Consider the following 56,577-nt stretch of genomic DNA (forward strand, 5'->3'; position numbering starts at 1 on the left):
GATCAGATCGCGCAAACCCTGGTGCGGGCCTTCGGCAAGGAGAAAGTGCAGTGGGCAATGATGTTCGCCGCGTTCCTGGTGGGCATTCCGCTGTTCTTCGAGATCGGCTTTGTATTGCTGATCCCGCTGGTGTTTATCGTCGCGCGCCGAACTGGCGTGTCGCTGATCAAGATCGGCATCCCGCTGTTGGCCGGCCTGTCGGCGGTGCACGGTCTGGTGCCTCCGCACCCGGGCCCGTTGCTGGCAATTGGCGTGTTTGGGGCTGACATCGGCAAGACCATTCTCTACGGCCTGATTGTCGCGCTGCCTACGGCGATCATCGCCGGTCCGCTCTACGGTTCGTTTATCGCCAAGTACATCCCGGGCAATCCGTCCCAGGAACTGGTGGACCAACTGGCCAGTGAGCAACCGGAATCCAAGACCCTGCCGAGCTTCAGCATCACCCTGATTACCGTGCTGCTGCCGGTGTTCCTGATGCTGCTGAAGACCTTCGCCGACGTCGCCCTGCCGGACGGGCACGTAATCCGCAACTGGATGGACATGATCGGTCACCCGATCACCGCCTTGCTGCTGGCCTTGCTGCTGTCGCTGTACACCTTTGGCCGTCGCCAGGGCATCGGTTCCCAGAAAATCCTCAAGCTGCTCGACGCCAGCCTGGCGCCAACCGCAGCGATCATCCTGATCATCGGCGCCGGTGGTGGCTTCAAGCAGATGCTGGTGACCAGCGGCGTGGGTGATGTGATCGGCCATATGGCGGTGACTGCGCAGATCAACCCGATCCTGCTGGCCTGGCTGGTGGCGGCGGTGATTCGTGTCGCTACCGGTTCTGCGACGGTGGCGACCATTACCGGCGCGGGCATTGTGGTGCCGGTGGTGGGGATGATTCCGGGGGTGAACCGCGAGTTGCTGGTATTGGCGACGGGGGCGGGCTCGTTGGTGCTGTCTCACGTCAACGATGCGGGGTTCTGGCTGGTGAAGCAGTACTTCAATATGACCGTGGCCGAGACGTTCAAGACCTGGACGGCGATGGAGACCATCCTGTCGGTGGTGGCGTTGGGCTTTATCATGTTGCTGTCGTTGGTGGTCTAACAGGAACACCGCAAAACAAAATGTGGGAGCGGGCTTGCTCGCGAAGGCGGTGAATCAGTCGACATATGAGTTGACTGAACCACCGCCTTCGCGAGCAAGCCCGCTCCCACATTGATTAGGTTCCTGCAGTTGGATCGGGTCAGGCGTCAGCTTTCTTGACCAGCCCATCCGCCCGGAACATCGCCCGGATGCCCCGCACCGCCTGGCGAATCCGGTCCTGGTTTTCGATCAGCGCAAAGCGCACATGATCGTCCCCATACTCACCAAAACCAATCCCCGGCGACACACACACCTTCGCCTCAAGCAGCAGCTTCTTGGCAAACTCCAGCGACCCCATCGCGGCATACGCTTCGGGAATTTTTGCCCAGACGTACATCGATGCCTTCGGATTCTCGACCATCCAGCCCAGCTCATGCAGGCCCTTCACCAGCACGTTACGGCGCTGGCGATATTGCTCGGCAATGTCTTTCACGCACTGCTGATCGCCTTCCAGCGCAGCAATCGCCGCCACTTGCAGCGGGGTGAAGGTGCCGTAGTCGTGGTAGCTCTTGATCCGCGCCAGGGCATTGACCAATTCCGGGTTGCCCACCATGAAACCAATGCGCCAGCCGGCCATGTTGTAGCTCTTGGACAGGGTGAAAAACTCCACCGCAATGTCCTTGGCGCCCGGCACTTGCATGATCGAAGGGGCTTTCCAGCCGTCGTAGACGATGTCGGCGTAGGCCAGGTCATGCACCACCAGCACGTCGTACTGCTTGGCCAGGGCGATTACCCGTTCGAAGAAGTCCAGCTCCACGCACTGCGCGGTCGGGTTGGACGGGAAGCCGAGGATCATCATCTTCGGCTTGGGAATCGAGCCGCGAATCGCACGTTCCAGTTCCGCGAAAAAATCCACGCCCGGAATCAGCGGCACCGAACGCACCTGGGCGCCGGCAATCACGGCACCGTAGATGTGAATCGGGTAGCTGGGGTTGGGCACCAGCACCGTGTCGCCCTGGTCCAGGGTGGCCAGCATCAAGTGCGCCAGGCCTTCCTTGGAACCGATGGTCACGATGGCTTCGGTTTCCGGGTCGATGTCCACTTCATAGCGATCTTTGTACCAGCGCGAAATCGCCCGGCGCAGCCGTGGAATGCCTTTGGAAGTGGAGTAACCGTGGGTGTCTTCGCGCTGGGCGACGGTGACCATTTTTTCCACGATGTGCGGTGGAGTGGCGCCGTCAGGGTTACCCATGCTCAAGTCGATGATGTCTTCGCCGCGCCGACGCGCAGCCATCTTCAGCTCGGCAGTGATATTGAACACGTAAGGGGGGAGTCGATCTATGCGCGCAAAGCGGCGCGGCGAACCTTGGTCGGCCATTGTTGCCTCGAAATACGTAAGCGCCCGGAACCGTCCGAGCGACGTCGGCCACTGCGGTGGCCTGCGGGGCAGACAATACGGTCGATGATGGCCAATTGTCCAGATGCTGTGGGAAAAATTTCTGCTTGGAGTGCGACGGGGATATGCCCCTATACTCGACGCGGGTTTGTTCCCTCATAAGAAGGAGACTGTTCAGATGGATCAACAGACAAAACTGCCGTTACAGCCGCGCATGGAAGAGGGCAAGGCCCTGGTGATCGCGGGTGTGCACGGGCGTTATTCGAAAGCCACGCTGGGGGACATTCCCAAGTTGTGGGAGCTGTTCGACAGCTGCTTCAAAGAGATTAAAAAGCGCGTTGGCGGCGTGACCTATGGCGTTTGCTACAACGCCAAACACGATGAATTCGACTACCTGGCCGGCGTTGAAGTACCGGCCAAGGGCGATGTACCGAGCAATTTCCAGTCGATTGAAATCCCGGCCCATCGTTATGCCGTATTCCCGCACTATGGTCCGGTGCAGGCGCTGGCGCAGACCTACGAACGCATCATGTTCGAATGGCTGCCGGGCTCCGGGTACAAGGTGGTCGGGGCCGATTTCGAGCGCTACAGCGCCGACTTCAATGTGGAGAAAGGCACGGGGTCAGTAGAAATCTGGATACCGATCAACGCCGAATCCGCATAACCGCACCACTGGCAGGAGCGAGCACGTTCGCTCCTGCAAAAGCCTCTCAATACAACGTGGCCTTGACCCGCTCCGGCATCTCGCGGTCATAGGCTTCGGCGTCGAACGCCCCTTCATTCAAGCGCTTGTGAAACGCCCCGGCGCTGGGCAGTGCCGAGCGGTCCAGATGCTTTTCCGGGTTCCAGCAATCGGAACGCACAAAGGCTTTGGAGCAATGAAAATACGCTGACTCCACCTGCACCAGAATCACCGACCGGGCCGCTTTGCCATTCACCGCAAAGCTCTCCAGCAACTCGGGCTCGATGGAAATCTGCGCCCGGCCGTTGACCCGCAACGTCTCGCCAATGCCCGGGATGATGAACAGCAACGCTATACGCGGGTCCATCACCAGATTGCGCAGGGTGTCGAGCCGGTTATTCCCTGGCCGATCCGGAATCGCCAACGTGCGCTCGTCGATGATTCGCACAAACCCCGGCACATCGCCACGGGGCGAACCATCGATGCCGTCCGGGCCGGACGAACTCACCACCACCAGGGGCGACGCGCGGACCATGGCCTGGTAATCCTCGTTGAGAAACGGGATTTCCTTGCGCACGGCCCGTTCGTGGGGGAGGCCGTAGACGGTTTCGAGTTGTTCCAGCGTGGTGAGCATTGGGACTCCTTATCGATCGGTCAGGTGATGTGTCAGCCACCGAAGCTGCGCTGATAGCCTTGCGCCGATTGCCGTATAGCTTGTGCAACATTAGGGGCTTGTCGGCAGTAATCGTCTTCACGCTTGAGAACAACCTCAAGGGTTTGGAGCAGTGCCCGGATTCGCTCCTCGGGTCTCTCCACCTCACAGATTCCAGCAAACTCCAGGATACCCAGACGTGAGGCAAAGAAAGATTTATTGCCGGCCAGGTCGAGAGCCAGAGCGTCCTCGGGAATGTAGGCGGTGGTATTGGCAATGTCGTAAGCCGGTGCAAGCCTGGCATCGCTCTTGATCGGGTCGCTATACAGCAGGCCGAAATTCTTCAGATGGGCATCGCCATTGCCCACTATGCAACTCAAGGCCACGCTGTCGAACAGTTGGTCGAGAGAACTGCGTTCATGCTCAATCGAACAGTAAACGCGTACGGCTTTGGCGATCATGTTGTAGCTCTTGCCGTATTTCTGTTCTGCAGACAGGCCCATCAGCGTGGTCATGTCTTCGAAGCCCAAGGGGTTGGCCTGCTCATCCCGATCAAAGCGCCGCATGATGAAAAGCTTATGATTCTGCGACAGGTAAAACGGCGGCACGGGTATGCCTGCATCTCTGGCAATGGACATGCACAGGTATTCGTTGATGGCCAATCCCGGAAATTCGTCGCGCCCACTTTTGATGATCAGATCATTGGTTTTTGAAGTGAATTTCTGCTCTGGGGTTTGTGGCTTTTCCGGCACCAGCACCTTGGGCTGAACACCGGAAATTCCTGCTCGCAGGATGTAGCGATCTACCAGGTCAGCAAAAAGATCTTCCGCCCCGTCCCAGGCGAGAATTTCGTCCAGGTTTTCTCCCGTCGACGGAGCCCCGTTGCGCTGAATCAGCTCATTGACTTGGTCCGAGGAAACGAAGACGCGACCGATAGGCGCACTGCTACCAGACAATGCCAGCAGCAACATCGGGTCTACCTTCACTGTCTTGGCAAGGCGATTGCGAAGCTGCTCCAGCACAAACCCTTCTGGCAGGTTCATCTGGAATATCGGATGTAGCTCTCGTCGGCGGTATTCATCTGCGCGAACGGGCATTACCAGGCTGAGTGCGCTGGGTGGTAGTGCGTTATCGCCGTAGCGGAAAAGATAGTCGCCTGCACTGGTGAATACGCTGCCGCTGGCGCCTTGAGGGGTATGAACTTGAAGCTTCGGGCTATTCATTGAACAAGTCCTCCACTTCTTCCAGCGTTGGCATGGTGGCAGGTACCAATTTTACTTCACTGCCCAAGGCGGCAATCACTCGAGCGTAGGCATTCATGGAGACCGTTGGGCTGCCTTGCTCGATTTCAATCAGTTTTTGCCGAGTTACGCCCGCCAAACGCGCCAATTCCGCTTGTTTATAGCCTCGGTTGAGCCGCATGGTGCGCACTTGGCTGCCGATTCTCTGGGTGATGACAGAAGAGTCCATGTCTCGTAACCATTACATTTACATTGATAAGTTATGTATACGTTACATTTCGGCACTGTCAAGGTGCCTCGGCACAAAACACCCACGCCAACCGGCGCTCATACCCAACCCGCCCCTTATACGCCTCCCCACTGTCCACCCAGCCCTGCTGCAAATACAGCCCCATCGCCGCCACATTGTCCGTGTCCACCGACAGTTCCAGCGCTTTAATCTGCGGCCAAACCAGGCGCGCGGCGGCGGGCAGGGCTTGCAGGCAGGCTTTGCCAAACCCTTGGCCCTGTTGATGGCGGTCAACTTGCAACGCATGCAGCGTCGCGCTGTGCTCATCCGCCCAGTGGGGCAGGCACGGCGGGCGTTTGAGCAGCAGGAACGCGACGGGAATCTCGTCGGCGAGTAACGCAAAGCCTGCAACGCCGGGATTCGGATTGACCAGCAGGGTGTTCAGCGCACAGTAGATATCGCCGGAAAAACCCAGTTGTTCGGGGTGCACTTCAAGGGTGTTGAGTTGCTGTTGTTGCAGAGCAGTCAACGTCTGATAGGCGACGAGGCGGGTTTCCATCGGCGTAGCATCCGAATCCTACAAAGAAGCGCGGATTCTAGCGGGTTTGCGGTCATCGCAATTATTTTTTGCGGGACTGTCGATTGGCTGATATCCCAGTCGACTAAGGGTGTCTTCAGTGATTTTTCCCGCAAGGAGTATCGCCATGAGCACCGCAATCAGCAGCTTGATCGAACAATGGAAACAGGCCGTCACCGCCAAGGATGTCGAGAAGATTGTCAGCTTTTACGCCGACGATATCGTCGCGTTCGACGCCGTTAGCGCACTACAGTTCAAGGGCAAGGCCGCCTATCAGGCGCACTGGAAAGCGTGCATGGAGTTCTGCCCGGGCCCCGGGGTTTTTGACTTCCATGAGATGCATATCGTCGCCGCCGATAACAGCGCCTTTGCCCACTGGCTCGCGCACTGTGGTGGCACCGGGCCCGACGGCGTACTCAAGACCTGCTGGATGCGCGTCAGCGCCGGCTACCAGCGCATTGGCGGCGAGTGGAAAGTGGTGCATGAGCATTGGTCGACACCGTTCGACATGGAAACCGGCGCCGGTCTGTTCGACCTGAAACCTTGATCGCCGCGAACTATAGTCAGTTGTCCGAAAACGGAGAATCCCATGAAATACCTCTGCCTGATCTATAGCAACGAACAGGTGCTGCACGATTCGCCCGACAGTCCCAAGGACCCGGAGTGCTTTGCCTATGCCGAGTCTGTGCAGGCCAGCGGGCGGATGCTCGCCGCCGAGCCGCTGGAGTCGGTGACCACCGCCACCACCGTGCGCATGCGCAACGGCAAGCTATCGATCACCGATGGGCCGTTTGCCGAAACCAAGGAGCAGCTCGCCGGGTTTTACCTGATCGAGGCCAAGGACCTGAATGAAGCGATCCAGGTGGCCGGTGGCATTCCGGCCGCCCGGGTCGGCAGTGTGGAAGTACGCCCTGTGCGTGAATTGAATCTCTGATCACAACAATAAAATCCAGGAGGTTGACCCATGAGCAATCAACCCAAGCCCGCCGAATTTGAACTGTCCATCAGTCGCTTGATCGACGCACCTCGCAGTCGCGTATTCCGTGCCTGGACCGAGCCTGCCTTGTTGCAGCAATGGTGGGGCCCACACGGCATGACCACCCCCGAGTGCGAAATGGACCTGTGGGTCGGTGGGCAATTTCGCACCCTGATGCGCGCGCCCGACGGCAGCGAGTACCCGACCCAGGGCGTTTTTCTCGAAATCACCGCGCCCAGTCGGCTGGTGTTTACCGATGCGTTCACCCCCGGCTGGATTCCTTCGGGCCAGCCATTCATGACCGCCGAAGTCACCTTTGAAGACGTCGACGGCAAGACCCTCTACACCGCCCGTGCCATGCACTGGAGCGCCGAAACCAAGCAGGCCCACGAAGCCATGGGCTTTCACGAGGGCTGGGGCCAAAGCCTCGATCGGCTGGTGACGCTGGTGACCGAAGGCTTGCGCGATTGACGGTGCAGGCCCGGGTCGAAGCGGTTTATCGCAGCGAATCGCGGCGCATCCTGGCGACCCTGATTCGCTTGCTCGGCGATTTCGACCTTGCTGAAGAAGCCTTGCACGAGGCGTTTTTCGTCGCGGTGCAACGTTGGGAGCAAGACGGTGTGCCCGACAATCCCCGGGCCTGGCTGGTCTCCACCGGGCGCTTCAAGGCCATCGACCGTTTGCGCCGCCAGGCCCGGTTTGCCGCGCACCAGAACCAGTTGCTGGCTCAGGCTGATGAATTGGAAGAAGCCGACTGGAGCGCTGAAGACGTGGAAGACGACCGCCTGCGCCTGATTTTCACCTGTTGCCACCCGGCACTGGCGGCGGATGCCCAGGCGGCGCTGACCTTGCGTGAGATCTGCGACCTCACCACCGAGGAAATCGCCCGGGCGTTCCTCGCCACACCGGCCACCATCGCCCAGCGTATCGTGCGGGCCAAGGGCAAGATCCGCGAAGCAAAAATCCCCTATCAAGTGCCGTCCCTGGCAGAGTTGCCCGAGCGCCTGGACAGTGTGCTACGGGTGATTTACCTGGTGTTCAACGAAGGCTATTCGGCGTCTACGGGGGCCGACTTGACCCGTGACGACCTGACCCGTGAAGCGATTCGCCTGGGGCGATTGCTGATGGAGTTGTTGCCGGAGCCAGAAGTGATGGGCCTGCTGGCGCTGATGTTGCTCCACGAATCCCGGCGCCCGGCACGCACCTCGGCCGGCGGTGAATTGGTGTTGCTGGATGAGCAGGACCGTTCACTGTGGGACGCTTCGCTGATCGCTGAAGGATGTGCCCTGGTGGAGAAATCCCTGACCACACGCCGCTTCGGGCCCTACAGCCTGCAGGCAGCGATTGCGGCGGTGCATGCCGAGGCGGCGAGCGCTGACGAGACCGACTGGCCGCAGATCGTTGGGCTGTATGACGTGTTGCTCGGGGCGGTGCCATCGCCCGTGATCGAGCTCAATCGCGCGGTGGCCGTTGCGATGCGCGATGGCGCGTTGGCGGGGTTGCAGTTAGTGGATGGGATTCTGGCGCGGGGGGAGTTGGTCGACTATCACCTGGCGCACTCGGCACGGGGCGAATTTTGTCGGCGGCTGGGACGGGTGGAGGAGGCACGGCTGGCGTTTGAGCGGGCGCTGGCATTGACCCGGCAAGAACCGGAAAAGCGCTTTATGGAGCGGCGCTTGGCTGAACTCAGATAGCGGCAGGCGCTGGAGATCTAAATGTGGGCGCGGGGTTACTCGCTCCCACATTTGCTTTGTGTATGCTGGGTTATCGCATTCCAGATTGATGACGTACTTTGCTATGAAGCCCACCTTAATCGCCAAACTCCTGCAAACCCTTGCCCCTTGGCGCAACGCCCCGGCCTGGCATATTGCCTTTTCTGGCGGCCTCGACTCCACCGTCCTGCTGCACCTTTTGGTCACTCTGGCCAAAACCGACAAACTCCCGCCACTCAGCGTTATCCATGTTCACCATGGTCTGCAAGCTGCGGCTGACGCGTGGCCGGCGCATTGCCAGTCCATCTGCGACGCCTTTGGCGTTCCCCTGCAAGTGATCCGCGTGCAGGTGCAGCCTGGCGCAAGCCTGGAGCGCGCGGCCCGTGAGGCACGGTATCAGGCGTTTGCCGAGGTCACCGGGGCAGAGGAGTTGCTAATCACAGGCCAGCACCGCGACGACCAGGCCGAAACCTTGCTGTTTCGCTTGTTGCGTGGCGCTGGCGTGCGCGGACTGGCGGCGATGCCTGCACAGCGCCCACTCGCAGAAGGCTACCTGGTGCGGCCCTTGCTGGATGTTTCCCGCGCCGACTTGGAAGCCTACGCCCGCGAGCACCAATTGGACTGCATCGACGACCCGTCCAACGCCGACCCGCGTTTCTCCCGCAATTACCTGCGCCACCATGTTTTCCCGCACCTGACTGAACGTTGGCCCCAAGCCGTCAGCACCATGGCCCGCAGCGCCGAACATTTGAGCGAAGCCCAGGGCTTGCTCGACGAACTGGCGCAAATGGACCTGCTGGCCGCCAGTCAGCCTCCGGCATTTCCCTGGCTGGCATTGCCGTCGCTGACCCTTGAGCCACTAGCCACGCTCTCCGAGGCCCGCCAGCGCAACGCACTTAGGCACTGGCTGACACCGCTGACGCGCTTGCCCGACAGCGAGCACTGGGCCGGCTGGGCGACCTTGCGCGACGCCAAACACGATGCACAGCCGCTGTGGCGTCTGGCCGACGGTGAATTGCACCGTTGCGGTGCGCATATCTGGTGGTTACCCGCCAGTTGGTCGGAATTTTCTGACGCATCGGTGAGCTGGCCACAGCCGCAAAACCCACTACAGTTACCCGGTAACGGCCAACTGCATTTCAGTGGCAGCGCGCCCGAAGGCCCTTTGTGCATCCGCTATCGCCAAGGTGGCGAAATCATGGAATTGCCAGGCCGGGGCCGGCGCGACCTGAAGCGGTTGCTTAATGAACGAGCGGTGCCAGGCTTCATCCGTGGCAGATTGCCGCTGCTGTATCAGGGCCAACAATTGCTGGCTGTGGCCAACCTGCCGGGGCTTGAGGCAGTTGGCGGTACCGGCTGGCAATTACATTGGATGCCACCAACCTGCGATCAAGGTTTGAGCTGATAGAGCCTTTCCGGTAGACTACGCTCCCTTCTTGATACAACTTCTGTGGATTCGCCTGAATCGCAGCAGTTGCCGATTACCAAGCAGTCTTTGCTGGGCGATTCCAAAAAATGTGTAGCGATCAACGTACCGGTGTTTCATTGCTGGTCTGTCACAACGCGGCGGTTTTTTTGAAAGGTGCACTGTGATTAATGCAGGTGATCGGGGGCTTCGGCCTTCCTTCGCTTTCCCCGGCGGCTCGGACCGCTTTAACGCAGACTTCTAGGGTTTTTCATGACGCGCTACATATTCGTCACGGGCGGTGTTGTTTCTTCATTGGGGAAAGGCATTGCCTCCGCTTCATTGGCGGCCATCCTGGAGGCGCGGGGACTTAAGGTCACCATGCTCAAGCTGGACCCGTACATCAACGTTGACCCGGGCACCATGAGCCCGTTCCAGCACGGTGAAGTGTTCGTCACTCACGACGGCGCCGAGACCGACCTGGACCTGGGCCACTACGAGCGGTTCATCCGCACGACCATGACCCAGAACAACAACTTCACCACCGGCCGTGTCTACGAGCACGTGCTGCGCAAGGAGCGCCGTGGTGACTACCTGGGTGCAACCATCCAGGTGATCCCGCACATCACCGACGAAATCAAGCGCCGCATCATCAAGGGTGCAGGCGATGCCGACGTGGCAATGGTCGAGATCGGTGGCACCGTAGGTGACATCGAGTCCCAACCGTTCCTCGAAGCCATCCGCCAGTTGCGTTTCGAAGTCGGCGCCAAGCGCGCGATGCTGATGCACCTGACACTGGTGCCGTACATCGCCACCGCCGGCGAAACCAAAACCAAGCCTACCCAGCACTCGGTCAAGGAACTGCGTTCCATCGGCCTGCAGCCGGACGTGCTGGTGTGCCGCTCCGACCACGCGATCGACATCGCGTCCCGTCGCAAGATCGCCCAGTTCACCAACGTTGAAGAACGTGCGGTGATTGCCCTGGAAGACGCCGACACCATCTACAAGATTCCGGGCATCCTGCATTCCCAGGGCCTGGATGATTTTGTCGTCGAGCGTTTCGGCCTGCAGTGTGGTGGCGCCGATCTGTCCGAGTGGGAAGCCGTGGTCGACGCCAAGCTCAACCCTGAGCATGAAGTCACCATCGCCATGGTCGGCAAGTACATGGAACTGCTGGACGCCTACAAGTCGCTGATCGAAGCGATGAGCCATGCGGGCATCAGCAACCGTACCAAGGTCAACCTGCGCTACATCGACTCCGAAGACATCGAGAACCAGGGCACTGCGCTGCTGGAAGGCGTCGACGCCATCCTGGTTCCGGGCGGCTTCGGTCTGCGTGGCGTGGAAGGCAAGATCACCGCTGTCCAGTACGCTCGTGAGAACAAGGTGCCGTACCTGGGTATCTGCCTGGGCATGCAAGTGGCGGTCATCGAGTTCGCCCGTAACGTGATGGGCTGGAAAGACGCCAACTCCACCGAGTTCGATCGCACCAGCGGCCACCCGGTCGTGGGCCTGATCACCGAGTGGGAAGATGCCACCGGCGCCGTCGAAACCCGTACTGAAACCTCCGACCTGGGCGGCACCATGCGTCTCGGCGCGCAGGATTGCCTGCTGGAGCCGGGGTCCTTGGTTCACGATTGCTACGGCAAGGACGTGATCGTCGAGCGTCACCGTCACCGCTACGAAGTGAACAACAACCTGCTGCCGAAAATTATGGAAGCCGGCCTGAAAATCTCCGGTCGTTCCGGTGATGGCGCACTGGTTGAAGTGGTTGAAGCACCGGATCATCCATGGTTCGTGGCTTGCCAGTTCCACCCGGAGTTCACATCGACCCCGCGCGACGGCCACCCGTTGTTCAGCGGCTTCGTTAAAGCAGCACTGACGCAACATCAGAAGAAGGCGTAAACCTGATGGCCCAGAAGATCATTCGCGTAGGCGATATCGAGATTGCCAACGACAAGCCCATGGTGCTGTTCGGCGGCATGAACGTGCTGGAAAGCCGCGACATGGCGATGCAGGTCTGTGAAGAGTACGTGAAGGTGACCGAGAAACTCGGTATCCCTTACGTGTTCAAGGCCAGCTTCGACAAGGCCAACCGTTCGTCCGTGACCTCCTATCGCGGCCCGGGCCTTGAAGAAGGCATGCGGATCTTCCAGGACATCAAGCAAGCCTTCGGCGTGCCGATCATCACCGACGTCCACGAGCCTGAGCAGGCTGCCGTGGTCGCCGAGGTGTGCGACATCATCCAGTTGCCGGCCTTCCTGTCGCGCCAGACCGACCTCGTGGTCGCCATGGCCAAGACCGGCGCTGTGATCAATATCAAGAAAGCCCAGTTCCTCGCACCCCAGGAAATGAAACACATCCTGAACAAGTGCGTGGAAGCGGGTAACGACCAGTTGATCCTCTGCGAGCGTGGTTCTAGCTTCGGCTACAACAACCTCGTGGTGGACATGCTCGGTTTTGGCATCATGAAACAGTTCGAATACCCGGTGTTCTTCGACGTGACCCACGCGCTGCAAATGCCCGGTGGTCGTGCCGATTCCGCTGGCGGGCGCCGTGCCCAGGTATTGGACCTGGCCAAGGCCGGCATCAGCCAGTCCCTGGCAGGCCTGTTTCTGGAAGCTCACCCAGACCCGGATAACGCCAAGTGCGACGGTCCATGCGCCCTGCGCCTGGACAAGCTGGAGCCATTCCTGGCCCAGTTGAAGCAGTTGGATGACCTGGTCAAGAGTTTTCCGACGGTAGAGACCGCGTAAGCGTCGTTTCTCCGGTAGACTTTCCCTCGTTTTACGCTCAGGCCTGCGGGCCTGAGCCTTGTCGCCTGCAAGCCTGCCCTGTTGTTCCACCCTTGCGGTCGGTCAAAAGATTTCCTTCAGCTGCGTCGTTTTCGTCAACTTTGGAGTGTTTACAACAATGGCAAAAATCGTCGACATCAAAGGTCGTGAAGTTCTCGACTCCCGTGGCAACCCTACCGTCGAAGCCGACGTGCTTCTCGATAACGGCATCATCGGTAGCGCCTGCGCGCCGTCCGGTGCTTCCACAGGTTCCCGCGAAGCACTGGAACTGCGTGATGGCGACAAGAGCCGTTACCTGGGCAAGGGCGTACTCAAGGCAGTCGCCAACATCAATGGCCCGATTCGTGACCTGCTGCTGGGCAAGGATCCTCTGGACCAGAAAGCCCTCGATCACGCGATGATCAAGCTCGACGGTACCGAAAACAAAGGCAGCCTCGGCGCCAACGCCATCCTCGCCGTGTCCCTGGCCGCCGCCAAGGCTGCTGCGCAGGACCAGGACCTGCCGCTGTACGCCCACATCGCCAACCTGAACGGCACCCCGGGTGTTTACTCGATGCCGGTTCCGATGATGAACATCATCAACGGTGGCGAGCACGCTGATAACAACGTCGACATCCAGGAATTCATGGTGCAGCCGGTTGGCGCCAAGACCTTCTCCGAAGGCCTGCGCATGGGCACCGAGATTTTCCACCACCTCAAGGCTGTACTGAAGGCCCGTGGCCTGAGCACTGCAGTGGGTGACGAAGGTGGTTTCGCACCGAACCTGGCGTCCAACGAAGATGCACTGAAAGTGATCTCCGAAGCCGTGGCCAACGCTGGCTACAAGCTGGGCACCGACGTGACCCTGGCCCTGGACTGCGCGGCCAGCGAATTCTACGAAGACGGCAAGTACAACCTGTCCGGTGAAGGCCACGTATTCACCTCCGAAGGTTTTGCCGACTACCTGAAGGGCCTGACCGAACGCTACCCGATCATCTCCGTTGAAGATGGCCTGGACGAGTCCGATTGGGCTGGCTGGAAAATCCTCACCGACAAGATCGGCGAGAAGATCCAACTGGTAGGCGACGACCTGTTCGTGACCAACACCAAGATCCTGAAAGAAGGCATCGACAAGAAGATCGCCAACTCGATCCTGATCAAGTTCAACCAGATCGGCACCCTGACCGAAACCCTGGAAGCCATCCAGATGGCCAAGGCTGCGGGCTACACCGCCGTGATCTCCCACCGCTCCGGCGAAACCGAAGACTCGACCATTGCCGACCTGGCTGTGGGCACCTCGGCAGGGCAGATCAAGACCGGTTCCCTGTGCCGCTCCGACCGCGTTTCCAAGTACAACCAATTGCTGCGTATCGAAGAGCAACTGGGCAGCAAAGCCAAGTACAACGGTCGCAGCGAGTTTCGCGGCTGATTGTTAAATGGTAAAAGGTCAGCGGATTACGTCGGAAAAATCACGGCAGCGTGAATTTCGGCGCTAATCTCATGGCTATCAAGCACAAGCCTGGTTATTCCAGGCTTCGTGCTATCAGTTGCTTCAAAAGTTTTTGCATGGCTGTCTTTTTTCACTGGATACCCGATATTCGATGCGCAGTCCCAATTGGTTGTTCCTCGTCTTGCTCTTGCTGCTGGCTGGCCTGCAGTACCGCCTATGGGTGGGGAATGGCAGCTTGGCGCAGGTCACCGAACTGACCCAGCAAATTGCCGCACAGCACGCCGAAAACGAGGTGTTGCTGGAGCGCAATCGCGTGCTCGATGCCGAAGTGCTTGAATTGAAAAAAGGCATGGAGACCGTTGAAGAGCGGGCTCGCCATGAGTTGGGCATGGTCAAGGAGGGCGAGACCCTCTACCAGTTGGCCCAATGAGCCTTTCGTCACCGGCCTTCTGGGCCGTGATTCCTGCCGCGGGCGTGGGTGCCCGTATGGCCGCGGACCGTCCCAAGCAATACTTGCAACTGGGCGGGCGCACTATTCTAGAACACAGCCTTGGCTGTTTCCTCGATCATCCGGGGCTCAAGGGGCTGGTGGTCAGTCTTGCGGTCGATGACCCTTACTGGCCGAACCTGGCTTGCGCCACCGACCCACGCATTGCGCGGGTGGACGGCGGCGAAGAGCGCTCGGGCTCGGTCCTCAATGCCTTGTTGTACCTGCATGGCCAGGGCGCCAGCGATGACGACTGGGTACTGGTGCACGATGCAGCCCGGCCCAATCTCAGTCGCGACGACCTCGACAAATTGCTCCGTGAGCTGGCCAGCGATCCCGTCGGCGGGCTGCTGGCGGTGCCGGCCCGCGACACCCTCAAGCGTGTCGACAAGCAGGGCCGCGTGCTGGAAACCGTTGATCGCAGCCAGATCTGGCAAGCCTACACCCCGCAGATGTTCAGGCTCGGCGCCTTGCATCGGGCCCTGGCTGACAGCTTGGTGTCGGATGTTGTGATTACCGACGAAGCTTCCGCCATGGAGTGGGCCGGGCACGCACCACGCCTGATCGAAGGCCGATCTGACAACCTCAAGGTCACCCGCCCGGAAGACCTTGAATGGCTGCGCCAACGGCGGGCTTTTCAGTCCTGATTGCGGGGCTCAGTCGCTGACCTCTACAAATCCGGGCTGCGCCTTCAGCCCCTCCACCAGTGCCCTGACGCTGTTGAATGGCTGATTGTCGAGGGCCCAGCCCCGAGCAGCGATGGAAAACGTCTCTCCTTGCTGGTTGACCGTGAAGGTCTGGATGTCGCCGCGCCGTGCCCGATACTGGATCTGCGCCGGCATGTCTTCGCGGGCTGCCGACAGCAGGAATTGCCCCGGTCGGATCAGTTGAGTTTGTGGGGTCTTTGCCACTTGACTGTGTGAAGGCCCGGGTTGCCCCAACGGAGTTCGGTGCAGCGTATTGGGGTCTACCCGCAAAACTAAATCGGCCTTGACCGTCGCATCACCCCTACCGATGCCGAGGCTTAACGAGGATCCCGCATCAACCTCAATCCCCAGCCGTACCCCATCCGTTGTGTCTTTGACGCGCAGGCCAATACTTCCGGTCAACTCGGCAAGTCCCGGGACGCCTCGGAAGGTATTGGTATGACTGTTACCCACCAGTGCAATCCATTTTCCCGGGCGACGTTTGGTCGTCTGGACCCATTGAATTACCTCGGCGGCATAAAAATTCATCAACTGCTGGCGCAGGGTGCCATCGGCGTTGGGCATGCCCTTGATCATGTAACTGGCCGTGCAATCGATGGGCTGGATTTTGATCCCGGCGTCTCGGGCCTTGATGATGACGTTTTGAAACGAGTAATAAGTGTCTCTGAGCGGCGGGTAGATTGCCTTTAGGTAGTCTTTGAGTTCATCGGACATTGGCGTGCCCTTGGCCCTGTAGAACGCTTTCAATAACGGCAGATGCACGTCCGTCAGTAGATGCTCGAAGTACAGGCGCTTGACGCCTTGGCGAGCGAGTGTGTGCATGTTGTCGATCAGGAATGCCTTGCTCGCCAGGTCACCGTGGCTCTCGCCCACGACCACGCCATCACTGACGTCGAAGAGCTTTTCGATGATGCCTGGTTGCGACTCGCTCAATGCAAAGCTCGGCAGCGGCGGTCTCAGGAGCGAAAAGGGGCGCGAATCGAAAAACGTCGTGGCGTCTTGCGCGAGTTTTTTTCTCTTTTCGAAGAACAGGTTGCGAGTGGCTTTGAGCGATTGCAGGCCTGCGCCAAGCGGTTCGTACTCTTCGGTAAATTTACTGCTGTCATGCAACATCCCGGCAAGGGTGTCGCGCATTGACGTGGGCATTTCGTAAGCGCTGTAAAAGGTCACATCGGCGGCGCCACCAAACAGCCGGTAGATTTTTTGCCAGGCATTACGAAAAGGTGCGCCACCACTCAATCCTGCCCGGCGCCATTGAAGGTCAGGGCTTTGGATGGCATACAGCCCGGTCGACTGGATACGTCGCGGGTCTGCCGGGTCACTGATGAAAAGCTCGAAAAGGCCCCAGTCATTTGGCGTTTTAAAGGTCATGAACGAGTCACCGTTGATCTTTACGACCTGCAGCCCGCTGGGGTGATGAGCCGGTGCCAGCGTGTGCCCGACAGATTCGGCAATGACGTTGGCGGCTGGTAGCGTACTCACACTGATCTGGCCGTCGGCTTCTCGAACGGCTTTGCCCAGCCTGGCGCGGATTTTGTTCAGTGAAGTGACGGCTTTGCCGATACCGTGGACCACCAACGGCAATGCATTCAAGGCACCAAACGCAATGCGTTCGGTGCCACGTGGTTTACCTTTGATCGCGTCGTCCGCACCTATCGCCATTTCAACGGAGCCGGAGGTTATAAAGCAAAACTCCGCCAGCAAGGCGGTGCCCATCGCCAATGAAATGGGAATCGCCAACAAGCAAGCTTTTTCCAGGGCGTCGATGGTCTCGGCTTTGCGAATATCCAGGGGCGAGGTGACGGTAGTTGCCGCCCTCTTTGTAATGCTTGCCCGTACCTGGCGGGCCATGAAGTCGAAAGGGTCGCCGCCCAGTGCCGGGTAAGTCGGGTTGTTGATGTATTGCTCAGGGTCCCAATAGTCGTTGTGCAGCAGGCGGTTGAACAAACCGGAAGCCGGGGCGGGTTCAGGAAACAGGCTCATACCTATCAACGCTTCCTCCACGCCGCTGTAGATATATCCGGAGTCGACGGTGTCCGGGTCAAAATAGGCCACCAAGGCTTTGCGTAACGTAGCGTTCTTGGCTGCGCCCACCAGCCACTTCCTCAGGGATGCGGGATTGTTGAACCCGTGGAACGGCGAAGAATTACCCGGGATGTACAGCAATGTGACCTGGCTTTGCTTATCCGTGATAGTGAGGATGGCGGTCGCTTCGGCGTTATGGATGCGCAGTAGCCGCATATCAAGGGTGTTGTCAGGACGGTAGGGTGCCTGCAATTCCTCAAGCGTCAGGTTGCTCAGGTCCTTGTCGGCCGGCATGCCTGCCGCCCTGGCCGCCAACTGCGCCTCGCCCAGGGTCAGTGTCAGTTCTGCGGCCTGGTTCAGGTATGCCTCGATAAACGCAGTACGCATCAGCGTCTTGTAGTTTTTCAGGTGCTTGCCCCAGAAGGTCTGTAAAGCCTCGTCGTAGGCCGTATCGAAGTGGCTGGCGCGCACGAAGTCTCTGAAGGCCTTGGGCACGATGTCTGATTGGGTACGGCGGTCGTACACCTGGGGATGGCTCTTGTGGTAGATCGCCTCATAACGCATCGGCGGGATCCAGCCTGCGGCAATGAACTCTTCGTTGAACATGGCCGGGATACGGTTATCCATCAGGCGCGGTAGCTCGCTGACAACCTTGAAGTACGGTGCGATGGTGGAAAAACCGGTGGTATTGACCATCCCGCCGGGGGCGACCGGTGCGCTGCAAATCATCGCCTCGGTCAGTGTCATGGATTGGACGATCGCGGCGGTAAAGGGCGCGTGTGGATCATCGGTGTTGTACTCGAGGGTGGTCAGCAGCAGCGCGTCAGGTTCCAGGGTTTCCTGGCTGAGAGGCTGAGCACCCTCGCGAATTAACCGGGCGGCGACTTCGGCGGGTACCGGGAAGTCATTCAGAACCTTGCGGATGAATTGATTGATGCGTTGGAGCTGCGTAGCTTTGGGGTTCATTGGTATGCCTTTTGGCGCTGTGGGGCAGCGCATATTTGCAGGCAATACCGTATCGAGCGGGCGTTACTTATATGCGGCCGACACCTAGAGATAGACCGGGTTATTGCCCAGGCCTTCTTTAAGGAAGTCCACCAGCTTGCGTACTTTCGGTGACAGATGGCGTTGCTGCGGATACAGCGCCCACACCGCGGTGTTCGGCGGCTGGTGAGCTTCAAGCAGCGAAACCAGGGTGCCACTTTGCAAGGATTCCAGTACGTAATAGTCTGGCAACTGGCAGAGCCCGGTGCCTTGCAATGCTGCGTCCAGCACCGCTTGCCCACTGTTGCAGCGCCAGTTTCCCTGGACCCTTTGGGAAAACTCCCGCCCATCCTGTGCCAGTTGCCAGATATCCGAACTGCCGATCAGGCAGTTGTGCCGGCTCAATTCCGACAAGCTGTGGGGGCGGCCATAGCGCTCAAGATAGGCGGGCGAGGCGCACAGGTACATGCGTCTGGGCGCCAGGCGGCTGGCGACCATCCGCGAGTCGGCTAGACGCCCCAGGCGAATGGCCAAGTCCAGGCCTTCGTGGACCAGGTCGAGTTGGCGGTTGGTCAGCTCGATGTCCACGCGGAGTTGTGGATACAACCCCATGAACCGCGTCACCAGAGGCGCGATAAACCGCTCGCCGTAAGCCACCGCGCAGGTCATGCGCAACATGCCTTTAGGCTCGCTGGCCAGGTCGCCTACGGCGCGCAAGGCTTCTTCGCGACCGTCCTGCAAACGCTGGCAATGTTGCAGGAAGGTCTGGCCGGCTTCGGTCAGCGTCACCTTGCGCGTGCTGCGATAGAGCAACCGCGTTTGCAGCCGCTCTTCCAGCCGCGCGACTTGGCGGCTGATATGGGACGACGACACACCCAAGCGCTCGGCGGCCGCGGTGAATTGGCTGCACTCGGCCACGGCGACGAACTCGTCAATGCCTTCCCAACGGTTTTCCAGCATGCTGATTATCCCTGTACGGCAATAATGTTTTGCTTTTGTCTGGATTATTCATCAGATGAGCATGTTTTACACTGTCGGTCTTACGTTTTTAACCCGATGGAGAAACCGGATGATCAAGTCCCGCGCGGCCGTAGCCTTCGAAGCCAAGAAACCCCTCGAGATCGTTGAAGTGGATGTGGCCATGCCCAAGGCCGGCGAGGTGCTGTTGCGGGTGGTTGCTTCCGGTGTGTGCCATACCGATGCCTACACATTGTCGGGTGCGGACCCGGAAGGCATCTTCCCGTCGATCCTCGGCCACGAAGGCGGCGCCGTGGTTGAAGCCATCGGCGAAGGCGTGACCTCGGTGGCGGTGGGCGACCACGTGATCCCGCTGTACACCCCGGAGTGCGGCAAGTGCAAATTCTGCCTGTCGGGCAAGACCAACCTCTGCCAGGCGATTCGCGCCACTCAGGGCAAAGGCCTGATGCCCGACGGTACTTCGCGCTTTTCCTACAAGGGCCAGCCGATTTTCCACTACATGGGCACCTCGACCTTCTCCGAATACACCGTGCTGCCGGAAATCTCCGTGGCCAAGATTCCTAAAGAAGCGCCGCTGGAAAAAGTCTGCCTGCTGGGCTGTGGCGTCACCACCGGTATCGGTGCAGTGATCAACACCGCCAAGGTCAAGCCGGGCGACACCGTGGCCATCTTCGGCCTGGGCGGCATCGGCCTGTCGGCGGTGATCGGTGCGGTGAAAGCCAAGGCCGGTCGCATCATTGCCGTCGACATCAACCCGGCCAAGTTTGAAATCGCCAAGCAACTGGGCGCCACCGACTGCATCAACCCGAAAGACTACGACCGCCCGATCCAGGACGTGATCGTCGATTTGACCGATGGCGGCGTCGACTTTTCCTTCGAGTGCATCGGCAATGTCCAACTGATGCGTGCGGCCCTTGAGTGCTGCCACAAAGGTTGGGGCGAGTCGGTGATCATCGGCGTCGCCGGTGCCGGCCAGGAAATTGCTACCCGTCCGTTCCAACTGGTCACCGGCCGCGTCTGGCGCGGTTCGGCATTTGGTGGGGTGCGGGGTCGCAGCGAATTGCCAAGCTACGTGGAAATGGCCCAGACCGGCGAAATCCCGCTGGATACCTTCATCACCCACACCATGGGCCTGGAAGATATCAACAAGGCGTTTGACCTGATGCATGAAGGCAAGAGCATCCGCACCGTCATTCACTTCTGAGGTCGGCCATGAGTCTGGAAAACCTGTCGTGCCAGAAAAGCTTCGGCGGCTGGCATAAACGCTACAAGCATCATTCCGACGTGCTGGGTTGCGACATGACCTTCGCCGTGTACCTGCCGCCGCAAGCGGAGCTGGGCGGCAAGTTGCCGGTGCTTTACTGGCTGTCGGGGCTGACCTGCACCGATGAGAACTTCATGCAGAAGGCCGGCGCCCAGCGCATGGCGGCCGAGCTGGGGTTGATCATCGTTGCGCCGGACACCAGCCCGCGCGGCCCCGGTGTGCCGGGTGATCCGGACAACGCCTGGGACTTCGGCCTGGGCGCCGGCTTCTACCTGAACGCTACGCAGGAACCCTGGGCCCAGCACTATCGGATGCATGACTACGTGGTGCAGGAATTGCCGGCATTGGTCGAGGCGCATTTCCCGGCGTCGACCAAGCGCGGGATCAGCGGCCACTCCATGGGCGGTCACGGCGCACTGGTGTGTGCCTTGCGCAACCCGGGGCGTTATCAGTCGGTGTCGGCGTTCTCGCCGATCAACAACCCGATGGATTGCCCATGGGGCCAGAAGGCGTTCTCCCGCTACCTCGGGGAAGAGCGCTCGAAGTGGCGCGAATGGGATGCTTGCGTGTTGATCAGCGAAGCCTCGGAAAAGCTGCCGCTGCTGGTGGACCAGGGCGATCGCGATGATTTCCTGGCCGTGCAGCTCAAGCCTGAAGCCTTGCAGCAGGCGGCCAGGGCGGCCAGCCATCCATTGGAGCTGCGCCTGCAACCGGGCTATGACCACAGCTACTTCTTTATCGCCAGCTTCATCGAAGACCATTTACGCCATCACGCGAGCGCTTTGCTCGGTTAATGTGAGGCAAAAGTAGGTAGAATCACGCCCTGAATTAAATCGGGGCGTTTTTTTATGCGTATTGGCCACGGCTATGATGTGCACCGTTTCGCCGAAGGCGATTTCATCACCCTGGGCGGCGTGCGGATCGCGCACCACCATGGGTTGCTGGCTCACTCTGACGGCGACGTTGTGCTGCATGCCTTGAGCGATGCCTTGCTCGGCGCCGCGGCATTGGGCGACATCGGCAAGCACTTTCCGGACACCGACCCTACCTTCAAGGGCGCGGACAGCCGCGTGCTGTTGCGTCACGTGGTCGGTTTGATCCACGCCAAGGGCTGGAAGGTCGGCAACGTCGACAACACCATCGTCGCCCAGGCGCCAAAGATGGCCCCGCATATCGAATCGATGCGCGCGCTGATTGCCGCGGATCTTCAAGTTGAGTTGGATCAAGTGAACGTAAAAGCCACCACCACCGAAAAACTCGGGTTTACCGGTCGCGAAGAGGGCATTGCGGTGCACTCCGTTGCCTTGTTGTTGCGCGCATGAATGATCTGCAACTGCTGGGCCCGCGTGCCTATGGCGAAGCCTTGGGCAGCGCTGTTCTGAAGGCCACCGCTGAAGATTTCCAGGTGGATGAAGTGCTGGATATCCCGCTGACCGGCGAGGGTGAACACCTGTGGTTGTGGGTGGAAAAGCGTGGCCTGAATACCGAAGAAGCGGCACGGCGGATTGCCAAGGCGGCGGGCGTGCCGTTGCGCACTGTCAGCTACGCCGGGCTCAAGGATCGCCAGGCGCTGACCCGGCAGTGGTTCAGTGTGCAATTGCCGGGCAAGGCTGATCCGGACTTGAGCGGGGCGGAAAACGAGACCCTGAAGATCCTCAAGATCGCCCGTCACAAGCGCAAGCTGCAGCGCGGCGCGCATTCGGCCAATGGCTTTACCTTGCGCCTGACCCAGTTTGCCGGCGATGCCGCGGCCATCGACGCGCGCCTGCAACTGATCGCCAAGCAAGGCATCCCCAACTATTTCGGCGCCCAGCGTTTCGGTCATAACGGTGGCAACGTCGTCGATGCCCGCGACTGGGCCGCGCGCAAGGCCTTGCCGGAGCAGCGCAATGTGCGTTCGCGGCTGCTCTCCACCGCGCGCAGCTTCTTGTTCAATAAAGTGCTGGCGGCGCGAGTGGCCGACGGTTCCTGGCAGCGTGCCCAGGTCGGCGATTTGTTGGCGTTTACCGACAGTCGCAGTTTTTTTCCGGCGGGGGAGGCTGAATGCAGCGACCCGCGCCTGGCGATTCTCGACGTGCATCCCACCGGTCCACAGTGGGGCGAAGGTGATTCGCCGGCGTCGGGGGCAACTTTCGCTCTGGAACAGGCGATCGCCGAGGGTGAACCCGACCTGCGGGATTGGCTGGTGAATGCCGGCATGAGCCAGGAACGTCGCATTCTTCGACTGCCCATTGGCGGGTTGACGTGGCATTATCCCGAACCTGACATTCTGCAATTGGAATTCGTCCTGCCGGCTGGATGCTTCGCCACTGTCTTGGTGCGCGAGCTTGTAGATCTGGTGCCGGTGGGGCAGACGGACAGCCCATGCGTATTCTGATATCTAACGACGACGGGGTCACCGCACCCGGCCTTGCCGCGCTTCATGCTGCGCTGGCAGATTACGCCGAGTGCGTGGTGGTTGCCCCGGACCAGGACAAAAGCGGCGCCAGCAGTTCGCTGACGCTCGACCGTCCGTTGCACACACAGACGTTGCCCAACGGCTTTATCAGCGTGAACGGCACGCCGACTGACTGCGTGCACCTGGCGATCAACAGCTTGCTTGTCGAGGAGCCGGACCTGGTGGTTTCCGGGATCAACCTGGGAGCCAACCTGGGCGATGACGTGTTGTATTCCGGTACGGTGGCGGCGGCCCTTGAGGGGCGCTTCCTGGGCCGGACCTCGTTCGCGTTTTCGCTGGCGTCGCGTCAGTTGGACAACCTGGAGACAGCGGCCTATTTCGCCCGCAAGCTGGTGGAGGCCCATCACAGCCTGGATTTGCCGCCGCGTACGGTGCTTAACGTCAACTTCCCGAACCTGCCTTTTGAGCATATTCGCGGCTTCAAGCTGACCCGCCTGGGCCACCGTTCCCGCGCCGCGTCACCGCTGAAGGTGGTGGACCCGCGTGGCAAGGAAGGTTACTGGATTGCCGCTGCCGGCGATGCCGAAGACGGCGGCGAAGGCACGGACTTTCATGCGGTGATGCAAGGTTATATTTCGATTACTCCGTTGCAGCTTGATCGCACCTTCAGTGATGCCTTCAGTAGTCTCGATGGCTGGCTGGAGGGTGTGCTCTGATGGCGCGCGAACAAGACGACCTGCTGCGCCGGGGCATCGGGATGACCTCCCAGCGCACCCGCGAGCGATTGATCCAGCGGCTGTATGAAGAAGGGCTATCCAACGCCCAGGTGCTGGAAGTCATCCGGCGTACCCCGCGGCATCTGTTTGTCGATGAGGCCCTGGCGCACCGTGCCTATGAAGACACAGCACTGCCCATCGGCCACAACCAGACCATCTCCCAGCCTTATATGGTGGCGCGGATGAGTGAGTTGTTGCTGGCGGCGGGCCCGTTGGACAAGGTGCTGGAAATCGGCACCGGCTCCGGCTACCAGACGGCCGTGTTGTCGCAGCTGGTTGAGCGGGTGTTTTCCGTGGAGCGCATCAAGGTGTTGCAAGACCGGGCCAAGGAACGCCTGGTGGAGTTGAATCTGCGCAACGTGGTGTTCCGCTGGGGCGATGGTTGGGAAGGTTGGCCGGCGCTGGCGCCGTACAACGGCATTATCGTCACGGCGGTGGCGACCGACGTGCCCCAGGCGTTGCTCGATCAACTGGCTCCGGGCGGGCGCCTGGTGATCCCGGTGGGCTCCGGCGAAGTGCAACAATTGATGTTGATCATTCGCGAGGAAGAAGGCTTTTCCCGGCATGTGCTCGGCGCCGTGCGTTTTGTCCCGTTGCTTAACGGCCCGCTGGCCTGATCAATTATTCCTGGGTACTGAATTCTATTGCCGGGTATGTGTCTTACAGCGGGGTCTATTGAGTCAACGTGACCCGCCGTGGGAATTAAACATGATGAAAATTTCTTTAGAATCGTGTTTCCAGTAAAAAACCAACGGCCAGTTATACTTGCATCATATTTCAAGCCTGATACAGGCGTTCATAGTCAGCCACCACAAAGGGAGCGGCGGGTGAGTCTCACGGTCATTGCACAGCGTATGAGTCAAACAAGCTTTCAGCGACTGGTGATTGGCCTTGTCTTGAGTTCCTTGCTGGCGGCTTGTTCAAGCACGCCATCCGGTGGTGCACGGGTGGTCGACCGCAATAATGCGGTGCCGCAAAAACCTACCGTTACTACCGGGCAATATGTCGTTCGCAAGGGCGATACGATGTTCTCGATCGCTTTCCGTTATGGATGGGATTACAAGGCGCTTGCTGCTCGTAACAATATTCCTGTGCCCTATACGATACATCCAGGTCAGACCATTCGTTTCGATGGGCGTACCGGTTCAACACCGACCGCTGTCGTCACAAATACGGCTTCTTCGCCATCGTCGTCGAGCAGAACCACAATCATCACCCGGCCTGCAGGCACCGCCGCGCCTGGCGTTGCGAGCAAGCCGGCCCCTGCGCCGATGCCGCCTGCAGGGCCTGCGCCTACCGGTTGGGGATGGCCTTCAAATGGCATTCTTATTGGAAAATTCTCTTCAAACGGTAGTTTGAATAAAGGCATTGATATCGCCGGAGATTTGGGACAGCCTGTTTTAGCTGCGTCTGATGGGACAGTGGTGTACGCCGGGAGTGGTTTACGGGGCTACGGCGAGCTGGTCATCATCAAACACAGCGATACCTACGTCAGTGCTTACGGTCACAACCGCAGGCTGTTGGTTCGGGAGGGGCAGCAGGTCAAGGTCGGACAGACAATTGCCGAGATGGGGTCAACTGGTACAGACCGGGTGAAACTGCACTTTGAGATTCGCCGCCAAGGGAAGCCTGTTGATCCGCTGCAATTCCTTCCCCGTCGTTGATGTGTTGCACAGCCTGTTCCCTCGCGTAGAAGGAACAGGCTCCAGCGTTGCCAAGGATAAAGGCGCCGCTTGAGCTTGAGGTCGAACTCACCAAAGGACTATAACAATGGCTCTCAGTAAAGAAGCGCCGGAGTTTGACATCGACGATGAGGTTCTCCTTATGGAGACCGGCATTGCTACGGAATCGATGTCGAATGAGGGACCTGCTGTACCTTCAGTTCGCACCAAATCCAAGAACTCCACCGCGTTAAAGCAACACAAGTACATTGATTACACACGGGCGCTCGACGCGACCCAGCTGTACCTCAATGAAATCGGCTTTTCCCCTCTGCTCACACCCGAAGAAGAAGTCTTTTTTGCGCGCTTGTCGCAAAAGGGCGATCCGGCTGGGCGCAAGCGCATGATTGAAAGCAACCTGCGGCTGGTGGTGAAAATCGCCCGACGCTACGTCAATCGTGGGCTGTCCCTGTTGGACTTGATCGAGGAAGGCAATCTCGGCTTGATCCGGGCGGTGGAGAAGTTTGACCCTGAGCGGGGTTTTCGTTTTTCAACCTACGCCACCTGGTGGATTCGTCAGACCATCGAACGGGCGATCATGAATCAAACCCGCACGATCAGGTTGCCGATCCATGTGGTCAAAGAGCTCAACGTCTACCTTCGGGCGGCGCGTGAGCTGACACAAAAACTCGATCATGAACCTTCGCCTGAAGAAATCGCCAACCTGCTGGAAAAACCGGTGGGAGAGGTCAAGCGCATGCTCGGTCTCAATGAGCGGGTGTCTTCAGTCGATGTCTCGCTGGGTCCGGATTCGGATAAAACCCTGCTGGACACCCTGACTGATGATCGTCCTACGGACCCTTGTGAGCTGCTGCAGGACGACGATCTGTCGCAAAGCATCGACCAGTGGCTTTCGGAGCTAACGGACAAACAGCGTGAGGTGGTGATTCGCCGCTTCGGGCTGCGCGGCCACGAAAGCAGCACCCTGGAGGATGTTGGCCTGGAGATCGGCTTGACCCGTGAGCGGGTGCGGCAGATCCAGGTAGAAGGTCTCAAGCGCTTGCGCGAGATCCTGGAGAAGAATGGCTTGTCGAGTGAGTCGTTGTTTCAATAACGGCCTGTAAGGCAGCTATAAAAACGCCCGGTGCATGTGAATGCACCGGGCGTTTTGCTGTGCGGCGATCGTTCCTGCGCTTCGCGTGGGAATGCAGCCCAGGACGCTCTGCGTCCCAAAGCGTGACGCAGAGCGTCACAATAGGCATTCCCACACGGAGCGTGGGAACGAGCAGGCACAAAAAAGCCCCGCTTTTAAGGGCGGGGCTTTTCGACTAAATCAGTACAAGTTAGATAACTTGAACTTCTTCAGCTTGCATGCCTTTCTGACCGCGGGTAGCGATGAAAGAGACCTGTTGGCCTTCTTTCAGGCTTTTGAAGCCGTCGGATTGGATAGCTTTGAAGTGAACGAACAGGTCGTCACCGGATTGTGGAGTGATGAAGCCGAAGCCTTTTTCATCGTTGAACCACTTAACGGTACCAGTTTGGCGATTAGACATGGTGTATCTCCTTGGACAAAGTTAACTGCGACTCAGGAAAAGCCCTGGCCGAGACTGAGTGCAAAGAGCAGGAAAAATTCTTGGAGATGGTTGGATCGAAATTCAACATATCGTGTAGAGATTCTCAGTGACACAAGCAGCACAGTGGCGCCACCTTAACCCTTTTTCAGGAACGTGCCAATGGTATTTCCGAAGGTTTCTCTATTTTCGTGACTGGCGGCAGCCTGATACCGCACCAATACCCCGCAATTGAAGGTGCGTCCCGCCCAGCAGGGACGGCGCGGCAGCAAGAAAAACAGCCGGCCCTTTGAACCACGGAGCCAGCCCCGGTAAGATGCCCAACAGAATTTTTTCACCTCGCTATTCAGGACACCCGCCATGAGCATCAAATCGGACAAGTGGATTCGCCGCATGGCGCAAGAGCACGGCATGATCGAGCCCTTCGTGGAGCGCCAGATGCGTGGCGAAGGTGCTGAGCGGCTGATTTCGTTCGGGGTTTCCAGCTACGGCTACGATGTACGCTGCGCCGATGAGTTCAAGGTGTTCACCAACATCAACTCGGCGACCGTCGATCCAAAAAACTTCGACGAAAAAAGCTTCGTCGACGTCAAGAGCGACGTCTGCATCATCCCGCCAAACTCCTTTGCCCTGGCGCGCACTGTCGAGTTCTTCCGTATCCCGCGTAACGTCCTGACTATCTGCCTGGGCAAAAGCACCTACGCGCGTTGCGGCATCATCGTCAACGTGACGCCGCTGGAGCCGGAATGGGAAGGGCACGTTACCCTGGAGTTCTCCAACACCACCACTTTGCCGGCAAAAATCTATGCCAATGAAGGGGTGGCACAGATGCTGTTCTTTGAATCCGACGAAGAGTGCGAAGTGTCCTATAAGGACCGTGGCGGCAAGTATCAGGGCCAGCGCGGCGTCACTCTTCCACGCACCTGATCGAATCGTCTTACAGGCTTAGGGAATTTGTAAGCGGGCATGCACTCTATTGAGTGTACTGCCCCGACGCGTGCACAACGCGCCGGGCCACGCTTGAGGAGTCCCCTATGAAGCTCGATCCGCGAATCAGCGCAGAACTCGCCCGGCTTGAACCCAACCAGATTGGTGTCATGGCCTGGTCTTTGATGGCCGATCCCGCCGCAGGCGGCATTCCAGGCCAGCCCGGCCCGGATGATCCCTGGCCCAACCAGCCTGAAGAGCCTGGTGAACCCACTCTCCCTGACGAACCGCCTCCCGCCCCTGTGGCCTGATTTCCCGCATTTGTCGCCAATGGTCAGTTGCTCAGCGCACTGGCCATACTTCATGGTCTCCGATCACAAAGATCCGGCTCTCTTCATCCTGCGTCACTGGATACCCACCGGTAAACGCGCCGAAGGCAGGTAACAGGCTGACTTGAGTGCCGAGGCGAAAGCACGGCAGGCGCAAGCTTTGCCGGCCTTTGCCCCGCAGGCGATACACTGGATGCACGTGCCCCGCTAAAACATGGTGGCTGGCATGGGCGTCGGGCTCGTGCTGCAACGCAAACGGGCCCATCAGCAGGGGTTCGGTCACCACCTCAATGTTCAGATCAACCGGTGGGTCGCCAGCGCGCTTGTCGTGGTTGCCGCGAATCAGTGTGAGCGCTAGAGCTGGATGGCGCTCGCGCCAGGCTCTCAGAGCGTTCAGGGTGCCGCTGGCGTGGGAGCCGGGCCCGTGGAGAAAGTCGCCGAGAAAGATCACCTGCGAGCATGGGAAAGCCGCCAGCAGCCGGTCCAGGCGCTGAAGGTTGTCCGTCGTCGTGCCCTGGGGCACCGGCTGGCCCAGGCTGCGATAGGCCGACGCCTTGCCAAAATGTGCATCGGCGATCAGCAGGCAGCGCTTGACTGGCCAGTACACGGCCTTATCCGCCAGCAACCACAGCTCCTCTTCTGCCAGATGTATCGGGTAATGAGCGGGCATCACGGCTTCCCGTTATCGGCGACTTTTTCCAGATCCTTGACCATCCGTGCAATCCGTTCCGAGAGTTTTTCCGAGCTCAGGCTTTCCCGAAAGCGCTCCACCAGCAGCGGAAAGGCCAGTGGCGTAGGTCGTTTGATTCGATGCAGGTCCAGTTTCAATTCCGACAAGTGACGCAATGTCTCTTCCAGCCGACGAATATCCAACTCTTCCCGCAGGACTTCTTCCCCGGCCTGGGTCAGCAGCAGGTTCTGCGGGTCATATTGCTTGAACACTTCAAAGAACAAACCGCTGGAAGCCTGAACCTGACGCGTGCTTTTCGGCGCACCGGGATAGCCGGCAAACACCAGCCCGGCGATCCGCGCGATTTCGCGAAAGCGCCGCAGGGCCAGCTCACCGGCGTTCAGGCTCGCTATCACGTCATCCAGCAGATGATCCGCACTCAGCAACTCCTCGCTTAATAACTCAGGCCAATCCACCTCGGTCGCGCTCAGCAGTTCCAGCCCGTAGTCATTCACCGCAATCGAGAATGTCACCGCCTGCTGCCGGCTAACCCGCCAGGCCAGTAGGCTCGCCAGCCCCAGATGCACTTGGCGCCCGGCGAACGGATACAGAAACAGGTGCCAGCCTTCCCGTGACTTGAGGGCCTCGGCCAGCAAATACTCGCGGGTCGGCAGCCCGGACCAGCGCAACTGGGTGTTCAGCAACGGTTGCACTGCCTGCATCTCCGGCCCGAGGAATTGACCGTGGGCGGCGGCATCAAAGCGCTCGACCACCGCTTGGGCCAGCTCGTTGGAAAGCGGCATGCGCCCGCCGTTCCAGCGCGGCACGGCAGCCTTTTTCGCGGTACTACGCCGTACATAAGCGGTCATGTTTTCCACCCGCACCAACTCCAGCAAGCGCCCGGCGAACAGAAAACCATCCCCCGGTTTGAGCCGTGCAATAAAGCCTTCCTCGACACTGCCGAGAGTCCTGCCACCGCCGCCCTTGCTCCAGAATTTCAGCTGGATGCTGGCGTCGCTGACGATCGTCCCCACGCTCATGCGATGGCGCCGCGCCAGCCGTGCATCGGGCACGCGCCAGACGCCATGCTCGTCCGGCTCGACCCGGCGGTAATCCGGGTAGGCCGTCAGCGACAGACCGCCATGGCGCACAAAACCCAGGGCCCAGGCCCAATCTGCGTCGCTCAGGTCACGGTAGGCCCAGGCGCTACGAACTTCCTCCAGCAACTCATCAGGCACAAAGCCGCCGCCCAGCGCCATGCTCACCAGATGCTGCACCAGCACATCCAATGGCTTGTGGGGCGACTGCCGGGCCTCGAAACGCCGTTCAGCGATGGCGTCTTGTGCGGCAGCGGCTTCCACCAGCTCCAGGCTGTGGGTCGGCACCAGCGTGACCCGCGACGGCCTGCCCGGCGCATGGCCGGAACGCCCGGCGCGCTGCATCAGACGCGCCACGCCCTTGGCCGAGCCAATCTGCAGCACCCTTTCCACCGGCAGGAAGTCCACCCCCAAGTCGAGGCTCGACGTACACACCACGGCCTTCAGTTGCCCCTCCTTCAGGGCGCGTTCCACCCAATCCCGGGTTTCCCGGGACAGCGAGCCGTGGTGCAAGGCAATCAACCCGGCCCAGTCGGGACGAGCATCGAGCAAGGCCTGGTACCAGATTTCCGATTGTGCTCGTGTATTGGTAAACACCAGGCAACTGCTGCTGGCATCCACCTCGGCCACCACCTGCGGGAGCATTTTCAGGCCGATATGGCCGGCCCATGGGAAACGCTCGATAACCGGGGGCAACAGGGTGTCCACCAGTAATTTCTTGGTCGTTTGACCCTGCACGTTGATCCCGCCACCCTGTGGGATCAACACCTCCAGCGCGTGGGCCTGATTACCCAGGGTTGCGGAAATGCCCCACACAATCAGCTCTGGATGCCATTGTCGCAGGCGGGCGAGGGCCAGTTGCAGTTGTACGCCGCGTTTGTTGCCGATCAGTTCGTGCCATTCATCCACGACCACCATGCGCAGCTTTGACAGGCTGGTTTGGCTGTCGGCACGGGCCAGCATCAGCGTGAGGCTTTCCGGGGTGGTGATCAGGGTGGTGGGCAGGCGGCGGCTCTGGCGGGCGCGCTCGCTGCTGCTGGTGTCGCCGGTGCGCAGGCCGACGGTCCAGTGGATGTTCAGGGGTTCCAGCGGGGCTTCAAGGGCGCGGGCGGTGTCTGCGGCCAGGGCACGCATTGGGGTGATCCACAGGACTGTCAGCGGTTCGGCTGGGGCTTTGCGTTTGCGGGGAGTGTCTTCGGTGATGGCGAAGCGGTTGAGGGCGGCGAACCACAGTGCGTAGGTTTTCCCGGCGCCGGTGCTGGCGTGGAGCAGTCCTGATTGGCCTTCCTTGACGGCCTTCCATACCTGTTTCTGAAAGGCGAATGGGTTCCAGTTTTTGGCGGTGAACCAGTCTTTGGCGAAATTGCGGGATTTGGCCATGCTAGGGGCTCTGGGGGTGTATCTCAGAGACCTGTGGGGTGGGGGAAAGGTTTAACTGCGATTGCTGCGCCGCGGGATAAAAACACGGATATGTGTACCCGGTTCAACCCGCCTTATAAAAGCGCATCAAGCCCGATAAGCCCGCATAAACAATCCCACAACCTCCTGCACATGCTCCTCGGCCGCCTCAGCGCTCAATTGCCCCCCGCACCCATACAGCAAACAAAAATTCGCCGTGCCCTTGAGCAAGCAAAAAAAGTGCTCCGCAGCGGTGAAAGGCTTGGCAATACGCAGTGCGCCACTCTGGTCGATCTTACCGAGGAGCCGCTCCATCCCCTGCAACATACGCATCGGCCCAGCCTCGAAAAAGATCTGCGACAACTTCGGATCCTGACTCCCGGAAGTCATCATCAACCGATGCAAGTTCACCGACTCCTCGCTATTGATCAACACATGAAACCCGCGAGCGATAGTGAGCAGCACCTTCTCCACCGGCATACCTTCGGGCAACTCGAAATACATCACCGGTAGCTGCTCTTCGCACTTGGCGACCACCGCCGCCGAGAACAGGGTCTCCTTGTCGGTGAAATGGCTGTACACCGTCAGCTTCGACACCCCGGCCTCCACTGCCACGGCATCCATGCTGGTACTGGCATACCCATTACTCAAAAACAGAATCTTCGCCGCATCAAGGATCGCCTGGCGTTTTGCCATGTCCTTGGGGCGCCCGGGGCTATTGGTGTTTACAGGATTGTCAGACATTTTCACTTTATTACTGGACTGGTGAGTTTGGTATTAATAACATACTGGCCAGTATAATTATTCCTAGCTCCATTAGCGAAAGGTCCTTCAGCATGCGCAGCTATTTCCTGCCACTCGCGTTGCCTGCCAGCTTGTTATTCCTGTTGGCTGCCTGTGGCCATGAAGAAGCCGCGCAAACCACCATCCGCCCGGCCATGGTGGTTCAGCCAGAGCCTTCGGCGCAGGCTTCTGACAGCTACCCGGGCGAAGTGCGCGCCCGTTATGAACCCGACCTGGCCTTTCGCATCGGCGGTAAAGTCAGCCGACGACTGGTGGAGGAGGGCGAGCGCGTCAAGGCCAATCAGCCCCTGGCAGAACTCGATCCCCAGGACGTACGCCTGCAACTCGAAGCCACCCGCGCCCAGGTCGCCGCCGCCGAGGCCAACCTGAGCCTGGTGCGCGCCGAGCGTGATCGTTACAAGACCCTGATGGACCGTCAGATGGTCAGCCGTTCCCAGTACGACAATTCCGAAAATCTCTACCGCTCAGGTGAAGCCCGCCTCAAGCAGATCAAGGCCGAATTCGACGTGGCCAATAACCAGGCCGGTTACGCCGTACTGCGCGCGCCCCAGGATGGCGTGGTCGCCAAGCGTGCGGTGGAAGTCGGCCAGGTGGTGTCTGCCGGCCAGACCGTGTTTACCCTGGCCACCGATGGCGAGCGAGAGGTGCTGATCAGCCTGCCGGAGCAAAGCTTCGGGCGCTTCAAGATTGGCCAGCCGGTGTCCGTGGAGTTATGGAGCCAGCCCGACCAGCGCTTCAACGGTCGCATCCGCGAACTGTCGCCCGCCGCCGACCCAAAGTCGCGAACCTTCGCTGCCCGTGTCGCGTTTACCGGCGGCAAGGTGCCTGCTGAACTGGGGCAGAGCGCTCGCGTATTCATACAGGCCGACGGCGTGATTCCTTTGGCGGTGCCACTGTCTGCCCTCAGCGCGGAGAACGGGGCGTCCTACGTCTGGGTGGTACAGCCCGACAACACCCTCAAGCGCACACCGGTGCGCATCGGTGCCTTTGGCGAGAAGACCGTGCCGGTGCTGGAAGGCTTGAGCGCAACAGACTGGGTGATCGCAGCCGGTGTGCATGTACTCCATGAGGGCCAGCAAGTGCGCCCGGTGGATCGCTCCAACCGAGTGGTAAGTCTGGCGGCCAAGGAGTAGTCCCCGATGGGTTTCAATCTTTCCGAATGGGCGTTGCGTAATCGCCAGATCGTACTGTTTCTGATGATCCTGCTGGCGGTGGTTGGCACTCTTTCCTACACCAAGCTGGGACAAAGCGAAGACCCGCCGTTTACCTTCAAGGCCATGGTGATCAAGACCAATTGGCCCGGGGCGACCGCCCAGGAAGTGTCACGCCAGGTCACCGAGCGTATTGAAAAGAAACTGATGGAGACCGGCGACTACGAGCGCATCGTTTCCTTCTCGCGCCCCGGTGAATCCCAAGTCACTTTCATGGCCCGGGACTCGATGCATTCCGCGCAGATCCCGGACCTCTGGTACCAGGTGCGCAAGAAGATCAGCGATATTCGCCAGACCTTGCCGCCGGATATCCAGGGCCCGTTTTTCAACGATGAATTCGGCACGACCTTCGGCAATATCTACGCCCTGACCGGCGACGGCTTCGACTATGCCGTGCTCAAGGACTACGCCGACCGGATTCAGATTCAACTGCAGCGGGTGCCGGATGTCGGTAAGGTCGAACTGTTGGGTTTGCAGGACGAGAAGATCTGGATCGAGCTGTCCAACCTCAAGCTCGCCACCCTCGGCTTGCCGCTGGCCGCCGTTCAGCAGGCGCTGCAAGAGCAGAACGCAGTGTCGACCGCCGGCTTCTTTGAAACCCCGAGCGAGCGTGTGCAGCTAAGGGTTTCCGGCAACTTCAAGACCGTTAAAGAGATTCGCGACTTCCCGATCCGCGTCGGTGATCGCACGTTCCGTATCGGCGACGTGGCCGAGATTCATCGCGGCTTCAACGACCCACCGGCACCGCGCATGCGTTATATGGGCGCCGATGCCATCGGCCTGGCCGTGGCCATGCGCGACGGTGGCGACATCCTGGTACTGGGCAAGGCCCTGGAAAGCGAATTCGCACGCTTGCAGAAGAACCTTCCTGCGGGCATGGAACTGCGCAAGGTGTCGGACCAGCCGGCAGCGGTAAAAACCAGTGTCGGCGAATTCGTCCAAGTGCTGGCGGAAGCCCTGGCGATTGTGTTGTTGGTGAGCTTCTTCTCCTTGGGGGTGCGCACCGGCATGGTGGTCGCCCTGGCGATTCCGCTGGTGTTGGCCATGACCTTTGCCACCATGTATTACCTCGGCATCGGCCTGCACAAAATCTCCCTCGGCGCGTTGGTGCTCGCACTGGGTTTGCTGGTGGACGACGCGATCATCGCCGTGGAAATGATGGCGATCAAAATGGAGCAAGGGTACGACCGCCTTAAGGCCGCGAGTTTCGCCTGGACCAGTACCGCCTTCCCGATGCTCACCGGCACGCTGATCACCGCGGCGGGTTTCCTGCCGATTGCCACCGCACAGTCGAGCACCGGTGAATACACCCGTTCGATCTTCCAGGTAGTGACCATCGCACTGCTGGCCTCGTGGGTCGCCGCCGTGGTGTTCGTGCCGTACCTGGGGGAAAAACTCCTGCCGGACCTGGCGAAGATTCATGCGGCCAAGCATGGCACCGACGGGCCGGATCCCTACGGCACGCCGTTCTATCAGCGCGTAAGGCGCCTGGTGGAGTGGTGCGTGCGTCGCCGCAAGACGGTGATCGTCCTGACCTTGCTGTTGTTTATCGGTTCGGTGGCGCTGTTTCGCTTTGTGCCCCAGCAGTTCTTCCCGGCTTCCGGGCGACTGGAGTTGATGGTCGACCTGAAACTGGCTGAAGGCGCTTCGCTGAGCAATACGGCTGACCAGGTCAAACGCCTTGAAGCGTTGCTCAAGGAACATGCAGGTATAGAAAATTACGTGGCCTATGTCGGTACAGGTTCGCCACGTTTCTACCTGCCGCTGGACCAGCAACTGCCGGCCGCCAGCTTCGCCCAATTTGTGGTATTGGCCAAAACCATCGAGGAGCGCGAAAGCCTGCGCACCTGGCTGATCGAGACCCTCAACGAACAGTTCCCGGACCTGCGCTCGCGGGTCACGCGTCTTGAAAACGGCCCACCCGTTGGTTACCCCGTACAGTTTCGGGTGACGGGCGAGCACATCGAAGAAGTCCGGGCCCTGGCGCGGAAAGTGGCGGCCAAGGTTCGCGAAAATACCCACGTGGTCAACGTCCACCTGGACTGGGAAGAACCGAGCAAGATCGTCTACCTCAACGTCGACCAGGACCGCGCCCGCGCCCTCGGCGTGAGCACCGCCAACCTGTCGAAATTCCTCCAGAGTTCCCTTACAGGTTCCAGCGTCAGCCAGTACCGCGAAGATAACGAGTTGATCGAAATCCTGCTGCGCGGCACCGTTCACGAGCGTACTGAACTGTCGCTGCTGCCAAGCCTGGCGGTGCCGACCGACAACGGCAAGAGCGTTGCGCTGTCGCAGATCGCGACCCTGGAATACGGCTTTGAAGAAGGCATCATCTGGCACCGCAACCGTCTGCCGACGGTGACCATCCGCGCCGATATCTACGGCAAGGAGCAACCGGCAACCCTGGTGCAGCAGATCCTGCCAACCCTGGAGGGCGTACGCGCTGAACTGCCGGACGGTTACCTGCTGGAAGTTGGCGGCACGGTGGAGGATTCCGCCCGTGGGCAGAACTCGGTCAAGGCTGGCGTGCCGCTGTTTATCGTGGTGGTGTTGACCTTGCTGATGCTGCAACTGCGCAGCTTCTCACGCACGGCGATGGTGTTTCTCACAGCGCCGTTGGGGTTGATCGGGGTGACGCTGTTCCTGCTGGTGTTCCGCCAACCCTTTGGGTTCGTGGCGATGCTGGGGACCATCGCGCTGTCGGGGATGATCATGCGCAACTCGGTGATCCTGGTGGACCAGATTGAACAGGACATCAAGGCCGGCCTGGCTCCCTGGCAGGCAATTATCGAGGCGACGGTGCGACGCTTCCGGCCGATCGTATTGACCGCCCTGGCCGCCGTATTGGCGATGATCCCGCTGTCTCGCAGCGTGTTCTTCGGGCCAATGGCCGTGGCGATCATGGGCGGCTTGATCGTGGCGACGGCGTTGACGCTGTTGTTCCTGCCGGCCCTGTACGCGGCCTGGTTCAGGGTCAGGAAGGATGTGGCGTAAGGCGGGCAGCCTTCATATTCCAACGCGGAGCAGGGAACGTTTTCGGACGTTCCTTCCACTTAGGGACTACCTGATCGCAGGTATTGATTTACCGGTTACGGCGATTGCTGCAGCCGGTAAGTGAAGACGTCTAAATGGATTGAAGGATTGCCCTATGTGTATTAGTTCCATCATGCGTATGTTTGCCCGCCCTCCTAAACCGGAGCCAGAGCCCGAGTGCTCGAAGCCAAAGCCGTGCGAGACAAAGCCGGCAGAGCCCGAATGCCCGCCACCATGGGCTTGCCCTCCGAAAACCTGTTCAACAAGTTCTGAAAACCAGACAGGAACAATTACGTTTGGGATGGTTTCGATGCAGTCGTTTTCCCCCGCAGGCAACGCATAACCACAGAAAAAGGGATCGCCCCGGGCAGAGGAGCGATCCTGTTGGCTTACAAGCTGCCAAACACTTTTTTCGCCAAACTGGTCGCCGCGGCCGCCGGGTTCTTGCGAATGGTCTCTTCCTGCTGCGCAATCATCTTGAACAGCCCGTCCAGCGCCTGCTCGGTCACGTAGCTTTCGACGTTGGCACTCTTGGCATCAATCGCGCCAAAGGTCGCCGCCTTGCCCGCTAGGGCGTTGTACTGCTGGGCCACGCCGACCTTGTCGGTGGCCGCTTTAACGATCGGCAGGAACTTGGCCCGGATCTCGTCACGGCTGCTTTTGTTCAGGTACTGGGTGGCGGAGTCCTGGCCACCGCTGAGGATGCCCTTGGCATCGGTCACGCTCATGTTCTTCACTGCGTTTACCAGGATCGGCTGAGCCTGGGTCACGGCAGATTCGGCCGCCTTGTTCATGCTGGCTTCCAGTTGGTTGACCTGGTCACCCATGCCAAACATCTTCAACTTGTCGGCGACTTTGCCCAGCTTGCCCGGCAGGCCGATTTTCACTTCGGGGTTGTTGCTGAAACCGCCGGGCACGCCCAGTTGTTTGACGGCAATCTGCGCGCCTTGGGTCAGTGCATCCTTGAGGCCGCCGGCAGCGTCCCCTTGGGACAGGCTGCCGAGGGACAAGGCCATGGCGTTGGCGCCGAGCAGCAGGCCGGCGCACAGGGCAGTGAGGCGAAGGGAGTTACGGAGCATGGGCGCTTCCTTATGTTCGATTTTTTAATCAGTGTGCAACCGCATCCACGCGTACGCGCAGCGGTTGTGGATCCTGGCCGTTCAACTGCACGGAGTGCCGTTCGGTGGTAATGAACAGTAGCTTGCCATCCAGTTCGATGCGAGCGCTGACCGAGTAGCTGTGGCCAGGCTTGACTTGGGCGGGGTCGTAGCTCAGGTGGAAGGGCAGTGGCACCTGGCCTTTCACCGGGCCTTTCTGCTCGGCCAGGGTCACGGCCGGGGCGTCCATCAAGGACACGTCTTGCAGGGTCACACTCAAGGTGGCGGCGGGCGGCAGGGCGCTGCGTTGCAGGTAGAACACTTCGCCGTCGAGGCTGGCTTTGGTGGGCGTGGGGCTCATGGCCTGGCAGGCTCCCAGCAGTGCGGTCAGGCCCAGGAGGATGATTTTTTTCATGGTACAGCTCCTTGTCAGCGGCCCCAGAAACACCCTGGCGCCTCGGTCACTCTAGTGTGTTTCTTCGGGTACGACGGGCTTGTCCGCTGCGTCTTCACTGCGATGCAGGGCCACCTGGCGAATTGACAGGCGAATATCCGCCGGCAACACGCGCTTGGCCGCGCCTTCGGCCAGTTCACCCAGCAGCGGGTGATAGCTCAACTTGCCGGCCTCGTCGCGGCGCAGTACATCTTGCTCCAGCAACGTCTGGATGAAATGTCGGAAAAGGCTCTTGTCGAAGAACTCCGGGGCATTCAGCCCGTGAAGGATCGACAGGCGCTGGGCCATGACGGTGCACAGGTCTTCCAGCTCTTCGGCGCTGATGCTGTTCTGGCCGCTGTTGAGCAGCAGCGAGATAGCCATGTAGAAGCGTTGCAGGGTCTGGGCGATGCTCTTGGACAGCAGCGTCAGCAGTACAAAGTGCCGCGAACTCGGGGCCGGGCGCAGGTACACCTCGTTTTCGAAACGCAGCAGGCCTTGTTCGACGAAGGCTTCCAGCCATTGGTCGACCACCGCGTCCAGCTCGTCCAGGGTCCAACGGATAAACAACTCCGATTGCAGATACGGGTAGAGCGCGCGGGTGTAGCGCAGGATCTGTTCGCGGCTCATGCGCGAGCTGCTCTGGAAGAAACTCGCCAGCAGCGCCGGCAGGGCGAAGATGTGCAGCACGTTGTTGCGGTAGTACGTCATCAGGACGGCATTTTGCTCGTCCAGATAAAGGATTTTGCCCAGGGCATCGCTCTGTTCCGACAGCAGTTTCATGTCCTTTACATGCTTGATCAGCGCCAGGCCATCCCCCTCGGGCAAGGTGGTGTGGGGCGAGTAGGGCACCTTGCGCAGTAGCGCCAGATACAGATCAAGCTGGCGCGCCATGGCTTGTTCGTCCAGGGCCAGGCGGGTAGTGGACAGCAGCGCCAGCGCCACCAGGTTCACCGGGTTGATCGCCGCCGCTTCGTTCAGGTGTTGCGCCACCCGCTCGCCGAGGCGGTTGGTGGTTTCGTTGAGCCATGCCGGCTTGTAGTTCGGGCCCAGTTCCTGGGAACGCCAGTCGGGCTGCTCGCTGTCGAGGAATTCAGCCAGCTTGATCGGTTCGCCGAAGTTCACCGCGACCTGGCCAAAGCGCTGCTTGAGGGCGCCGACCACTTTGAAAATATCGAAAATCGACTCTTTCTTCTTGCTCGCACCGCGCAGTTCGCCGAGGTAAGTCCGGCCTTCCAATACGCGCTCATAGCCGATGTACACCGGCACAAACACGATGGGCATGCGCGAGGAGCGCAAGAAGCTGCGCAGGGTGATCGCCAGCATCCCGGTCTTCGGTTGCAGCATGCGCCCGGTGCGCGAGCGTCCGCCTTCGACGAAGTATTCCACCGGGAAACCCTTGGTGAACAAGGTGTGCAAGTATTCGTTGAACACCGAGGTGTACAGCGGGTTGCCCTTGAAGGTGCGGCGCATGAAAAACGCCCCGCCACGGCGCAACAGGCTGCCGATCACCGGCATGTTCAGGTTGATCCCGGCGGCAATGTGCGGCGGGGTCAGGCCATTCTTGAACAGCAGGTACGACAGCAGGAGGTAATCGATATGGCTGCGATGGCACGGCACATAGATCACCTCGTAGCCCTGGGCGACCTTTTGCACGCCCTCGACGTTGTTGACCTTGATGCCGTCGTAGATCTTGTTCCAGAACCAGCTCAGCACCACTTCCAGGAAGCGGATGGCGGTGTAGGTGTAGTCCGAGGCAATTTCGTTGCCGTAGCGCAGGGCCTGGGCCTTGGCTTTCTCGGGGGTGATGTTCTCGCGTTCGGCTTCGTCGAGGATCGCCTGGCGCACCAGCGGCATGTTGACCAGGCCTTTCACCAGGTTGCGCCGGTGGGACAGGTCGGGGCCGATCACCGCGGTTTTCAGGTTGCGAAAGTGCACCCGCAGGATGCGTTGGGCCATGCGCACGGTGCGTTCGTGGCCTTTATTGTGCTCGATCAATTCACGCAGGTTGATGGGCGCGGAGAATTGCACCCGGGTCTTGCGGCCCAGGATCAGGATGCTCAGCAGGCGGCGCAGGCGGCCGGTCACGGCCCAGCTGTCGGCGAACAGCAGCTTCCAGGGGCTGGACTCGCTGTCGGGCGACTGGCCCCAGAACACGCTGACTGGAATGATCTGTGCATTCTCTTCGGCGTGTTCGGTGAGCACATCCACCAGGCGGGTCAGGGTCGGCGGTGCGCCACGCTTGTCCTGGCGGCCGAGCCAGTCGGGGTCGGGCGTCAGGTAGAAGAAGGCTGCCGGTTCCATCAACGGGCCGACCGATACCGGCAGCACCGGGCGCGGCAGGCCGGCCTTGGTACATTCGGTATCAACCACCGCCAACTCGGTGAGGGATGGGGATTGCAGGACGTAAAACACCGGACGACTGCGGTCGAGGTTCAGGGTAAGGGACGACTGGTTGATCGTCTCTGAGCGAACCCAGAGGTACAACAGCCGACGCAAGGTGCCAAATACCAGACGGCGAAAGGGAGAGCGGGTCATACGGCTTCTGCTTTGAGTGGGAAAAACCGAGCGGTTGCTCGGTGCGCCAGTGTGCAGTATTAGCCGAAAATCGGCAAAAAAGCGGCGAAGTAATCTTGAGTTGAAGCTTTTTGAGCCTGTCTTATACTCGGCAGTTCAACTGCGACGACTCAACAATAAACGTACTTATAAAAAGCATGTGGGAGCAAAACAGATGGCAACGCGCGAGACCGGCAATGTGAAGTGGTTCAATGACGCCAAGGGTTACGGCTTTATACAGCGGGAAGATGGCAAGGATGTGTTTGTGCACTACCGCGCCATTCGCGGTGACGGGCACCGTTCGTTGTCTGAAGGCCAGCAGGTGGAATACGCCGTCGTGACGGGCGAGAAGGGCTTGCAGGCTGAGGATGTGGTGGGCTTGTAACCCTTCCATGATCGTTCCCACGCTCTGCGTGGGAATGCTTCTTTGGACGCTCCGCGTCTGCTTTTAATCGTGACGCGGAGCGTCACAGGCTGCATTCCCACGCAGAGCGTGGGAACGATCCCTCAGGCTGTTTTCCAGGTGATCTGCTCTTCACCGTCTTCGCTGATACGAATCCAGGTATCCGCGCTTTCTTCACCTTCTTCCTCAACCCAGCTGCCCGGCGCGCAACGCACTTCGACGTTTAGCGCGGCAAAGGCCGCACGGGCGCAGGCGATGTCGTCTTCCCACGGGGTCTGGTCGCTTTCCAGGTACAGGCTGTTCCATTTTCCTACGGCTTTCGGCAGCCAGGTGACCGGCACGCTGCCGGCTGTGCACTTGTAGGTCTGGCCGCGCTGGACCCAATCGGTGCACGGGCCCAGGGCGACGCCCAGCCAGGCGGCGATGGCCTTGTAGTCGACGTCGGCGTCCTTGAGGTAAATCTCGATATCAGGTTGGCGCATGGATGTTCCTCATTGCGGGATTCTGAAAATCCATTCGCGGATTCAGCGCAGGCCTCGAGAGGCCCGCAAAATAATGGGTTATTGAAGCACGAAATAGTCGTAGCGCATCGACACGGTGACCAGCAGCGGTTCGGCGGCCTCGATCACCTGCGCTCGGCGCTCGGCACTGGCGCGCCAGCCGTGGGGTGTCATCGCCAGCAGGTTGGCGCGGTCCTTGGGGTCGGCCAGGCTGAGTTTGAACTCCAGGGTTTCACTGTGCTGCAGGCTCATGCCGTCCGGTACCAGCGCCAGGTGCTTGTCGTCGGTGTACTCGCGCACTTCGTCGTACAAGCGCTCGCGCAGCTCCATCAGGTGGCCGCTGGTGGGGCCGACCTTCATCAAGCCGCCGCCCGGGCTGAGCAGGCGCTTGGCCTCCAGCCAGTCCAGCGGGCTGAAGACACTGGCAAGGAACTGGCAGCTGGCATCCGCCAACGGCACCCGGGCCATACTGGCGATCAACCAGGTCACCGTGGGGTTGCGCTTGCAGGCGCGCTTGACCGCTTCCTTGGAAATATCCAGGGCGTAGCCGTCAGCGCGCAGCAGGGCGTCTGCGATTTGCGCGGTGTAGTAACCCTCGCCACAACCGATATCCAGCCAGCGCTGGGGTTTGCGTTCCGCGGCCAGTTCGGCAAGGCGCTTGGCCACCGGGGCGTAGTGTCCGGCATTGAGGAAGTCGCGGCGCGCTTCCACCATCGCCAGGTTATCGCCCGGGTCGCGGCTGTTCTTGTGCTGCACCGGCAACAGGTTCAGGTAACCTTGGCGCGCGCGGTCGAAGCGGTGCCCGACCGGGCAGGCCACGCCATTGTCCACCTCGTGTAACGGTGCGCTGCAAATGGGGCAAGCGAGCATCAGGCGAGCAACTTGATCAGGGTCTGGTAGTAGATTTCGGTCAGCACATCGAGGTCGCTGGCGAGGATGCGCTCGTTGACCTGATGGATGGTCGCGTTGACCGGGCCCAGTTCCACCACCTGAGTGCCGAGTGTCGCAATGAAGCGACCGTCGGAAGTGCCGCCACTGGTGGACGCCTTGGTCTCGCGGCCGGTGACGGCCTTGATGCTGGCGGAGACGGCATCGAGCAATGCGCCCGGCTCGGTGAGGAACGGCAGGCCCGACAGCGCCCACTCCACATGCCAGTCCAGGCCATGCTTGTCGAGAATCGCCGCGACCCGCTGTTGCAGGCCTTCGACGGTGGACTCGGTGGAGAAACGGAAGTTGAACACCGCCGTCAGGTCGCCCGGGATCACGTTGGTGGCGCCGGTGCCCGAATTAAGGTTGGAAATCTGGAAGCTGGTGGGCGGGAAGAAGCTGTTGCCATCGTCCCAATGCTCGGCGGCCAGTTCGGCCAGGGCCGGAGCGGCCAGGTGGATCGGGTTCTTCGCCAGGTGCGGGTAGGCCACGTGGCCTTGCACGCCGCGCACGGTCAGGGTGGCGCCGAGGGAGCCGCGACGACCATTCTTGACCACGTCACCCACCAGGGTGGTGCTCGATGGTTCGCCGACGATGCACCAGTCCAGGCGCTCCTTGCGGGCCGCGAGGCGTTCGATCACAGCCTTGGTGCCGTGGTGCGCCGGGCCCTCTTCGTCACTGGTGATCAGGAAAGCAACCGAACCCTTGTGGTCCGGGTAGTCGGTCACGAAGCGTTCGGACGCGACCAGCATCGCGGCCAGGCTGCCTTTCATGTCGGCCGCGCCACGGCCGCAGAGCATGCCGTTTTCGTCGATCAACGCGTCGAACGGATCGTTCTGCCAGGCCTTGACCGGACCGGTCGGCACCACGTCGGTGTGGCCGGCGAAGCACAATACCGGGCCTTCGTGTTTGCCATGGGTGGCCCAGAAGTTATCCACATCCTCGATGCGCATCGGCTCAAGCGCAAAACCGGCGTCGCCCAGGCGCTGCATCATCAGCTTCTGGCAATCGGCATCGATCGGCGTCACCGACGGGCGACGGATCAGGTCGATAGCGAGTTGGAGGGTCGGCGAAAGGTCGGCATGGGCCGTCATGTAAAAACTCCGGAAATCGAGGCGGCGACGTTCTAATTGTAGGAGCGAGCTTGCTCGCGAAGGTCGTTAACGATAACGCGGCCTGTCTGGATGGACGCGTCGATCTCAAGTGCTTCGCGAGCAAGCTCGCTCCTACAGTCATGTGCAAGGCAAAAGGGCCGTTATCTTATAGCAAAACGGCGGCCAGAGGCCGCCGTTTAGTGCATTGCGCAGGATTTTAAGCGGCCGTCACAGGCTCTTCCTTCGGCGCCGGTTTCGGCAGCGACGACAGGAACGCCATGATCAGCGCCGCCACATACGGCAGCGACTGCACCAGCAACATCACCACCCAGAAGCGTATGTCATTGCTCGGCAGGCCCTGCACCAGGTAAATGCCCAGTGCCGCGCCCCACAACAGCAGCATGATGAACATCTCTTCCCGGGCTTCGGAAATCGCGACCCAGAAACCGTGGTTATCGGCATTCTTCGGTGTACGAAAGAACGGAATGCTGGTGGTGAAGAAGCCGTACAGCACCGCCTTGGCGATGGTGTGGGACAACGCCAACCCGGCCAGTGCCGCGCAGAACGCATCTTTCAGGTTCACACCCACCGCACGACGGTAGAGGAAGATAATCTTGCCGACCTTGAACACGAACAACGCCAACGGCGGGATCGCGAAAATCAGCAGCGGCGGGTCAACCCGCGTCGGCACGATAATCATCGCCGCCGACCACAGCAGGGCGCCCACGGTGAAGAAGATGTTCATGCCGTCTGCCACCCACGGCAACCAGCCCGCGAGAAAGTGGTAGCGCTGGCCACGGGTCAGCTCGGTGTCCTTGCCGCGCAGGAGGCTCGCGGTGTGACGCTTGATGATCTGAATCGCTCCGTAGGCCCAGCGGAAACGCTGTTTCTTGAAGTCGATAAAGGTATCGGGCATCAGCCCCTTGCCGTAGCTGTCGTGGTAGTACGCCGCCGACAGGCCTTTCTCGAATACCCGCAGGCCCAGCTCGGCATCTTCGCAGATGCACCAGTCGGCCCAGCCCAGTTCTTCAAGCACCGAACGCCGGGTCATGGTCATGGTGCCGTGCTGGATGATCGCGTCACGGTCGTTGCGGGTGACCATGCCGATATGGAAGAAGCCCTTGTATTCCGCGTAGCAGAGCTTCTTGAAGGTGCTTTCGTTCTGGTCGCGATAATCCTGTGGCGACTGCACCACGGCGATTTTCGGGTCGGCGAAGTGCGGCACCATGTGCTTGAGCCAGTTTGGCGACACGCAGTAATCGGAGTCGATCACCGCGATCACTTCGGCATCCTTGGCGGTATGCGGGATCAGGTAGTTCAGCGCGCCGCCCTTGAAACCGGCCAGGGGCGAGACGTGGAAGAACTTGAAGCGCGGGCCCAGGGTTTCGCAGTAGTCGCGCACTGGCTCCCACACGGCCGGGTCCTTGGTGTTGTTGTCGATGATCAGGACTTCGTAGTCCGGATAGTCGAGGGCGGCCAGGGCGTCGAGGGTCTGTTTGACCATCTCCGGCGGCTCGTTGTAGCACGGCACGTGGATCGAGACTTTCGGGCGGTAGTCCGAATCCCCTTCAACCGGCAGGAATTCACGCCGGCGTTTGTGGGTCCAGACCGCTTCCGCCAGTTCATGGGCCTCGGTCAGCAGCACGATGAATACGCCCAGGGCGCCGAGGGCCAGGAGGATGCCCACGGTAACGCTGAACCAGGTGCTGTATTGCTGGCTGTAGTCGTAACCGATCCACACCAGCACCGAACCGCACAGGAACGCGATGAAGGTCAGGAAGGTCCGGCCTCGCTGGCGCAGTGCCGAGCCGTCGATCATCAGCAGCGTCAGGGACAGCAGCGCAAGCACCACCGAACCGATGGCCAGCACCCGCCATTGCGGGATCGCTACCACCGGCCCTTCAAAGTTGAATTTCTGCTGGCGTGCGGCGTTGAACACGCCCCAGTAGGCGCCCGCCGAGCCTTCATCGCTGACTTTCCACGGCTGGTCGAACGCCTCGATCACGAAGTAGTTGTAGCCCTGGCGATTGAGCTTGTTCACCAGTGTGCGCAGGTAAATTGCCTGGTCGGCCGGGGACGTTTCATTGCCACCACGCATGCGGCCGTTACTCGGCCAGCCAACCTCCGACAGCAGCAGCGGCTTTTTCGGGAACAATTTCTTCAGGTCCCGGGCGCGGTCGAGTACGTACTGGCCGGCCTTGTCCATCGGAATGAATTCCCAGAACGGCAGGATGTGCGCGGCGATCAGGTCGACGTGCTTGGCCAGTTGCGGGTTCTTTTCCCAGATGTGCCATTGCTCGGAAGTCGTCACCGGTACTTTCACGGCGGCGCGCACCCGGTCCAGCAGCACGATCAGCGCCTCCGGGGTGATTTCTTCACGGAACAGCGCTTCGTTACCCACCACCACCCGCACGACGCTGCGGGAGTTGTTGGCGATTTCGATGGCACGCTGGATCTCGCGCTCGTTGCGCTCGAGGTCCGGGCTGATCCAGATACCCAGGGTCACCCGCAGGCCGAACTCTTCCGCCAGCTTGGGGATATCCCCCAGGGTGCCGTCGACCGAGTAGGTACGGATGTTGTCCGTCAGCTTGCTCATGATCGCCAGGTCCTGACGCATTTGATCGTCAGTCGGATACTGGTCTTTCTGTGGGAACTGGCCTTGCTGGAACGGCGAGTAGGAAAAACCGGAGATCTGTTCAGGCCAGTTAGGGGCAGTGACCGGGCGGTTGATCAGCGCCCAGAAGCCGGTGAACAGCGCGGCAATTGCCAGCACTACCACCAGGTTGAGTCCAAATTTACGCGATGACATGGCTATTTCGGGTTCCAAAGGGTGTGGAACGAAAAGAGGTGTCGGCCTGCGCCGAACGGCGCGCATCCTACACCGGCCTTTCACTGACCGTACAGCAAGCCGAGAAAAACCGAACATTGGGCAGCGAAAGTTCACCTAAGTTCTTTACTTGTAGCTGGATGCGTCGAACTTGTCGCGGCAACGCCCTATAATGCGCGCCGGTTTTTGGGGTAATGGTCATGAGTACAGAAGATCCGCGGTTTGCCGGCGTCGCCCGCTTGTATGGCATTGAAGGCCTGGAACGCTTGAAGGCGGCCCACGTGGCCATCGTCGGCGTGGGCGGTGTGGGCTCGTGGGCGGCGGAAGCGATCGCTCGTTGCGGGGTGGGCGAAATTTCGCTGTTTGACCTGGATGATGTGTGCGTCAGCAACAGCAACCGTCAGTTGCATGCGCTGGACAGCACGGTGGGCAAGGCCAAGGTCGAGGTCATGGCTGAGCGCCTGAAGGGCATCAACCCGGACTGCACCGTGCATGCGGTGGCGGATTTTGTCACCCGCGAGACCATGGCCGAGTACATCACGCCCAATATCGATTGCGTGATCGACTGCATCGACAGCGTCAATGCCAAGGCCGCGCTGATCGCCTGGTGCAAGCGGCGCAAGATCCAGATCATCACCACTGGCGGCGCGGGTGGGCAGATTGATCCGACGCTGATTCAGGTGTGTGATTTGAACCGTACGTTCAATGACCCGCTGGCGTCGAAAGTGCGTTCCACCCTGCGCCGCGACTATGGCTTCTCACGCACCGTGACCCGCCATTACAGTGTGCCCTGCGTGTTTTCCACCGAACAACTGCGTTATCCAAAGCCGGACGGCAGCATCTGTTTGCAGAAGAGTTTTGTCGGAGATGGCGTGAAACTGGACTGCGCCGGCGGGTTTGGCGCGGTGATGATGGTCACCGCGACTTTCGGCATGGTGGCGGCGACCAAGGCGGTGGACAAGATTGTGGCCGGGGTGCGCAGGCCTGCTGACAGAGTTCAGGCAACACCGATCTCTGCACCCTGAAAAGATCAAAATGTGGGAGCGGGCTTGCTCGCGAAGGCGGTGTATCAGTCGACCTATCTGGTGACTGACACTCCGCCTTCGCGAGCAAGCCCGCTCCCACATTTAGTTTTGTGTGAGGCTCAACTTCCGCATGCGCTGAAGCACTGCATTCAGACCATTGCTGCGTGACGGTGATAGCTGCCGCGACAGACCCAGTTGTTCAAACCAGTCGGGCAAGTCGACCGCCTGCAACTCAGCGGCAGACAAACCGTTAACCCGTGCCAGCAACAACGCCACCAGCCCGCGTATCAGCCGTGCATCGCTGCTGGCGGCAAACTGCCAATGGTCATCTTGCAAGCGCCCCACCAGCCACACCAGGCTTTCACAGCCCTGCACCAGGTTGGCGTCGACCTTGTCTTCATCCGGCAAGGCGGGAAGACGCTCGCCCCATTGCATCAGCAGGCGGGCCCGTTGTTCCCAACTGCCGACGGCCTGGAATGCTTCCAGCGCGATAACGGCCTCCGGCGGCAAACTCATCGCAGCATATCCAGGGCTTGATCCAGCGCTTCAAAAAAGCGTTCCAGGTCATCGGAATCGTTGTACAGCGCCAGCGACACCCGAATCGCCCCCGACAATCCCATCTGCTTGAGCAGCGGCATCGCACAATGATGGCCGGCGCGTACGGCAATCCCTTGTTCAGTCAGCAAGTGGGCGAGGTCGGCGTTGTGTACGCCTTCCACCACAAAACTGGCCAGGGCCACTTGCGGCGAACCCAGCAGGCGCACGCCGTTGCGGGCTTGCAGGCCGCGCAACAGGTAGTCGTGCAAAGCGGCTTCGTGGGCCGTCACGGCTTGTTGATCCAGGGAACTCAGGTAATCCAGGGTTGCGCCCAGGCCGATCACGCTGGCGATCGGCGGTGTTCCGGCTTCGAAACCAAGGGGCGCGGGGCGGAAGCTGGCGCTTTGATAGTCGGCCAGTTGCACCATCTCGCCTCCAAACTGCCAATGGCGCAGGTGATGCAGGGCTTCGGTGCGACCGTAAAGCACGCCGACGCCATCCGGACCGTAGAGCTTGTGGCTGGAAAACACGTAGAAGTCGCAGCCCAGGGCCTGCATGTCATGGCGACCATGAACGACGCCCTGGGCGCCATCGCCCACCGTCAGTGCGTCGTGGGCCTTGGCCAGGGCCAGCAATTGCGGCAACGGCTGCCAGGCGCCAAGCACGTTGGACAGTTGGCTCACCGCCAGCAGGCGGGTGCGCGGGCCGATCATTCGGGCGGCGGCTTGCAGGTCGATCAAGCCGTCATCGTTAAGCGGCAGTACCACCAACTCCAGCCCGCGACGTTTGGCCAATTGTTGCCACGGCAGCAGGTTGGCGTGGTGCTCCAAGGCGCTGATGACAATCTCGTCGCCCGGGTTGAATAGGTGCTCAAGGCCATAAGCCAGGAGGTTCAGCGCCGACGTCGCGCCGTGGGTGAAGATGATTTGCCCGTTGTCACCGACGTTCAGCCACTGCGCCACTTTACTGCGACTGTCCTCGAACGCCTGGGTCGCATGGGCGCCCGGCAAATGCTGGGCACGGTGCACATTGGCTGCGCCATTGGCGTAGTAATGGCTGATGGCGTCCAACAAGGCTTGAGGTTTTTGCGTGGTGGCGGCGTTGTCCAGATAGGTCTGGTCTTGCCGTAGCAGGGTGGCGATGGCCGGGAAATCGGCGCGCCAGGGAGAGGGCACAAGCATGGTGATCAAGGCTCGTATAAACGGCCCGCACCGGTCAGGTGTGGGCCGTCAGTGGCATCGAGTCGCTGCTTAGTTGTGAGCGTGCAGCGCTGCGTTCAGTTCGATGGCCGATTTGTGGGTTTTGCACTCCACGGCACCGGTCTCGGAGTTGCGGCGGAACAACAGGTCCGGCTGGCCGGCCAGCTCACGGGCCTTGACCACTTTGACCAGTTGGTTTGCTTCATCCAGCAGTGCAACCTTGGTACCGGCGGTGACGTACAGGCCCGATTCCACGGTGTTGCGGTCGCCCAACGGGATACCGATACCGGCGTTGGCGCCGATCAGGCAGCCTTCGCCGACCTTGATCACAATGTTGCCGCCGCCCGACAGGGTGCCCATGGTGGAGCAACCGCCGCCCAGGTCCGAACCCTTGCCGACGAATACGCCAGCCGACACACGGCCTTCGATCATGCCCGGGCCTTCGGTACCGGCGTTGAAGTTGACGAAACCTTCGTGCATCACGGTAGTGCCTTCGCCCACGTAGGCGCCCAGGCGGATGCGCGCGGCATCAGCAATGCGCACGCCGCTCGGCACTACGTAGTCGGTCATTTTCGGGAACTTGTCCACCGAGAACACTTCCAGCAGGTCGCCACGCAGGCGCGCTTCCAGTTGACGCTCGGCCAGCTCGGCGATGTCGATCGCGCCCTGGCTGGTCCAGGCCACGTTCGGCAGTTGCGGGAACACACCGGCCAGGCTCAGGCCGTGTGGCTTGACCAAGCGATGGGACAGCAGGTGCAGCTTGAGGTAAGCCTCAGGGGTGGACGTCAGTGCGGCGTCTTCGGCCAGCAGGGTGGCGACCAGTGGCGTGTGGCTTTCAGCCAGGCGGCTTAACAGAGCGGCTTGGGCAGCGTCGACGCCTTTGAGCGCGTCAGCCAGTTGCAGGGCCTGGGTGACGGTGAAAGTGATCGCCTGGTTGCCTTCGGTGTAACCGAGGATCGGCGCGATGGCAGCGATGATTTCAGCCGATGGATTGAGCAGCGGTTGTGCGTAAAACACTTCCAGCCAAGCACCTTGGCGGTTCTGAGTGCCGACGCCGAAGCCCAGGCTGAACAGGGAATTGGACATGCTGTTACCTCTACAAAAATGGAGTGGGCAGGCCTACTTGAGGGCCGCCGAATAGCTATCTGGCTTGAAGCCAATCAGGGTTTTGTCACCGAGATCAAGCACTGGTCGCTTGATCATCGAGGGTTGCGCGAGCATCAATTCAATGGCTTTCGCTTGGTCGAGATCGGCTTTGCGTTCGTCTTCGAGTTTGCGAAAGGTGGTGCCCGCACGGTTCAAAACCACCTGCCAACCGTGCTCATTGCACCATTGGGTCAAGTGTTCGCGGTCGATACCGGCCGTTTTGTAGTCATGAAACTCATACTTGATAGCGTGTTCATCGAGCCAGGTGCGCGCCTTTTTCATGGTGTCGCAGGCTTTGATGCCGAAAAGGTGCAGCGTTTTGCTTGAATCGGTCAAGGAATTGCCCCCCTTTGGGCTGACGCAAATGAAAGGTCACGGATTATGCCATGGCCAGCGGCTTTCGGCGCCGCTCGTCAACATTACGTTTTGCTCGCGTGCGACTTTTGTGCAAAGGCCATCGCGCAGCATAGGCGGCTAATATGGCACTTCAACGGCGAGTTGTTGCCTGATGTGTGTTGTTGCAAGTTGATTGTCTGGGAATCCCGCGTTATGCAAACCGCCTACACCGTACTTATCCTGCTGATGCTGGTCAGCGTTTCGCGCCTTGTCGGGCGCATCATCCCACTGCCGTTGCCACTGGTGCAGATCGCCGCCGGTGCCTTGCTGGCCTGGCCGACCCTGGGGCTGCATGTGGCCCTGGACCCTGAGTTGTTTCTGTTTCTGTTTCTGCCGCCGCTGCTGTTCTCGGACGGCTGGCGCATGCCCAAGCGAGAATTGTGGCGCCTGCGCGGGCCGATCCTGACGCTGGCGGTGGGCCTGGTGCTGTTCACGGTGGTGGGTGCCGGGTACTTCATTCATTGGCTGTTGCCGAGTATTCCACTGCCGGTGGCCTTCGCCCTGGCGGCCGTGCTGTCGCCGACGGATGCCGTGGCGGTGTCAGCCATTTCCCAGAATCGTTTGCCAACGCCTTTGATGCATATGCTTCAGGGCGAGGCGCTGATGAATGATGCTTCAGGCCTGGTGACCTTCAAGTTTGCCCTGGTGGCGGCAGTTACCGGGGTGTTCTCCCTGGCCAATGCCAGCCTGACATTTGTGCTGGTAGCCGTCGGTGGCCTGGCCATCGGCGTAGCGTTGAGCTGGCTGGTGGGCCGCCTGCGGTCCTGGATGATTGCCCGGGGCTGGGACGACCCGGCGACGCACGTGGTGTTCATGTTGCTGCTGCCGTTCGCTGCCTACGTACTGGCTGAACGCCTTGGCGCATCGGGGATCTTGTCGGCGGTGGCCGCAGGGATGATGCAAAGCTGGCTCGACCTGCTGCCGCGCCAGACCAGCACCCGCTTGCTTAATCGCAGTGTCTGGTCGCTGCTGGAGTTTGCCTTCAACGGTCTGATCTTCCTGCTGTTGGGCCTGCAATTGCCGGACATTATCAAGGCGGTGGTCAGCCATGAGCCGACGCTGTGGCCGACGTTGCTGTATCGCTGCCTGGACGTTATCGCGATTTTCCTGGTGCTGGTGGTGTTGCGGTTTATCTGGGTGCAAAGCATCTGGCGCCTGTCGGGATTGCTGCGCCGCCTGCGTGGGAAAAGTGAGCTGACGCTGGTACCAACGGCCCGTTCCTGCTGGCTGTTGACCGTGGGTGGGGTGCGTGGTGCGGTGACCCTGGCGGGTGTGATGTCGGTGCCGTTGCTGCTGGCTCCCGGTGAAGCGTTTCCGGAGCGCGACCTGCTGATCTTCATCGCCGCCGGTGTGATCCTGCTGTCGCTCGTCGCGGCCTGCATCGCTTTGCCGCTGCTGTTGCGCGGCATCGAGAAGAGCCCGGATGAGAAACGCCACAATGAAGTGCGCGAGGCCTGGAAGAAGACCGCCGTGGCGGCTATCCATGCACTCGAAACTGAAGAACCCGCTGAAGCTGCACCTCTGGATGCCGCTCAGGCAGCCTTGGCCACCGAGCTCAAGGCGCGGTTGATGTCGGAGTATCGTCATCAATTGGAGGTGTTCAATGATTCGGCCGAAGCCCAGGCGCTGGCGTTTCAGATGGACCAACTGGAGCGCAAGTTGCGGCTCAAGGCCCTGCGGGCGCAGCGCCTGGAGCTGTATAGCCTGAGTCGTCACCACCAGATTGGTGATGACGTGCTACGGGAGGTGTTGGCGGATCTGGATATGAGCGAGGCGAATCTGGGTCACGTCAAATAACACCGCGGTGCTTACTTGTGGCGAGGGAGCTTGCTCCCGCTGGGTGACGAAGTCGCCCCAACGCTGGCGACTTCATTCATGCAGGGAAACAGCGTCAGCCGGTTTACGACTGCTGCGCAGCCGAGCGGGAGCAAGCTCCCTCGCCACATTCAGCGCAATTATTTATTGCGAGTGATGAAGTCGCGAATCCGCTCGGCTGCTTCCACACACTCGGCCAGCGGCGCAACCAGTGCCAGGCGCACACGCCCGGCGCCTGGGTTGACCCCGTCCACTTCCCGCGACAGGTACGAACCCGGTACCACGGTCACGTGTTCTTCCACGAACAAGTCCCGGCAGAACGCCGCATCGTCGCCACTCACGTTCGGCCACAGGTAGAACCCGCCGTCCGGGTTTTGCACGTCCAGCACCGGCTTCAGGATCGCCAGCACGGCATCAAACTTCTGCCGGTACAGATCACGGTTGGCCTGCACGTGGGCTTCGTCCTGCCAGGCGGCGATGCTCGCCAGTTGGGTTTGCACCGGCATCGCGCAGCCGTGGTAGGTGCGGTACAGCAGGAAACCCTTGAGGATTTCGGCATCGCCGGCCACAAAGCCCGAACGCAGGCCCGGCAGGTTGGAGCGCTTGGACAGGCTGTGGAACACCACACAACGCTTGAAGTCCTGGCGACCCAGTTCGACGCAGGCACTGAGCAGGCCCGGCGGCGGGGTTTGTTCGTCGAAGTACAACTCGCTGTAGCACTCGTCGGCGGCGATTACGAAGTCGTATTCGTCAGCCAGGGCGATCAGTTTTTTCAGGGTGTCGACGGGAATCAGTGCGCCGGTCGGGTTGCCTGGCGAGCACAGGAACAGGATCTGGCAGCGTTTCCAGATGTCCGGCGACACGGCGTCGAAATCCGGGTTGAAGCCGTTTTCATCCAGGCACGGCAGGTAATGCGGCTTGGCCCCGGCGAGGAACGCAGCGCCTTCGTAGATCTGATAGAACGGGTTTGGGCTGACCACCAGCGCGTCGTCGCCACGGTTGACCACGGTCTGGGTGAAGGCGAACAGCGCTTCACGGGTGCCGTTCACCGGCAGGATATTGCGCGCCGGGTCGAGCCAGCCCTTGGGCACGCTGAAACGACGTTCGCACCAGGCGCCAATGGCTTCGCGCAGGGCGGGAATGCCCAGGGTGGTCGGGTACACCGCCATCTGGTCGAGGTTGTTGGCCAGCGCGTCGGCGACGAACTGCGGAGATTTATGCTTCGGCTCACCGATGGAGAGGGCGATCGGGCGTTTGTCCGGGTTCGGCGTGACGCTGCCCAGCAGGACGCGCAATTTCTCGAACGGGTAGGGCTGCAACTGGTTCAGGGCATTGTTCATCGATAAATCTCGTTCAATTCACTGGAAGCTGAAAATGGCGGCCGGTCAGATGCTCAAGCGTGACATCTCGACGCCGGTCTCCTGGTTGACGCTCAACTGCTGGACGATGGCTTCCTGCAAGCGTCGGCACAGTTCAGGGTCGGAAAGCGGCTGGTTGTCGGCATCGGTAATAAAGAACACGTCTTCCACCCGTTCGCCCAGGGTCGCAATCTTGGCGTTCTGCAACGACAGGTCGAACTCCAGGAAGATCGTGCCGATCCGCGCCAACAGGCCCGGGCGGTCCGGTGCGCTGAGTTCCAGCACCGTTACCGGGCGCTGGGCGTCGTTGTGGATAGTGACTTCGGGGGCGAACGCAAAGTGCTTGAGCTGGCGCGGTACCCGGCGTTGGATGATGGTCGGGTAGTCGTCAGGGTTGCGCAGCGCGTCGGTGAGGCCTTTGCGGATCTTTTTCACCCGCTCCGGGTTGTCGCCGATGGACTCGCCTTCCGTGTCGAGCACGATGTAGGTGTCGAGGGTGAACTGGCTGCTGGAGGTGATCACCCGGGCGTCGTGAATGTTCAGGTTGAGCTGGTCCATCGCGGCCACGGTCACGGCGAAGAAGTCGTGTTGGTCGGGTGCGTAGATGAAGATCTGCGTGCCGCCCTCGAACTCGCGCTGGGTGGTTTCCTTGATCAGCACCAGCGGCCCGCCATCGGCCGGCTGCTGCAGGATCGCGTCGCTGTGCCAGGCCACGTCGCCGGCGGTGTGGCGCAGGAAGTAGTCGTCTCCCAGCTGCGACCAGAGTTGCTCGACGTCGTCCGGGTCGTTGCCGCCACGCACCAAAATATCCAGGGCCGCGCTTTGGGTGCGGCGGATCTGCTCTTCGCGGTCTACCGGGTTCTCCAGGCCGCGACGCAGCGCGCGCTTGGTCTCGGTGTAGAGCTGGCGCAACAGGCTGGCGCGCCAGGAATTCCACAGCGTCGGGTTGGTGGCATTAATGTCGGAGACGGTGAGCACGTAGAGGTAGTCGAGGCGGATTTCGTCGCCGACGGCCAGGGCGAAGTCATGGATCACCTGCGGGTCGGACAAGTCCTTGCGCTGGGCGGTGGTGGACATCACCAGGTGGTTTTGCACCAGCCATACAATCAGGCGGCTGTCCCACAGCGGCAACTGGTGGCGCTGGCAGAACGCCTCGGCGTCCACGGCACCAATTTCCGAGTGGTCGCCGTGACGGCCCTTACCGATGTCGTGGTACAGGCCGGCAAGGTAGATCAACTCAGGCTTGGGCAGCCGCGCCATGAGCTTGCTGGCCAGCGGAAATTTCTCTGACACCTGGGTGTACTGCAACTTACGCAGGTGCTTGATCAGGTTCAGGGTGTGGGCGTCCACCGTATAGATGTGGAACAGGTCGTGCTGCATCTGCCCGACGATAAAGCCGAACTCCGGCAGGTAACGCCCGAGGATCCCGTAGCGGTTCATGCGCCGCAGGTTGCGGTGGATGCCGATCTTGCACTTGAACAGCTCGATAAACAGGCTGGTGTTGCGAATGTCGTTACGGAAGTCGTCGTCGATCAGGTGACGGTTTTCCCGCAGCAAGCGAATGGTGTCGGCGCGTACGCCTTTGATTTCCGGCTGCTGGGCCATCAACACAAAGATTTCCAGCATGGCGAACGGCGTACGTTTGAACACGTTGTCGTTGCGAGCCTCGATGTAGCCATCGTGCAACTGGAAGCGCGAGTTGATCGGCTGCGGCGGTGCTTCGTCTTCCGGGGCCAGGATCACTTCTTCGAAATGCTGGATGATCAGGTCGCTGAGCTGGGCAATGCTCATCACCACCCGGTAGTACTGCTGCATGAAGCTTTCGATGCTGGTCTTTGCGTCTTCGCCTTCAAACCCCAGCAAGGTGGCGATAGAGCGTTGGTGATCGAACAGCAGGCGGTCTTCGGAGCGGCCGGCCAGCATGTGCAACGCGTAGCGCACTTTCCAGAGAAATTCCTGGGAGGAGGCCAGCAGGGCGTTTTCGCTCTCCACCAGGAAGCCTTCCCCGGCCAGGGCACGCAGGTTCAGGGTGCCGTACTGGCGCCTCGCGACCCACAAAATCGTCTGGATATCCCGCAGCCCGCCCGGGGAGCCTTTGACGTTGGGTTCCAGGTTGTATTCGGTGTCGTTGTATTTGTGGTGCCGGGCTTTCTGTTCAGCACGCTTGGCCAGGAAGAAATCCTTGCTCGGCCACATGCGCGCGGTGCTGGTGACTTCCAGCATGCGCTGGCGCAGGCGCTCGGGGCCGGCGATGGTGCGGCTTTCCATCAGGTTGGTGATCACCGTCAGGTCGGCGCGGGCTTCCTGGGCGCATTCGTCCACTGACCGTACGCTTTGGCCGACCTCGAGGCCGATGTCCCACAACAGGGTCAGAAAACGCTCGATGGAATCGCGAAAAATCTCGTGATCGGCGCTGTCCAGCAAAATCAGCAGGTCGATATCGGAGTAGGGGTGCAGTTCGCCACGGCCGTAGCCGCCGACTGCCACCAGGGCGATATCGGCGTCTTCACTCCAGCTGAACTGTTCCCAGGCCTTTTGCAGGATATTGTCGACGAACCAGGCGCGGTCCTCGATCAACCGGCGGATGTCCCGGCCCGTGCGGAAGCGCTCGTCGAGTACCTCGCGGGCCTGACGAATGGCCTTCTTGAAGGCGGCGATGGGGCTGGCCTTCAGCGCCAGTTCCGCCTGGAACTGGCCACGGTCGAAGAGTTCGGGATCCACCTGGGGCATCGATCGGTTTTCCTTTCTATCTATGGGTCACAGCGTTGCTATTAGAAAACCG

The 56,577-nt window shown here is 60.4% G+C and carries 51 protein-coding genes (1 of these 51 only partly in view); 27 read left to right on the forward strand and 24 right to left on the reverse strand.

What is annotated here, in order from left to right; translation table 11 throughout:
- Positions 1-1,089 carry the 3' portion of a GntP family permease gene (locus HBJ59_RS28655; protein ID WP_076015831.1) on the forward strand. Its footprint begins 267 nt before the window's first position, so only the last 1,089 of its 1,356 coding nucleotides appear in the window; its start codon lies off the left edge, out of view; the stop codon is at positions 1,087-1,089.
- Positions 1,090-1,228: 139 nt separating this feature from the next.
- Here the strand turns inward: HBJ59_RS28655 and alaC are convergent, their stop codons facing one another.
- Positions 1,229-2,446, reverse strand: coding sequence for an alanine transaminase (alaC, locus tag HBJ59_RS28660; protein WP_076015830.1), 1,218 nt, complete (start codon positions 2,444-2,446; stop codon positions 1,229-1,231).
- Positions 2,447-2,642: 196 nt separating this feature from the next.
- Here alaC and HBJ59_RS28665 point away from each other — a divergent pair, with 196 nt between their 5' ends.
- A complete protein-coding gene (locus HBJ59_RS28665) occupies positions 2,643-3,128 on the forward strand; it encodes a GyrI-like domain-containing protein (protein WP_167665503.1) in 486 nt (161 codons plus the stop codon).
- Between the two features lie 46 nt (positions 3,129-3,174).
- On the opposite strand, the gene HBJ59_RS28670 is transcribed toward HBJ59_RS28665, so the two are convergent.
- Genes HBJ59_RS28670 through HBJ59_RS28685 form a run of 4 tightly spaced genes read right to left on the reverse strand, consistent with a single transcriptional unit; the run spans position 3,175 to position 5,827 of the window.
- Positions 3,175-3,780, reverse strand: a complete 606-nt coding sequence (locus HBJ59_RS28670) for a pyridoxamine 5'-phosphate oxidase family protein (RefSeq protein WP_167665505.1) — start codon at positions 3,778-3,780, stop codon at positions 3,175-3,177.
- A 32-nt stretch (positions 3,781-3,812) separates the two neighbouring features.
- Entirely contained in the window at positions 3,813-5,021 is a 1,209-nt protein-coding gene (locus HBJ59_RS28675) for a type II toxin-antitoxin system HipA family toxin (RefSeq protein ID WP_076015827.1), read from the reverse strand.
- Positions 5,014-5,268 (reverse strand): helix-turn-helix domain-containing protein, encoded by a 255-nt coding sequence (locus HBJ59_RS28680; RefSeq protein WP_167665507.1) that lies wholly within the window; start codon positions 5,266-5,268, stop codon positions 5,014-5,016. The genes HBJ59_RS28675 and HBJ59_RS28680 overlap by 8 nt, the downstream gene beginning before the upstream one ends.
- Positions 5,269-5,326: 58 nt before the next feature.
- Complete coding sequence (locus tag HBJ59_RS28685; protein ID WP_076015825.1) at positions 5,327-5,827, reverse strand: N-acetyltransferase; 501 nt, start codon at positions 5,825-5,827, stop codon at positions 5,327-5,329.
- Between the two features lie 145 nt (positions 5,828-5,972).
- Between HBJ59_RS28685 and HBJ59_RS28690 the strand changes: the two genes are divergently transcribed.
- The 10 genes from HBJ59_RS28690 to ispD all read left to right on the forward strand — a co-directional run bounded on the left by HBJ59_RS28690 (position 5,973) and on the right by ispD (position 15,296).
- On the forward strand, positions 5,973-6,392 hold the full coding sequence (locus tag HBJ59_RS28690) for a nuclear transport factor 2 family protein (RefSeq protein WP_167665509.1): 420 nt from the start codon (positions 5,973-5,975) through the stop codon (positions 6,390-6,392).
- Between the two features lie 42 nt (positions 6,393-6,434).
- Entirely contained in the window at positions 6,435-6,779 is a 345-nt protein-coding gene (locus HBJ59_RS28695) for a YciI family protein (protein WP_076015823.1), read from the forward strand.
- 30 nt (positions 6,780-6,809) lie between these two features.
- Positions 6,810-7,292, forward strand: a complete 483-nt coding sequence (locus HBJ59_RS28700) for an SRPBCC family protein (protein WP_017475945.1) — start codon at positions 6,810-6,812, stop codon at positions 7,290-7,292.
- Positions 7,289-8,515: an RNA polymerase sigma factor gene (locus HBJ59_RS28705; protein ID WP_167665511.1), complete on the forward strand. Its 1,227-nt coding sequence runs from the start codon at positions 7,289-7,291 to the stop codon at positions 8,513-8,515. Before HBJ59_RS28700 ends, HBJ59_RS28705 begins: the two co-directional genes overlap by 4 nt.
- 103 nt (positions 8,516-8,618) lie before the next feature.
- Entirely contained in the window at positions 8,619-9,938 is a 1,320-nt protein-coding gene (tilS, locus tag HBJ59_RS28710) for a tRNA lysidine(34) synthetase TilS (protein WP_167665513.1), read from the forward strand.
- 273 nt (positions 9,939-10,211) lie between these two features.
- Positions 10,212-11,843, forward strand: coding sequence for a CTP synthase (locus HBJ59_RS28715; protein ID WP_076015820.1), 1,632 nt, complete (start codon positions 10,212-10,214; stop codon positions 11,841-11,843).
- 5 nt (positions 11,844-11,848) lie between these two features.
- Positions 11,849-12,694 carry a 3-deoxy-8-phosphooctulonate synthase gene (gene kdsA / locus HBJ59_RS28720; protein ID WP_003219295.1) on the forward strand — a complete coding sequence of 282 codons (846 nt, stop codon included), beginning with the start codon at positions 11,849-11,851 and terminating at the stop codon, positions 12,692-12,694.
- Between the two features lie 157 nt (positions 12,695-12,851).
- Entirely contained in the window at positions 12,852-14,141 is a 1,290-nt protein-coding gene (gene eno / locus HBJ59_RS28725) for a phosphopyruvate hydratase (RefSeq protein ID WP_076015818.1), read from the forward strand.
- A 172-nt stretch (positions 14,142-14,313) separates the two neighbouring features.
- Positions 14,314-14,592: a cell division protein FtsB gene (ftsB, locus tag HBJ59_RS28730; RefSeq protein ID WP_003219292.1), complete on the forward strand. Its 279-nt coding sequence runs from the start codon at positions 14,314-14,316 to the stop codon at positions 14,590-14,592.
- The gene (gene ispD, locus HBJ59_RS28735) at positions 14,589-15,296 is read left to right on the forward strand and encodes a 2-C-methyl-D-erythritol 4-phosphate cytidylyltransferase (protein ID WP_167665514.1); all 708 of its coding nucleotides are present in this window, start codon (positions 14,589-14,591) and stop codon (positions 15,294-15,296) included. The genes ftsB and ispD overlap by 4 nt, the downstream gene beginning before the upstream one ends.
- Positions 15,297-15,305: 9 nt before the next feature.
- Here ispD and HBJ59_RS28740 read toward each other — a convergent pair whose 3' ends face one another.
- The gene (locus HBJ59_RS28740) at positions 15,306-18,347 is read right to left on the reverse strand and encodes a membrane-targeted effector domain-containing toxin (RefSeq protein WP_167665515.1); all 3,042 of its coding nucleotides are present in this window, start codon (positions 18,345-18,347) and stop codon (positions 15,306-15,308) included.
- Positions 18,348-18,431: 84 nt separating this feature from the next.
- A complete protein-coding gene (locus HBJ59_RS28745) occupies positions 18,432-19,325 on the reverse strand; it encodes a LysR substrate-binding domain-containing protein (RefSeq protein WP_076015816.1) in 894 nt (297 codons plus the stop codon).
- Between the two features lie 109 nt (positions 19,326-19,434).
- On the opposite strand from HBJ59_RS28745, the gene HBJ59_RS28750 reads away from it, so the two are divergent.
- The 8 genes from HBJ59_RS28750 (at position 19,435) to rpoS (ending at position 26,556) form a co-directional block, all read left to right on the forward strand.
- On the forward strand, positions 19,435-20,547 hold the full coding sequence (locus HBJ59_RS28750; RefSeq protein WP_076015815.1) for an S-(hydroxymethyl)glutathione dehydrogenase/class III alcohol dehydrogenase: 1,113 nt from the start codon (positions 19,435-19,437) through the stop codon (positions 20,545-20,547).
- Between the two features lie 8 nt (positions 20,548-20,555).
- Positions 20,556-21,401 (forward strand): S-formylglutathione hydrolase, encoded by an 846-nt coding sequence (fghA, locus tag HBJ59_RS28755; RefSeq protein WP_167665516.1) that lies wholly within the window; start codon positions 20,556-20,558, stop codon positions 21,399-21,401.
- 54 nt (positions 21,402-21,455) lie between these two features.
- Complete coding sequence (gene ispF, locus HBJ59_RS28760) at positions 21,456-21,929, forward strand: 2-C-methyl-D-erythritol 2,4-cyclodiphosphate synthase (protein ID WP_010176739.1); 474 nt, start codon at positions 21,456-21,458, stop codon at positions 21,927-21,929.
- On the forward strand, positions 21,926-22,984 hold the full coding sequence (gene truD / locus HBJ59_RS28765) for a tRNA pseudouridine(13) synthase TruD (RefSeq protein WP_076015813.1): 1,059 nt from the start codon (positions 21,926-21,928) through the stop codon (positions 22,982-22,984). The genes ispF and truD overlap by 4 nt, the downstream gene beginning before the upstream one ends.
- Entirely contained in the window at positions 22,972-23,721 is a 750-nt protein-coding gene (gene surE, locus HBJ59_RS28770; RefSeq protein ID WP_076015812.1) for a 5'/3'-nucleotidase SurE, read from the forward strand. The genes truD and surE overlap by 13 nt, the downstream gene beginning before the upstream one ends.
- A gap of 41 nt (positions 23,722-23,762) precedes the next feature.
- Positions 23,763-24,398 (forward strand): protein-L-isoaspartate(D-aspartate) O-methyltransferase, encoded by a 636-nt coding sequence (locus tag HBJ59_RS28775; protein WP_010176736.1) that lies wholly within the window; start codon positions 23,763-23,765, stop codon positions 24,396-24,398.
- A 210-nt stretch (positions 24,399-24,608) separates the two neighbouring features.
- A complete protein-coding gene (locus tag HBJ59_RS28780) occupies positions 24,609-25,445 on the forward strand; it encodes a peptidoglycan DD-metalloendopeptidase family protein (protein WP_076015811.1) in 837 nt (278 codons plus the stop codon).
- 106 nt (positions 25,446-25,551) lie between these two features.
- Positions 25,552-26,556 (forward strand): RNA polymerase sigma factor RpoS, encoded by a 1,005-nt coding sequence (gene rpoS / locus HBJ59_RS28785; protein WP_063032880.1) that lies wholly within the window; start codon positions 25,552-25,554, stop codon positions 26,554-26,556.
- Positions 26,557-26,785: 229 nt separating this feature from the next.
- Here rpoS and HBJ59_RS28790 read toward each other — a convergent pair whose 3' ends face one another.
- Positions 26,786-26,995 carry a cold-shock protein gene (locus tag HBJ59_RS28790; RefSeq protein WP_002554837.1) on the reverse strand — a complete coding sequence of 70 codons (210 nt, stop codon included), beginning with the start codon at positions 26,993-26,995 and terminating at the stop codon, positions 26,786-26,788.
- 378 nt (positions 26,996-27,373) lie between these two features.
- Here HBJ59_RS28790 and dcd point away from each other — a divergent pair, with 378 nt between their 5' ends.
- Both dcd and HBJ59_RS28800 read left to right on the forward strand, forming a co-directional pair.
- Complete coding sequence (gene dcd / locus HBJ59_RS28795) at positions 27,374-27,940, forward strand: dCTP deaminase (protein ID WP_003219273.1); 567 nt, start codon at positions 27,374-27,376, stop codon at positions 27,938-27,940.
- A gap of 107 nt (positions 27,941-28,047) precedes the next feature.
- The gene (locus HBJ59_RS28800) at positions 28,048-28,251 is read left to right on the forward strand and encodes a hypothetical protein (RefSeq protein WP_003219272.1); all 204 of its coding nucleotides are present in this window, start codon (positions 28,048-28,050) and stop codon (positions 28,249-28,251) included.
- Positions 28,252-28,282: 31 nt separating this feature from the next.
- On the opposite strand, the gene pdeM is transcribed toward HBJ59_RS28800, so the two are convergent.
- The 3 genes from pdeM to HBJ59_RS28815 all read right to left on the reverse strand — a co-directional run bounded on the left by pdeM (position 28,283) and on the right by HBJ59_RS28815 (position 32,178).
- Positions 28,283-28,939, reverse strand: a complete 657-nt coding sequence (gene pdeM, locus HBJ59_RS28805; RefSeq protein ID WP_167665517.1) for a ligase-associated DNA damage response endonuclease PdeM — start codon at positions 28,937-28,939, stop codon at positions 28,283-28,285.
- Positions 28,939-31,416, reverse strand: coding sequence for a ligase-associated DNA damage response DEXH box helicase (locus tag HBJ59_RS28810; RefSeq protein ID WP_167665518.1), 2,478 nt, complete (start codon positions 31,414-31,416; stop codon positions 28,939-28,941). The genes pdeM and HBJ59_RS28810 overlap by 1 nt, the downstream gene beginning before the upstream one ends.
- Before the next feature lie 126 nt (positions 31,417-31,542).
- A complete protein-coding gene (locus HBJ59_RS28815; protein ID WP_076015808.1) occupies positions 31,543-32,178 on the reverse strand; it encodes a TetR/AcrR family transcriptional regulator in 636 nt (211 codons plus the stop codon).
- Positions 32,179-32,270: 92 nt separating this feature from the next.
- Here HBJ59_RS28815 and HBJ59_RS28820 point away from each other — a divergent pair, with 92 nt between their 5' ends.
- The gene (locus tag HBJ59_RS28820; RefSeq protein WP_076015807.1) at positions 32,271-33,371 is read left to right on the forward strand and encodes an efflux RND transporter periplasmic adaptor subunit; all 1,101 of its coding nucleotides are present in this window, start codon (positions 32,271-32,273) and stop codon (positions 33,369-33,371) included.
- A gap of 6 nt (positions 33,372-33,377) precedes the next feature.
- Positions 33,378-36,443, forward strand: coding sequence for an efflux RND transporter permease subunit (locus tag HBJ59_RS28825; protein WP_076015806.1), 3,066 nt, complete (start codon positions 33,378-33,380; stop codon positions 36,441-36,443).
- A 428-nt stretch (positions 36,444-36,871) separates the two neighbouring features.
- Here the strand turns inward: HBJ59_RS28825 and HBJ59_RS28830 are convergent, their stop codons facing one another.
- The 3 genes from HBJ59_RS28830 to plsB are packed head-to-tail and all read right to left on the reverse strand — an operon-like array spanning position 36,872 to position 40,550.
- On the reverse strand, positions 36,872-37,561 hold the full coding sequence (locus tag HBJ59_RS28830) for a DUF4197 domain-containing protein (protein WP_076015805.1): 690 nt from the start codon (positions 37,559-37,561) through the stop codon (positions 36,872-36,874).
- A 28-nt stretch (positions 37,562-37,589) separates the two neighbouring features.
- Positions 37,590-37,994, reverse strand: coding sequence for a YbaY family lipoprotein (locus HBJ59_RS28835; protein ID WP_167665519.1), 405 nt, complete (start codon positions 37,992-37,994; stop codon positions 37,590-37,592).
- A 51-nt stretch (positions 37,995-38,045) separates the two neighbouring features.
- Positions 38,046-40,550, reverse strand: coding sequence for a glycerol-3-phosphate 1-O-acyltransferase PlsB (gene plsB / locus HBJ59_RS28840; RefSeq protein WP_076015803.1), 2,505 nt, complete (start codon positions 40,548-40,550; stop codon positions 38,046-38,048).
- A 193-nt stretch (positions 40,551-40,743) separates the two neighbouring features.
- On the opposite strand from plsB, the gene HBJ59_RS28845 reads away from it, so the two are divergent.
- Positions 40,744-40,953, forward strand: coding sequence for a cold-shock protein (locus HBJ59_RS28845; protein WP_076015802.1), 210 nt, complete (start codon positions 40,744-40,746; stop codon positions 40,951-40,953).
- Positions 40,954-41,075: 122 nt separating this feature from the next.
- Here the strand turns inward: HBJ59_RS28845 and HBJ59_RS28850 are convergent, their stop codons facing one another.
- From HBJ59_RS28850 to HBJ59_RS28865, 4 genes are all read right to left on the reverse strand, one after another.
- Entirely contained in the window at positions 41,076-41,453 is a 378-nt protein-coding gene (locus HBJ59_RS28850) for a hypothetical protein (RefSeq protein ID WP_076015801.1), read from the reverse strand.
- Between the two features lie 78 nt (positions 41,454-41,531).
- Positions 41,532-42,341 carry a putative RNA methyltransferase gene (locus HBJ59_RS28855; protein WP_076015800.1) on the reverse strand — a complete coding sequence of 270 codons (810 nt, stop codon included), beginning with the start codon at positions 42,339-42,341 and terminating at the stop codon, positions 41,532-41,534.
- Positions 42,341-43,492 carry a succinyl-diaminopimelate desuccinylase gene (gene dapE, locus HBJ59_RS28860; RefSeq protein ID WP_167665520.1) on the reverse strand — a complete coding sequence of 384 codons (1,152 nt, stop codon included), beginning with the start codon at positions 43,490-43,492 and terminating at the stop codon, positions 42,341-42,343. Before dapE ends, HBJ59_RS28855 begins: the two co-directional genes overlap by 1 nt.
- Positions 43,493-43,709: 217 nt before the next feature.
- Positions 43,710-46,301: a glycosyltransferase gene (locus HBJ59_RS28865; protein WP_076015798.1), complete on the reverse strand. Its 2,592-nt coding sequence runs from the start codon at positions 46,299-46,301 to the stop codon at positions 43,710-43,712.
- A 218-nt stretch (positions 46,302-46,519) separates the two neighbouring features.
- Here HBJ59_RS28865 and tcdA point away from each other — a divergent pair, with 218 nt between their 5' ends.
- On the forward strand, positions 46,520-47,344 hold the full coding sequence (gene tcdA, locus HBJ59_RS28870; RefSeq protein WP_167665521.1) for a tRNA cyclic N6-threonylcarbamoyladenosine(37) synthase TcdA: 825 nt from the start codon (positions 46,520-46,522) through the stop codon (positions 47,342-47,344).
- A gap of 102 nt (positions 47,345-47,446) precedes the next feature.
- On the opposite strand, the gene HBJ59_RS28875 is transcribed toward tcdA, so the two are convergent.
- The 4 genes from HBJ59_RS28875 to HBJ59_RS28890 form a co-directional block, all read right to left on the reverse strand.
- Positions 47,447-47,860 carry a SufE family protein gene (locus HBJ59_RS28875; protein WP_167665522.1) on the reverse strand — a complete coding sequence of 138 codons (414 nt, stop codon included), beginning with the start codon at positions 47,858-47,860 and terminating at the stop codon, positions 47,447-47,449.
- Positions 47,857-49,062, reverse strand: coding sequence for an aminotransferase class V-fold PLP-dependent enzyme (locus HBJ59_RS28880; protein ID WP_167665523.1), 1,206 nt, complete (start codon positions 49,060-49,062; stop codon positions 47,857-47,859). Before HBJ59_RS28880 ends, HBJ59_RS28875 begins: the two co-directional genes overlap by 4 nt.
- Positions 49,063-49,131: 69 nt before the next feature.
- On the reverse strand, positions 49,132-50,166 hold the full coding sequence (dapD, locus tag HBJ59_RS28885) for a 2,3,4,5-tetrahydropyridine-2,6-dicarboxylate N-succinyltransferase (protein WP_167665524.1): 1,035 nt from the start codon (positions 50,164-50,166) through the stop codon (positions 49,132-49,134).
- A 33-nt stretch (positions 50,167-50,199) separates the two neighbouring features.
- Complete coding sequence (locus tag HBJ59_RS28890; protein WP_167665525.1) at positions 50,200-50,562, reverse strand: ArsC family reductase; 363 nt, start codon at positions 50,560-50,562, stop codon at positions 50,200-50,202.
- Between the two features lie 213 nt (positions 50,563-50,775).
- Between HBJ59_RS28890 and HBJ59_RS28895 the strand changes: the two genes are divergently transcribed.
- Positions 50,776-52,419 carry a Na+/H+ antiporter gene (locus tag HBJ59_RS28895; protein ID WP_076015792.1) on the forward strand — a complete coding sequence of 548 codons (1,644 nt, stop codon included), beginning with the start codon at positions 50,776-50,778 and terminating at the stop codon, positions 52,417-52,419.
- 158 nt (positions 52,420-52,577) lie between these two features.
- Here HBJ59_RS28895 and dapC read toward each other — a convergent pair whose 3' ends face one another.
- Positions 52,578-53,777 carry a succinyldiaminopimelate transaminase gene (gene dapC, locus HBJ59_RS28900; protein ID WP_167665526.1) on the reverse strand — a complete coding sequence of 400 codons (1,200 nt, stop codon included), beginning with the start codon at positions 53,775-53,777 and terminating at the stop codon, positions 52,578-52,580.
- Positions 53,778-53,822: 45 nt separating this feature from the next.
- On the reverse strand, positions 53,823-56,525 hold the full coding sequence (locus tag HBJ59_RS28905; RefSeq protein WP_167665527.1) for a [protein-PII] uridylyltransferase: 2,703 nt from the start codon (positions 56,523-56,525) through the stop codon (positions 53,823-53,825).
- Positions 56,526-56,577: the final 52 nt, after the last annotated feature.

Origin of the sequence: Pseudomonas sp. AN3A02, from assembly GCF_011765255.1 — a bacterium.
Classification (GTDB): domain Bacteria; phylum Pseudomonadota; class Gammaproteobacteria; order Pseudomonadales; family Pseudomonadaceae; genus Aquipseudomonas.

Excerpts from the sequence above, each read along its gene's own strand:
- alaC (WP_076015830.1), bottom strand. The coding sequence starts at position 2,446 with ATGGCCGACCAAGGTTCGCCGCGCCGCTTTGCGCGCATAGATCGACTC.
- HBJ59_RS28665 (WP_167665503.1), top strand. The coding sequence starts at position 2,643 with ATGGATCAACAGACAAAACTGCCGTTACAGCCGCGCATGGAAGAGGGC.
- HBJ59_RS28670 (WP_167665505.1), bottom strand. The coding sequence starts at position 3,780 with ATGCTCACCACGCTGGAACAACTCGAAACCGTCTACGGCCTCCCCCAC.
- HBJ59_RS28675 (WP_076015827.1), bottom strand. The coding sequence starts at position 5,021 with ATGAATAGCCCGAAGCTTCAAGTTCATACCCCTCAAGGCGCCAGCGGC.
- HBJ59_RS28680 (WP_167665507.1), bottom strand. The coding sequence starts at position 5,268 with ATGGACTCTTCTGTCATCACCCAGAGAATCGGCAGCCAAGTGCGCACC.
- HBJ59_RS28685 (WP_076015825.1), bottom strand. The coding sequence starts at position 5,827 with ATGGAAACCCGCCTCGTCGCCTATCAGACGTTGACTGCTCTGCAACAA.
- HBJ59_RS28690 (WP_167665509.1), top strand. The coding sequence starts at position 5,973 with ATGAGCACCGCAATCAGCAGCTTGATCGAACAATGGAAACAGGCCGTC.
- HBJ59_RS28695 (WP_076015823.1), top strand. The coding sequence starts at position 6,435 with ATGAAATACCTCTGCCTGATCTATAGCAACGAACAGGTGCTGCACGAT.
- HBJ59_RS28700 (WP_017475945.1), top strand. The coding sequence starts at position 6,810 with ATGAGCAATCAACCCAAGCCCGCCGAATTTGAACTGTCCATCAGTCGC.
- tilS (WP_167665513.1), top strand. The coding sequence starts at position 8,619 with ATGAAGCCCACCTTAATCGCCAAACTCCTGCAAACCCTTGCCCCTTGG.
- HBJ59_RS28715 (WP_076015820.1), top strand. The coding sequence starts at position 10,212 with ATGACGCGCTACATATTCGTCACGGGCGGTGTTGTTTCTTCATTGGGG.
- kdsA (WP_003219295.1), top strand. The coding sequence starts at position 11,849 with ATGGCCCAGAAGATCATTCGCGTAGGCGATATCGAGATTGCCAACGAC.
- eno (WP_076015818.1), top strand. The coding sequence starts at position 12,852 with ATGGCAAAAATCGTCGACATCAAAGGTCGTGAAGTTCTCGACTCCCGT.
- ftsB (WP_003219292.1), top strand. The coding sequence starts at position 14,314 with ATGCGCAGTCCCAATTGGTTGTTCCTCGTCTTGCTCTTGCTGCTGGCT.
- ispD (WP_167665514.1), top strand. The coding sequence starts at position 14,589 with ATGAGCCTTTCGTCACCGGCCTTCTGGGCCGTGATTCCTGCCGCGGGC.
- HBJ59_RS28740 (WP_167665515.1), bottom strand. The coding sequence starts at position 18,347 with ATGAACCCCAAAGCTACGCAGCTCCAACGCATCAATCAATTCATCCGC.
- HBJ59_RS28745 (WP_076015816.1), bottom strand. The coding sequence starts at position 19,325 with ATGCTGGAAAACCGTTGGGAAGGCATTGACGAGTTCGTCGCCGTGGCC.
- HBJ59_RS28750 (WP_076015815.1), top strand. The coding sequence starts at position 19,435 with ATGATCAAGTCCCGCGCGGCCGTAGCCTTCGAAGCCAAGAAACCCCTC.
- fghA (WP_167665516.1), top strand. The coding sequence starts at position 20,556 with ATGAGTCTGGAAAACCTGTCGTGCCAGAAAAGCTTCGGCGGCTGGCAT.
- ispF (WP_010176739.1), top strand. The coding sequence starts at position 21,456 with ATGCGTATTGGCCACGGCTATGATGTGCACCGTTTCGCCGAAGGCGAT.
- truD (WP_076015813.1), top strand. The coding sequence starts at position 21,926 with ATGAATGATCTGCAACTGCTGGGCCCGCGTGCCTATGGCGAAGCCTTG.
- surE (WP_076015812.1), top strand. The coding sequence starts at position 22,972 with ATGCGTATTCTGATATCTAACGACGACGGGGTCACCGCACCCGGCCTT.
- HBJ59_RS28775 (WP_010176736.1), top strand. The coding sequence starts at position 23,763 with ATGACCTCCCAGCGCACCCGCGAGCGATTGATCCAGCGGCTGTATGAA.
- rpoS (WP_063032880.1), top strand. The coding sequence starts at position 25,552 with ATGGCTCTCAGTAAAGAAGCGCCGGAGTTTGACATCGACGATGAGGTT.
- HBJ59_RS28790 (WP_002554837.1), bottom strand. The coding sequence starts at position 26,995 with ATGTCTAATCGCCAAACTGGTACCGTTAAGTGGTTCAACGATGAAAAA.
- dcd (WP_003219273.1), top strand. The coding sequence starts at position 27,374 with ATGAGCATCAAATCGGACAAGTGGATTCGCCGCATGGCGCAAGAGCAC.
- HBJ59_RS28800 (WP_003219272.1), top strand. The coding sequence starts at position 28,048 with ATGAAGCTCGATCCGCGAATCAGCGCAGAACTCGCCCGGCTTGAACCC.
- pdeM (WP_167665517.1), bottom strand. The coding sequence starts at position 28,939 with ATGCCCGCTCATTACCCGATACATCTGGCAGAAGAGGAGCTGTGGTTG.
- HBJ59_RS28810 (WP_167665518.1), bottom strand. The coding sequence starts at position 31,416 with ATGGCCAAATCCCGCAATTTCGCCAAAGACTGGTTCACCGCCAAAAAC.
- HBJ59_RS28815 (WP_076015808.1), bottom strand. The coding sequence starts at position 32,178 with ATGTCTGACAATCCTGTAAACACCAATAGCCCCGGGCGCCCCAAGGAC.
- HBJ59_RS28820 (WP_076015807.1), top strand. The coding sequence starts at position 32,271 with ATGCGCAGCTATTTCCTGCCACTCGCGTTGCCTGCCAGCTTGTTATTC.
- HBJ59_RS28825 (WP_076015806.1), top strand. The coding sequence starts at position 33,378 with ATGGGTTTCAATCTTTCCGAATGGGCGTTGCGTAATCGCCAGATCGTA.
- HBJ59_RS28830 (WP_076015805.1), bottom strand. The coding sequence starts at position 37,561 with ATGCTCCGTAACTCCCTTCGCCTCACTGCCCTGTGCGCCGGCCTGCTG.
- HBJ59_RS28835 (WP_167665519.1), bottom strand. The coding sequence starts at position 37,994 with ATGAAAAAAATCATCCTCCTGGGCCTGACCGCACTGCTGGGAGCCTGC.
- plsB (WP_076015803.1), bottom strand. The coding sequence starts at position 40,550 with ATGACCCGCTCTCCCTTTCGCCGTCTGGTATTTGGCACCTTGCGTCGG.
- HBJ59_RS28845 (WP_076015802.1), top strand. The coding sequence starts at position 40,744 with ATGGCAACGCGCGAGACCGGCAATGTGAAGTGGTTCAATGACGCCAAG.
- HBJ59_RS28850 (WP_076015801.1), bottom strand. The coding sequence starts at position 41,453 with ATGCGCCAACCTGATATCGAGATTTACCTCAAGGACGCCGACGTCGAC.
- HBJ59_RS28855 (WP_076015800.1), bottom strand. The coding sequence starts at position 42,341 with ATGCTCGCTTGCCCCATTTGCAGCGCACCGTTACACGAGGTGGACAAT.
- dapE (WP_167665520.1), bottom strand. The coding sequence starts at position 43,492 with ATGACGGCCCATGCCGACCTTTCGCCGACCCTCCAACTCGCTATCGAC.
- HBJ59_RS28865 (WP_076015798.1), bottom strand. The coding sequence starts at position 46,301 with ATGTCATCGCGTAAATTTGGACTCAACCTGGTGGTAGTGCTGGCAATT.
- tcdA (WP_167665521.1), top strand. The coding sequence starts at position 46,520 with ATGAGTACAGAAGATCCGCGGTTTGCCGGCGTCGCCCGCTTGTATGGC.
- HBJ59_RS28875 (WP_167665522.1), bottom strand. The coding sequence starts at position 47,860 with ATGAGTTTGCCGCCGGAGGCCGTTATCGCGCTGGAAGCATTCCAGGCC.
- HBJ59_RS28880 (WP_167665523.1), bottom strand. The coding sequence starts at position 49,062 with ATGCTTGTGCCCTCTCCCTGGCGCGCCGATTTCCCGGCCATCGCCACC.
- dapD (WP_167665524.1), bottom strand. The coding sequence starts at position 50,166 with ATGTCCAATTCCCTGTTCAGCCTGGGCTTCGGCGTCGGCACTCAGAAC.
- HBJ59_RS28895 (WP_076015792.1), top strand. The coding sequence starts at position 50,776 with ATGCAAACCGCCTACACCGTACTTATCCTGCTGATGCTGGTCAGCGTT.
- dapC (WP_167665526.1), bottom strand. The coding sequence starts at position 53,777 with ATGAACAATGCCCTGAACCAGTTGCAGCCCTACCCGTTCGAGAAATTG.
- HBJ59_RS28905 (WP_167665527.1), bottom strand. The coding sequence starts at position 56,525 with ATGCCCCAGGTGGATCCCGAACTCTTCGACCGTGGCCAGTTCCAGGCG.